This window comes from Streptomyces sp. NPDC040610, assembly GCF_055594065.1.
Window position 1 is genome coordinate 77,821 of record NZ_JBVIXA010000006.1, and the last position, 57,671, is coordinate 135,491.

The 57,671-nt window shown below is 72.3% G+C and carries 48 protein-coding genes, 1 pseudogene and 1 riboswitch (1 of these 50 running past the window's edge); of the genes and pseudogenes, 12 read left to right on the forward strand and 37 right to left on the reverse strand.

What is annotated here, in order from left to right; genetic code table 11:
• Positions 1-402 precede the first annotated feature (402 nt).
• Positions 403-1,071 (forward strand): uridine kinase family protein, encoded by a 669-nt coding sequence (locus ACZ6AA_RS21730; protein ID WP_468453360.1) that lies wholly within the window; start codon positions 403-405, stop codon positions 1,069-1,071.
• A gap of 452 nt (positions 1,072-1,523) precedes the next feature.
• Positions 1,524-3,395: an AAA family ATPase gene (locus ACZ6AA_RS21735; protein WP_471459517.1), complete on the forward strand. Its 1,872-nt coding sequence runs from the start codon at positions 1,524-1,526 to the stop codon at positions 3,393-3,395.
• Positions 3,396-3,485: 90 nt separating this feature from the next.
• Here the strand turns inward: ACZ6AA_RS21735 and ACZ6AA_RS21740 are convergent, their stop codons facing one another.
• The 10 genes from ACZ6AA_RS21740 to ribD form a co-directional block, all read right to left on the reverse strand.
• Positions 3,486-4,580, reverse strand: coding sequence for a hemolysin family protein (locus ACZ6AA_RS21740; protein ID WP_468453356.1), 1,095 nt, complete (start codon positions 4,578-4,580; stop codon positions 3,486-3,488).
• Complete coding sequence (locus ACZ6AA_RS21745) at positions 4,577-5,962, reverse strand: hemolysin family protein (protein ID WP_468453354.1); 1,386 nt, start codon at positions 5,960-5,962, stop codon at positions 4,577-4,579. The genes ACZ6AA_RS21740 and ACZ6AA_RS21745 overlap by 4 nt, the downstream gene beginning before the upstream one ends.
• A 314-nt stretch (positions 5,963-6,276) precedes the next feature.
• Positions 6,277-6,792 carry a PH domain-containing protein gene (locus ACZ6AA_RS21750; protein WP_471459520.1) on the reverse strand — a complete coding sequence of 172 codons (516 nt, stop codon included), beginning with the start codon at positions 6,790-6,792 and terminating at the stop codon, positions 6,277-6,279.
• Positions 6,793-6,820: 28 nt separating this feature from the next.
• Positions 6,821-7,669 (reverse strand): ATP phosphoribosyltransferase, encoded by an 849-nt coding sequence (gene hisG / locus ACZ6AA_RS21755; protein ID WP_468453350.1) that lies wholly within the window; start codon positions 7,667-7,669, stop codon positions 6,821-6,823.
• Positions 7,670-7,797: 128 nt separating this feature from the next.
• A complete protein-coding gene (locus ACZ6AA_RS21760) occupies positions 7,798-8,070 on the reverse strand; it encodes a phosphoribosyl-ATP diphosphatase (protein WP_471459523.1) in 273 nt (90 codons plus the stop codon).
• A gap of 13 nt (positions 8,071-8,083) precedes the next feature.
• Complete coding sequence (gene ribH, locus ACZ6AA_RS21765) at positions 8,084-8,590, reverse strand: 6,7-dimethyl-8-ribityllumazine synthase (protein WP_468453348.1); 507 nt, start codon at positions 8,588-8,590, stop codon at positions 8,084-8,086.
• A gap of 47 nt (positions 8,591-8,637) precedes the next feature.
• On the reverse strand, positions 8,638-9,975 hold the full coding sequence (locus tag ACZ6AA_RS21770) for a bifunctional 3,4-dihydroxy-2-butanone-4-phosphate synthase/GTP cyclohydrolase II (protein ID WP_471459525.1): 1,338 nt from the start codon (positions 9,973-9,975) through the stop codon (positions 8,638-8,640).
• The gene (locus ACZ6AA_RS21775) at positions 9,972-10,634 is read right to left on the reverse strand and encodes a nicotinamide mononucleotide transporter family protein (protein WP_468453344.1); all 663 of its coding nucleotides are present in this window, start codon (positions 10,632-10,634) and stop codon (positions 9,972-9,974) included. Before ACZ6AA_RS21775 ends, ACZ6AA_RS21770 begins: the two co-directional genes overlap by 4 nt.
• Positions 10,631-11,284, reverse strand: a complete 654-nt coding sequence (locus tag ACZ6AA_RS21780) for a riboflavin synthase (protein ID WP_468453343.1) — start codon at positions 11,282-11,284, stop codon at positions 10,631-10,633. The genes ACZ6AA_RS21775 and ACZ6AA_RS21780 overlap by 4 nt, the downstream gene beginning before the upstream one ends.
• A complete protein-coding gene (gene ribD / locus ACZ6AA_RS21785; RefSeq protein WP_468453341.1) occupies positions 11,285-12,589 on the reverse strand; it encodes a bifunctional diaminohydroxyphosphoribosylaminopyrimidine deaminase/5-amino-6-(5-phosphoribosylamino)uracil reductase RibD in 1,305 nt (434 codons plus the stop codon).
• 178 nt (positions 12,590-12,767) lie between these two features.
• Positions 12,768-12,898: riboswitch (FMN riboswitch) on the reverse strand.
• A gap of 290 nt (positions 12,899-13,188) precedes the next feature.
• Here ribD and ACZ6AA_RS21790 point away from each other — a divergent pair.
• Complete coding sequence (locus ACZ6AA_RS21790; protein ID WP_468453339.1) at positions 13,189-15,513, forward strand: chitinase C-terminal domain-containing protein; 2,325 nt, start codon at positions 13,189-13,191, stop codon at positions 15,511-15,513.
• Between the two features lie 176 nt (positions 15,514-15,689).
• Here the strand turns inward: ACZ6AA_RS21790 and ACZ6AA_RS21795 are convergent, their stop codons facing one another.
• Positions 15,690-16,862: an ROK family transcriptional regulator gene (locus ACZ6AA_RS21795; RefSeq protein WP_468453337.1), complete on the reverse strand. Its 1,173-nt coding sequence runs from the start codon at positions 16,860-16,862 to the stop codon at positions 15,690-15,692.
• A 162-nt stretch (positions 16,863-17,024) separates the two neighbouring features.
• Between ACZ6AA_RS21795 and ACZ6AA_RS21800 the strand changes: the two genes are divergently transcribed.
• Positions 17,025-18,251 carry an MFS transporter gene (locus ACZ6AA_RS21800; RefSeq protein ID WP_471459528.1) on the forward strand — a complete coding sequence of 409 codons (1,227 nt, stop codon included), beginning with the start codon at positions 17,025-17,027 and terminating at the stop codon, positions 18,249-18,251.
• Positions 18,252-18,357: 106 nt separating this feature from the next.
• On the opposite strand, the gene ACZ6AA_RS21805 is transcribed toward ACZ6AA_RS21800, so the two are convergent.
• Positions 18,358-19,656, reverse strand: coding sequence for an alginate lyase family protein (locus ACZ6AA_RS21805; RefSeq protein WP_471459530.1), 1,299 nt, complete (start codon positions 19,654-19,656; stop codon positions 18,358-18,360).
• A 182-nt stretch (positions 19,657-19,838) separates the two neighbouring features.
• On the opposite strand from ACZ6AA_RS21805, the gene ACZ6AA_RS21810 reads away from it, so the two are divergent.
• The 3 genes from ACZ6AA_RS21810 to ACZ6AA_RS21820 all read left to right on the forward strand — a co-directional run bounded on the left by ACZ6AA_RS21810 (position 19,839) and on the right by ACZ6AA_RS21820 (position 23,038).
• Positions 19,839-21,254, forward strand: coding sequence for a uracil-xanthine permease family protein (locus ACZ6AA_RS21810; RefSeq protein WP_468453331.1), 1,416 nt, complete (start codon positions 19,839-19,841; stop codon positions 21,252-21,254).
• Between the two features lie 51 nt (positions 21,255-21,305).
• On the forward strand, positions 21,306-22,043 hold the full coding sequence (locus ACZ6AA_RS21815) for a DUF5995 family protein (RefSeq protein WP_471459532.1): 738 nt from the start codon (positions 21,306-21,308) through the stop codon (positions 22,041-22,043).
• Between the two features lie 89 nt (positions 22,044-22,132).
• Positions 22,133-23,038, forward strand: a complete 906-nt coding sequence (locus tag ACZ6AA_RS21820) for an LLM class F420-dependent oxidoreductase (RefSeq protein ID WP_468453513.1) — start codon at positions 22,133-22,135, stop codon at positions 23,036-23,038.
• Between the two features lie 21 nt (positions 23,039-23,059).
• On the opposite strand, the gene ACZ6AA_RS21825 is transcribed toward ACZ6AA_RS21820, so the two are convergent.
• Entirely contained in the window at positions 23,060-24,757 is a 1,698-nt protein-coding gene (locus tag ACZ6AA_RS21825) for a flavin monoamine oxidase family protein (protein WP_471459534.1), read from the reverse strand.
• A 79-nt stretch (positions 24,758-24,836) separates the two neighbouring features.
• Positions 24,837-25,631, reverse strand: coding sequence for a carbon-nitrogen hydrolase family protein (locus ACZ6AA_RS21830; protein ID WP_468453511.1), 795 nt, complete (start codon positions 25,629-25,631; stop codon positions 24,837-24,839).
• A gap of 333 nt (positions 25,632-25,964) precedes the next feature.
• Here ACZ6AA_RS21830 and ACZ6AA_RS21835 point away from each other — a divergent pair, with 333 nt between their 5' ends.
• The gene (locus tag ACZ6AA_RS21835) at positions 25,965-26,630 is read left to right on the forward strand and encodes a Repetin (protein WP_471459536.1); all 666 of its coding nucleotides are present in this window, start codon (positions 25,965-25,967) and stop codon (positions 26,628-26,630) included.
• A 115-nt stretch (positions 26,631-26,745) separates the two neighbouring features.
• On the opposite strand, the gene ACZ6AA_RS21840 is transcribed toward ACZ6AA_RS21835, so the two are convergent.
• The 7 genes from ACZ6AA_RS21840 to rpe all read right to left on the reverse strand — a co-directional run bounded on the left by ACZ6AA_RS21840 (position 26,746) and on the right by rpe (position 33,853).
• Positions 26,746-27,201 carry an Lrp/AsnC family transcriptional regulator gene (locus ACZ6AA_RS21840; RefSeq protein ID WP_030360443.1) on the reverse strand — a complete coding sequence of 152 codons (456 nt, stop codon included), beginning with the start codon at positions 27,199-27,201 and terminating at the stop codon, positions 26,746-26,748.
• Between the two features lie 25 nt (positions 27,202-27,226).
• Positions 27,227-28,717: an amino acid permease gene (locus tag ACZ6AA_RS21845; RefSeq protein ID WP_468453323.1), complete on the reverse strand. Its 1,491-nt coding sequence runs from the start codon at positions 28,715-28,717 to the stop codon at positions 27,227-27,229.
• 396 nt (positions 28,718-29,113) lie between these two features.
• Positions 29,114-30,556: a GuaB1 family IMP dehydrogenase-related protein gene (locus ACZ6AA_RS21850; protein WP_468453321.1), complete on the reverse strand. Its 1,443-nt coding sequence runs from the start codon at positions 30,554-30,556 to the stop codon at positions 29,114-29,116.
• A gap of 162 nt (positions 30,557-30,718) precedes the next feature.
• Positions 30,719-31,177, reverse strand: coding sequence for a barstar family protein (locus ACZ6AA_RS21855; protein WP_471459538.1), 459 nt, complete (start codon positions 31,175-31,177; stop codon positions 30,719-30,721).
• Between the two features lie 159 nt (positions 31,178-31,336).
• The gene (locus ACZ6AA_RS21860; protein WP_468453317.1) at positions 31,337-31,792 is read right to left on the reverse strand and encodes a guanyl-specific ribonuclease; all 456 of its coding nucleotides are present in this window, start codon (positions 31,790-31,792) and stop codon (positions 31,337-31,339) included.
• A 188-nt stretch (positions 31,793-31,980) separates the two neighbouring features.
• Complete coding sequence (locus ACZ6AA_RS21865) at positions 31,981-33,033, reverse strand: sugar-binding transcriptional regulator (RefSeq protein WP_030360453.1); 1,053 nt, start codon at positions 33,031-33,033, stop codon at positions 31,981-31,983.
• 133 nt (positions 33,034-33,166) lie between these two features.
• Positions 33,167-33,853 carry a ribulose-phosphate 3-epimerase gene (gene rpe / locus ACZ6AA_RS21870; protein WP_468453315.1) on the reverse strand — a complete coding sequence of 229 codons (687 nt, stop codon included), beginning with the start codon at positions 33,851-33,853 and terminating at the stop codon, positions 33,167-33,169.
• Between the two features lie 163 nt (positions 33,854-34,016).
• On the opposite strand from rpe, the gene ACZ6AA_RS21875 reads away from it, so the two are divergent.
• The gene (locus ACZ6AA_RS21875) at positions 34,017-36,164 is read left to right on the forward strand and encodes an MMPL family transporter (RefSeq protein WP_468453313.1); all 2,148 of its coding nucleotides are present in this window, start codon (positions 34,017-34,019) and stop codon (positions 36,162-36,164) included.
• Positions 36,165-36,194: 30 nt separating this feature from the next.
• Here ACZ6AA_RS21875 and ACZ6AA_RS21880 read toward each other — a convergent pair whose 3' ends face one another.
• The 3 genes from ACZ6AA_RS21880 to ACZ6AA_RS21890 all read right to left on the reverse strand — a co-directional run bounded on the left by ACZ6AA_RS21880 (position 36,195) and on the right by ACZ6AA_RS21890 (position 38,293).
• Positions 36,195-37,334 (reverse strand): RNA polymerase sigma factor, encoded by a 1,140-nt coding sequence (locus ACZ6AA_RS21880; protein ID WP_471459541.1) that lies wholly within the window; start codon positions 37,332-37,334, stop codon positions 36,195-36,197.
• Positions 37,335-37,342: 8 nt separating this feature from the next.
• Positions 37,343-37,750 (reverse strand): YciI family protein, encoded by a 408-nt coding sequence (locus ACZ6AA_RS21885; protein WP_468453309.1) that lies wholly within the window; start codon positions 37,748-37,750, stop codon positions 37,343-37,345.
• Positions 37,751-37,867: 117 nt separating this feature from the next.
• Complete coding sequence (locus tag ACZ6AA_RS21890) at positions 37,868-38,293, reverse strand: hypothetical protein (protein ID WP_471459543.1); 426 nt, start codon at positions 38,291-38,293, stop codon at positions 37,868-37,870.
• 152 nt (positions 38,294-38,445) lie between these two features.
• Here ACZ6AA_RS21890 and ACZ6AA_RS21895 point away from each other — a divergent pair, with 152 nt between their 5' ends.
• Both ACZ6AA_RS21895 and ACZ6AA_RS21900 read left to right on the forward strand, forming a co-directional pair.
• Positions 38,446-39,111 carry a TetR/AcrR family transcriptional regulator gene (locus tag ACZ6AA_RS21895; protein ID WP_471459545.1) on the forward strand — a complete coding sequence of 222 codons (666 nt, stop codon included), beginning with the start codon at positions 38,446-38,448 and terminating at the stop codon, positions 39,109-39,111.
• A gap of 138 nt (positions 39,112-39,249) precedes the next feature.
• Positions 39,250-39,714 (forward strand): annotated as a pseudogene (locus ACZ6AA_RS21900) (NAD-dependent epimerase/dehydratase family protein); the annotation flags it as partial.
• Between the two features lie 594 nt (positions 39,715-40,308).
• Here ACZ6AA_RS21900 and ACZ6AA_RS21905 read toward each other — a convergent pair.
• Together ACZ6AA_RS21905 and fmt are read right to left on the reverse strand one after the other, a co-directional pair.
• Entirely contained in the window at positions 40,309-41,811 is a 1,503-nt protein-coding gene (locus tag ACZ6AA_RS21905) for an RsmB/NOP family class I SAM-dependent RNA methyltransferase (protein ID WP_468480723.1), read from the reverse strand.
• A 102-nt stretch (positions 41,812-41,913) separates the two neighbouring features.
• Entirely contained in the window at positions 41,914-42,846 is a 933-nt protein-coding gene (gene fmt, locus ACZ6AA_RS21910; protein WP_468453299.1) for a methionyl-tRNA formyltransferase, read from the reverse strand.
• 449 nt (positions 42,847-43,295) lie between these two features.
• Between fmt and ACZ6AA_RS21915 the strand changes: the two genes are divergently transcribed.
• Complete coding sequence (locus ACZ6AA_RS21915; protein WP_468453297.1) at positions 43,296-43,859, forward strand: hypothetical protein; 564 nt, start codon at positions 43,296-43,298, stop codon at positions 43,857-43,859.
• A gap of 100 nt (positions 43,860-43,959) precedes the next feature.
• Here the strand turns inward: ACZ6AA_RS21915 and ACZ6AA_RS21920 are convergent, their stop codons facing one another.
• The 11 genes from ACZ6AA_RS21920 to ACZ6AA_RS21970 form a co-directional block, all read right to left on the reverse strand.
• Positions 43,960-46,110 carry a primosomal protein N' gene (locus ACZ6AA_RS21920; protein WP_468453295.1) on the reverse strand — a complete coding sequence of 717 codons (2,151 nt, stop codon included), beginning with the start codon at positions 46,108-46,110 and terminating at the stop codon, positions 43,960-43,962.
• 143 nt (positions 46,111-46,253) lie between these two features.
• Positions 46,254-47,462 carry a methionine adenosyltransferase gene (metK, locus tag ACZ6AA_RS21925; protein WP_385722378.1) on the reverse strand — a complete coding sequence of 403 codons (1,209 nt, stop codon included), beginning with the start codon at positions 47,460-47,462 and terminating at the stop codon, positions 46,254-46,256.
• 272 nt (positions 47,463-47,734) lie between these two features.
• Positions 47,735-48,940: a bifunctional phosphopantothenoylcysteine decarboxylase/phosphopantothenate--cysteine ligase CoaBC gene (gene coaBC / locus ACZ6AA_RS21930; RefSeq protein ID WP_468453293.1), complete on the reverse strand. Its 1,206-nt coding sequence runs from the start codon at positions 48,938-48,940 to the stop codon at positions 47,735-47,737.
• Between the two features lie 109 nt (positions 48,941-49,049).
• Positions 49,050-49,322, reverse strand: a complete 273-nt coding sequence (gene rpoZ, locus ACZ6AA_RS21935) for a DNA-directed RNA polymerase subunit omega (protein ID WP_164326427.1) — start codon at positions 49,320-49,322, stop codon at positions 49,050-49,052.
• Positions 49,323-49,361: 39 nt separating this feature from the next.
• Complete coding sequence (gene gmk, locus ACZ6AA_RS21940) at positions 49,362-49,955, reverse strand: guanylate kinase (protein ID WP_468453290.1); 594 nt, start codon at positions 49,953-49,955, stop codon at positions 49,362-49,364.
• 62 nt (positions 49,956-50,017) lie between these two features.
• A complete protein-coding gene (locus ACZ6AA_RS21945) occupies positions 50,018-50,341 on the reverse strand; it encodes an integration host factor (RefSeq protein WP_016638838.1) in 324 nt (107 codons plus the stop codon).
• A 380-nt stretch (positions 50,342-50,721) separates the two neighbouring features.
• On the reverse strand, positions 50,722-51,567 hold the full coding sequence (gene pyrF, locus ACZ6AA_RS21950; protein WP_468453288.1) for an orotidine-5'-phosphate decarboxylase: 846 nt from the start codon (positions 51,565-51,567) through the stop codon (positions 50,722-50,724).
• Positions 51,564-52,676: a quinone-dependent dihydroorotate dehydrogenase gene (locus ACZ6AA_RS21955; protein ID WP_471459549.1), complete on the reverse strand. Its 1,113-nt coding sequence runs from the start codon at positions 52,674-52,676 to the stop codon at positions 51,564-51,566. Before ACZ6AA_RS21955 ends, pyrF begins: the two co-directional genes overlap by 4 nt.
• Before the next feature lie 138 nt (positions 52,677-52,814).
• Entirely contained in the window at positions 52,815-56,132 is a 3,318-nt protein-coding gene (gene carB, locus ACZ6AA_RS21960; protein WP_471459551.1) for a carbamoyl-phosphate synthase large subunit, read from the reverse strand.
• A complete protein-coding gene (carA, locus tag ACZ6AA_RS21965; RefSeq protein ID WP_468453282.1) occupies positions 56,125-57,267 on the reverse strand; it encodes a glutamine-hydrolyzing carbamoyl-phosphate synthase small subunit in 1,143 nt (380 codons plus the stop codon). Before carA ends, carB begins: the two co-directional genes overlap by 8 nt.
• Positions 57,264-57,671: the 3' portion of a PH-like domain-containing protein gene (locus ACZ6AA_RS21970; RefSeq protein ID WP_468453280.1), read on the reverse strand. Its footprint extends 222 nt past the window's final position; only the last 408 of its 630 coding nucleotides appear in the window; the start codon falls outside the window, past its right edge; its stop codon occupies positions 57,264-57,266. Before ACZ6AA_RS21970 ends, carA begins: the two co-directional genes overlap by 4 nt.

The window sequence follows — 57,671 nt, forward strand, 5'->3', positions numbered from 1 at the left end:
GCCGCCTCCACCATGCTCGGCCAGTCCAAGACCCCCCCCCCCCCCCCCCCCCCCCCCCCCCCCCCCCTCCCCCCCCCCCCCCCCCCCCCCCCCCCCCCCCCCCCCCACGGCCGCGGCTCCGGCCGCCGTGGTGAGGATTCTTCTGCGGGACATGCCTTCAGCTTGGTCCATGGACGGGGACTCCCGGTCGATGGGTTCCGGCCGCGGCCGGAGAGCGATGGTCAGGTACACGACAGTGCGCCAACTATGGCCGTACGTCGACGGGTTCTGCCAGCGATCCGGACCCGGAAGGGGCGACCAATATTGGCCTCTACCTCTGGTATGACCTGCGAGAGCGCACTGAACCGCGCCCGCGCCCCACGATCCGCGCCCCGCGCGCCCCGGCCCGTAGGCTGGCCCGCGATGACCGATACCCGCCGCCCCGCACCCCTCCCGGGCCTCCCCGGCCTCCCCCGGCTCGCCCGCGCCGTGCGCCACCTGCCGCCGTCCTGCGGTCCGGTCCGGCTGGTCGCCGTCGACGGACACGCGGGCTCCGGCAAGTCGACCTTCACCGCGCGGCTCGCCGAGGCACTCGGCGGCGCCCCGGTGCTCCACCTCGACGACATCGCGAGCCACGCCGACCTGTTCGACTGGACGGACCGACTGCTGCGCCAGGTCGTGGAGCCGCTGTCCAGAGGCGAAACGGCGCACTATGCGGCGTACGACTGGCACGCGCGCCGCTTCGGTCCTGCCGACCGCCCGCTGCCCGCCGCCCCCGTCGTCCTGCTGGAGGGTGTCGGCGCGGGCCGCCGGGTGCTACGGCCGCTCCTGGCGGGCCTGCTGTGGATGGATCTGCCCCGCGACACCTCCTGGGCACGCGGGCGCCGACGGGACGGGCCGACCCTGAGCGGCTTCTGGGACGGCTGGGAAGCGGCCGAACGACGTCATTTCGCCGAGGACCCGTCGCGGCCCTTCGCCCAGTTGCTCGTACACGAGTTGTCTGGGGGGTACGAGTTGCTGGCGGGGCCCGACGAGACGGCAGCACTGACCCAAATCGTCACTCAGGGTGAAGGTCCGTCGGCAGCGCGCTGAACCTGCCGAAGGCGGCTTCAGGACCGCGTGGCCAGTTTCCGTGAGTGCCTCAACTCGGCTTGACCCAGGGGCCTTACAGGACTTACGTTCTCAATGTGCGGCCTTTCGGGTCGCCCGCAGACGCGAAGCCCCCGGTTGTTCCCCCGTGATCGGGGGCTTCGTTCTGCCCTGCACCCGCTTTTTCCCAGCGCCATGAGCCGCCGATCGCTCACCCTGGGTGACCATCGGGCCTCTCCTCCTCGGCCGCCCCCGGCAGCCCCCGCCGGAGATCCAACGCTGCGGCACCCTACGGCCGAGCACTGCCACGCAGGTACGATGCATCTTGGTGCGACTTCGGACGGCTGCTACGCGCACCGCGTCAACTCCCGTCCGCAGCACGGCGGTTCAGCTCAGTTGCCGCCGGGCACCGGCCCGGTGGTACACAAACGGGGGCACGGTTTGTGGGGGACGTGATGGACTTCGGCACCCAGGGCACTACGGCCCCGGCCGACCTCGCCTGGCTGCGGGGCGTCGACGCCTACACCATGGGCGCCTATCCGCAGGCCGAGGAGGAGTTCAGGGCCGCGGTGCGCATGGACCCGGGCATGGCGGACGGCTGGCTCGGGCTGCACGCACTGCGCATCGACACAACGACCGCGCTGCTCAGAATGTTCCAGCACCGCGACCGCTTCGGCGAACAGCGCGCCCGGCATGTGCGCACCCTCAACTCCTGGTACTGGCTGGGCTGGTGGGTGCAGCCCGTCCTGGAGTCCACCCGCGACCTGCTGCTCGCGCACGCCTCGCACTGGCTGGACGGCCGCCATGTGCCGGAGCTCGACCGGGCCCTCGCCGGACTGCCGCCGGTCGACGCCGACGCGCAGGTGCGTTTCCTGCACGCCTGCCGCGCCTACCTGGTCAAGGACTGGGAGCAGCTGGTGCGGCACACCGACCCGCTGATCGACGACGCGATGCTCGGCATCGAGGCGGGCCTCTTCGGCGGCATGGCACGGGTGCGCCTGGAGATGTACGGACAGGCCGAGCCGCTGCTCTCGGCCGCGCTGATGCGCTGCCGCAGCGAACAGCCGCAGCGCAAGGAGCTGCGCTACTGGCTGGCCCGCGCGCACGAGGGCACCGGCCGGTCCGCCGCCGCGCTGCCGCTGTACCGCGCGGTGCACCGCGTCGACCCCGCCTTCATGGACACCTCGGCGCGGCTCGCCGCCATCGCCGAGGGCGACGGCTACGACGACGCCGCCGACCTGGCCGCGATCTCCCTCACCGGCGTCGGCCAGGACGCCCTCGACGGGCCCGACGGCGTGGACGCGCTGTTCGGCGCCGAGGGCCGCGACCTGAAGGTGACCGAGCCCGAACTGCCGCCCGGCGGCGGCCCGCCCGACGCCGACACGGTGCGCGAGAAGGCCGTGATCCCCATAAAGCCCGTGCCCCACAAGCCCCCGCCCGCGCCCACCGACCCGGCCCTGCTTGAGCAGGCGCTCGCCGAACTGGAGCGGATGGTCGGCCTCGAACCCGTCAAACGCCAGGTCAAGGCGCTCTCCGCGCAGCTGAACATGGCCCGCTTCCGGGCGGCGCAGGGCCTTCCGGTGCAGCCGCCGAAACGACACTTCGTCTTCTCCGGCCCCTCCGGCACCGGCAAGACCACCGTGGCCCGCATCCTCGGCCGGGTCTTCTACGCCCTCGGGCTGCTCGGCGGCGACCACCTCGTGGAGGCCCAGCGCGCCGACCTGGTCGGCGAGTACCTGGGCCAGACCGCCGTGAAGGCCAACGAGCTGATCGACTCGGCGATCGGCGGCGTCCTCTTCGTCGACGAGGCGTACTCCCTGTCCAACTCCGGCTACGGCAAGGGCGACGCGTACGGCGACGAGGCCCTCCAGGTGCTCCTGAAGCGGGCCGAGGACAACCGCGACCACCTCGTGGTGATCCTCGCGGGCTACCCCGAGGGCATGGACCGGCTGCTCGCCGCCAACCCCGGGCTCTCCTCCCGCTTCACGACGCGCGTCGACTTCCCCTCGTACCGGCCCCTGGAGCTCACCGCGATCGGGCAGGTCCTCGCCGCCGACAACGGCGACCTGTGGGACGAGGAGGCCCTGGACGAACTGCGCTCCATCAGCGGACACGTGGTCGACCAGACCTGGATCGACGAGCTGGGCAACGGCCGCTTCCTGCGCACGCTGTACGAGAAGAGCTGCGCCTACCGCGACCTGCGGCTCTCCGGCTATCCCGGGGCGCCGACCCGCGCGGACCTGTCGACCCTGCGGCTGCCGGACCTCATGCAGGCGTACGGGGAGGTCCTTTCGGGCCGGGGGCCGACCGACCCGGCCGGTGCCTGATCCGACCGTGGGGCCGGGCGCCTGAGGCGGCGCCGGGCCGAGGCGGCACGGGTCCTCCCCGGCCGCCCCGGCCCACCGGCACCACCGGCCTCAGCCGACCAGCTCCTTCCCTCGGACGTCCCCCGCGCCCCGGCTCCGCGCCGCGCGCGACGCCGGAGGCACCGCCACCCGGTGCGCCGGGTCGCGGACCTCGCCGACCAGGAGTTCCAGGACGTCCTCCAGGGCGACGAGGCCGAGCACCTTGCCGGACGCGTCGGCGACCTGTGCCAGGTGCGTCGCGGCGTGCCGCATCACGGTCAGGGCGTCGTCCAGGGGGAGTTCGGCGCGCAGGACCGTCATCTGGTGCCAGACGTGCTGAGGCACCGCGCGGTCGGTGTCCTCCAGGTCCAGGACGTCCTTCACATGCAGATAGCCCATGAAGGCGCCGGTCTCCGCACGGACCGGGAACCGGGAGTAGCCCGTGCGCCCGGTGAGTTCGACGACCTGCGCCGGGGTGACCGAAGGGCCGACCGTGACCAGGGAGGCGCGGTCGAGCAGGACGTCCGTCACCGGCCGCGACCCCAGCTCGAGGGCGTCCTCCAGGCGCTCCTGCGCCCGCGGGTCGAGGAGACCCGCCTGCCCCGCGTCCTCCACGAGACGGCCCAGCTGGACGCTGGTGAAGACCGCCTCCACCTCGTCCTTGGGCTCGACCTTGAACAGCCGCAGGATCAGCCGGGCGCAGGCGCCGAGCGTCACCGTGACCGGCCGGCACAGCCGCGCGAACGCGACCAGGCCGGGGCTGAGCCAGAGCGCGGTCCGCTCGGGCGCCGCCATCGCGAGGTTCTTCGGGAGCATCTCGCCGATGACGAGGTGCAGGAAGACGACGACGGCGAGCGCGATCACATAGCCGAGGGGGTGGATCATGCCCTCGGGCAGGTGCACCGCGTGGAAGACCGGTTCGAGCAGATGCGCCACGGTCGGCTCCGCGACGGCACCGAGCGTCAGCGAGCACACGGTGATGCCGAACTGGGCGGCGGCCATCATCTGCGGCAGATGCTCCAGGCCGTACAGGACCTGGCGGGCCCGCTTGGAGCCCAGCGGCTCGATCTGGCTGCGTCGCACGGACACGAGCGCGAACTCGGCCCCCACGAAGAAGCCGTTGGCGAACACGAGCAGGACGGCGAGCAGGAGTTGGAGGGCGCTCATCGCACGGCCTCCGCGACCGCGGCGCCCACCCGGTCAGCGGCCCCGTCGGCCGCCTCGCCGTGCGCCCCTGCCGGACCCTGGGTCCGCACCAGTCGCACCCGCTCCGCGCGGTAGTGCCCGACCTGGCGGACCGCGAGGCGCCAGCCCGGGAGTTCTGCGCGGTCGCCGGGCGCCGGAATCCGGCCGAGCAGATCGGCGACCAGCCCGGCCACGGTCTCGTACGGCCCCTCGGGCACGTCGAGTCCTATGCGGCGCAGAGTGTCGACGCGGCAGCCGCCGTCGGCGTCCCAGGCCGGTCTGCCGTCCTCGGGCGGGGCGGCGGCGAGGTCGGGCAGGCCGTCCTGGTGGTCGTGCTCGTCGCGGACCTCGCCGACGAGTTCCTCGACAATGTCCTCCAGGGTGACCACTCCGGCCGTGCCGCCGTACTCGTCGACGACCACCGCTATCGGCTGCTCGCTGCGCAGCCGTTCCAGGAGGGGCTGCACGGGCAGCGTCTCCGGGACGAGCAGCGGGGACTTGGCGATCCGGCCGACGGGGGCGCGCAGCCGCTCGTGCGCGGGGACCGCGAGGGCGTCCTTGAGGTGGACCATGCCGACGACCTCGTCGATCCGCTCCCGGTAGACAGGGAAGCGGGACAGGCCGGTGGCCCGGGTCAGGTTGACCACGTCCTCGGCGGTGGCGGAGGACTGCAGGGCGCTGACCTTCACGCGGGGCGTCATCACGTGCTGTGCGGTGAGCTCGCCCAGAGAGAGCGTGCGCACGAACAGGTCGGCGGTGTCCTGCTCCAGCGCTCCGGCGCGGGCCGAGTGCCGGGCGAGGGAGACCAGTTCACCGGGGGTGCGGGCGGAGGCGAGCTCCTCGGCGGGCTCGACCCCGAGGGACCGCACCAGGCGGTTCGCGACGGAGTTGAGCCCGGCGATCACCGGCCGGAACAGGCGTGAGAAGGCGTGCTGCGGGCCCGCGACGAACCGCGCGACCTGCAGCGGCCGGGACACGGCCCAGTTCTTGGGCACCAGCTCGCCGATCACCATCTGCACCGCGGACGCCAGGAGCATGCCGACGGCCACCGCGACCCCGGAAACAGCCCCTTGCGGTATGCCCGTCGAGGTGAGCGGGCGGGCGAGGAGGTGCGCGAGGGCGGGCTCGGCGAGCATGCCGATGACGAGTGAGGTGATGGTGATGCCGAGTTGGGTGCCCGACAGCTGGAAGGACAGCTCCTTCAGGGCGCCGACGACCGTGCGCGCCCGGCGGTCGCCGTCGGCGGCGGCCTTCTCGGCGTCGGGCCGCTCGACGGTGACGAGGCCGAACTCGGCGGCCACGAAGAAGCCGTTGGCGAGGATCAGCAGGAAAGCCGCTCCGAGGAGCAGCAGGGGGATGGTCATGATGCCGCCGCCTCGCCCGGTGTTCGGGTCCCCGTATGTCGGGAGGGGGCGGCGCAGGTACTACAGGACGATCCGTCCATCGCCGGAGAGGGTCACTCCTCGGTTAGCAGGGGCCCCGTACCGGCCGCGCCGGCCGTCCGGGGCGGGGCGGCACATGGAGTCCGCCCCGCATCCAGATTAATCAAGACAGGCGCCGACGCGTCAGTTCGGGATCCCCCGAGTCCTCCCGGATTCCGGCCCCGAGGAGATCCCCCGGTACGTACCGGTGTTCCCGTAGGGGTCGTCAGTCGGCGTCGGTGTTCCCGCAGGGGCTGTCAGTCGGCGTCGGTGTTCCCGGAGTTCCCGTCCGCGCCCGCGGAGCCGTCGGCCTCGCGGCCGGAGCGCGCGTCGACCAGGGCCCGCAGCGCGCGGGCGTCGCTGATGGCGCGCTGCTTGGCGATGCCCGGCTGGATGCCGAGGGCGGGCAGGCTGGTGCCGTCGGTGAGGTCGAGGAACACCCAGGGGTCGCCGGGGCGCAGATTGACCCGGACGATCTCGGCCCACTCCAGGCGGCGGCTCGTGGCGATGTTGACGACGGTCACGCCCGTCTCGTCGGCGACCACCTTGGGCCTGCTCAGCAGGACGAGCACGCCGAGCAGCAGCGCGCCGGTGAAGACGAAGCTGGTCCGCTCCCCCGGGCTGAGGTTGGGCAGCAGCACGGAGATCACGACGAGGGCGGCGAAGACCGCGGCCCCGGCGGTGAGCAGCACCGCCCGGGTGCGGGCGGGCCGGAACGTGACGGGCAGGGCCTGCGCCGGGGAGCCGGTGGGCTGATCGGGCTTGGCAGTCATGGCAGACATGTCGCGAGGTCCGGCGCCGTCAGAGGCGGCAGGCGTGGATGGCCGTGGTCAGGATGGCGCGCGCCCCGATGGCGTACAGGTCGTCCATGACCCGCTGTGCGTCCTTGGTGGGGACCATGGAGCGGACCGCGACCCAGCCTTCGTTGTGCAGCGGGGAGATGGTCGGCGACTCCAGGCCGGGGGTGAGCGCGACGGCCTGTTCGAGGTGCTCGGCGCGGCAGTCGTAGTCCATCATCACGTACGTCCGGGCGACCAGGACGCCCTGGAGGCGGCGCAGGAACTGCTGCACCTTGGGGTCGTCGGCGGTGGCTCCGGTGCGCCGGATGACGACCGCCTCGGACTTCATGATCGGCTCGCCGAAGACCTCGAGGCCCGCGTTGCGCAGGCTGGTGCCGGTCTCGACGACGTCCGCGATGACCTGCGCGACACCCAGCTCGATGGCGGTCTCGACGGCGCCGTCGAGGTGGATGACGGAGGCGTCGATGCCGCTGTCGGCGAGGTGCTTGGCGACGATGCCCTCGTAGGAGGTGGCGACGGTGCGCCCGGCCAGGTCGTCGATGCCCTGTGCGGTGCCGGGCTTGGCGGCGAAGCGGAAGGTGGAGCGGGCGAAGCCGAGCGGCAGGATCTCCTCGGCGTTGGCGCCGGAGTCGATCAGCAGGTCGCGTCCGGTGATGCCGATGTCGAGCTTGCCGGAGGAGACGTAGATCGCGATGTCGCGCGGGCGCAGGTAGAAGAACTCGACCTCGTTCTCGGGGTCGACGAGGACGAGTTCCTTGGACTCCTTGCGCTGCTGGTAGCCGGCCTCATGGAGCATCGCCGACGCAGGTCCGGACAGTGAACCCTTGTTGGGGACGGCGATGCGCAGCATGAGGTCTGATTCCTTTGCGTGAGGAAGGTGCGTGCGGACGTACGGAAAGAATGTCGGGAAGGGGCGTTCGGTGAACGGGACGTGCGCTCCGGAGCGGCGCGCCCGGCGCGCGCTCCGGAGAACGCGCTCTAGAGATGGGCGTACACGTCGCTGAGGGAGATGCCGCGGGCGACCATCATCACCTGTACGTGGTACAGGAGCTGGGAGATCTCCTCGGCGGCGGCTTCCTTGCCCTCGTACTCGGCGGCCATCCACACCTCGGCGGCCTCCTCGACGACCTTCTTGCCGATGGCGTGGACGCCCTTGTCCACCAGCTCCGCGGTGCGGGAGGTGGCGGGGTTACCGTTGGCTGCCTTGTGCTGGAGCTCGGTGAAGAGTTCCTCGAAAGTCTTCTTGGACATGATGTCGTTCACTCTACGCGCCCGCGCCCCGCCCCTGCCGCCAGGGTTCGGAGATCGTGCGGAGCGTGGCCGCCGTGGCCACGGCGGCGGTGACCGCTTCGTGCCCCTTGTCCTCGGTCGAGCCCTCGATGCCCGCGCGGTCCAGGGCCTGTTCCTCGGTGTCGCACGTCAGCACGCCGAAGCCGATGGGCACGCCGGTGTCGACGGACACCTGGGTGAGGCCCTGGGCGACGCCCTGGCACACGTACTCGAAGTGCGGGGTGCCGCCGCGGATGACCACTCCGAGCGCGACGATCGCGTCGTAGCCGCGGCCCGCGAGGACCTTGGCGACGACGGGCAGCTCGAAGCTGCCGGGCACGCGAAGGAGCGTCGGCTCGTCGATGCCGAGCTCGTGCAGGGCGCGCAGCGCGCCGTCGACGAGACCGTCCATGATCCGCTCGTGCCACAGGGCGGCGACGACGGCGACGCGCAGGTCGCCACAGTTCTTCACGCTCAGTTCGGGGGCACCCTTGCCGCTCACGCGCTTCTCCTCGGGGGTGTGTCGGGGCTCTGTTCGGATGGCTTGTGCTACTGGTTGCCGCAGGCGGACATCTCCGGGGTGTCCAGCCAGGGCAGGTCGTGGCCCATGCGGTCCCGCTTGGTGCGCAGGTAGCGCAGATTGTGCTCGCCGACGGTGACCGGCATGGGCTCGCGCGCGGTGACCTTCAGGCCGTGCCGGGCGAGGGCTTCGGTCTTGTCGGGGTTGTTGGTGAGCAGGCGCAGGCTGCGTACGCCGAGGTCCTCCAGGATCTGGGCGCCGGCGCCGTAGTCGCGGGCGTCGGCGGGCAGGCCGAGTTCCAGGTTGGCGTCCAGGGTGTCGCTGCCGCGCTCCTGGAGTTCGTAGGCGCGCAGCTTGGAGAGCAGCCCGATGCCGCGCCCCTCGTGGCCGCGCAGATAGACCACGACGCCGCGCCCGGTGTCGGTGACGCGCCGCATGGACTCCTCCAGCTGCGGCCCGCAGTCGCAGCGCAGGGAGTGGAAGACGTCGCCGGTCAGGCACTCGGAGTGGATGCGGACGAGGACGTCCTCGCCGGTGCCGATGTCGCCGTGGACGAGCGCGACGTGCTCGACGCCGTCGACGGTGGAGCGATAGCCGTACGCGGTGAACTCGCCGTAGGACGTGGGCAGGCGGACCTCGGCCTCGCGGCGGACGGTGGGCTCGGCGGTGCGGCGGTAGGCGATCAGGTCCTCGATGGAGATGATCGTCAGGCCGTGCCTGCGGGCGAACGGCACCAGCTCGGGCAGCCGCAGCATCCGGCCGTCCTCACCGGCGATCTCGACGATGGCCCCGGCGGGCCGCAGCCCCGCGAGCCGGGCGAGGTCGACGGCGGCCTCGGTGTGGCCGTCGCGCACGAGGACGCCGCCCGCCTTGGCGCGCAGCGGGAAGATGTGGCCGGGGCGGACGAAGTCGCCCGCGTCGGCCTTGCCGCCGGCGAGGAGCTGGAGGGTGGTGGCGCGGTCGGCGGCGGAGATGCCGGTGGTGACTCCGTGCGCGCCACTGGCGTCGACGGAGACGGTGAAGGCCGTGCTCATCGACTCGGTGTTGTTCTCGACCATCTGCGGCAGGTGCAGGCGTTCGAGCTCGTCGCTCTCCATGGGTGCGCAGATCAGGCCGCGGCACTCGCTCATCATGAAGGCGACGATCTCGGGGGTGGCCTTCTCGGCGGCGATGACGAGGTCGCCCTCGTTCTCGCGGTCCTCGTCGTCGACGACCACGACGGGGCGGCCGGCCGCGATGTCGCGGATGGCCATCTCCACCGGGTCGAGGGAGAGGTCGAGGGCGACGTCCTCGGCGCGCGCGGCCGGAGCGGGGGCCGCGGGCGACGGCTCCTGGTCCACGGGCGTGGGAGTGGGCTGAGCTGTCATGCCGGGGCTCCTTCCAGAGCGGGCCGCTGCTGGCCGGCGGGCTGCCGGGAGCGCAGCCACCAGTCGCGCAGGCCCCACAGGACGAGGGCGAGGTAGACGACGTACACGAACCCGGAGAAGGCGAGTCCGCTGGAGAAGGCGAGGGGGACGCCGACGATGTCGACGAGCAGCCAGGCGAACCAGAACTCGACCAGGCCGCGGGCCTGGGCCACCATCGCGGCGAGCGTGCCGACGAAGATGTAGGCGTCCGGCCAGGGGTTCCAGGACAGGTCGGGCAGGGCGGTGAAGAGCGCTCCGACGGCGAGGGTGCCGACGGCGGTGCCCCCGAGCAGGATGCCGCGCTCCTTCCAGGTGGCGAAGCGCACGGCGATGGAGCCGTCCTGCGCGGCGCGGCTGCCCCGCGTCCACTGCCGCCAGCCCCACAGGGCGACGCCGATGACGAGGAGCTGCTTGCCGACGCCGCCGGAGAGCTGCGCGGAGGCGTACGCGGCGACGAGGACGACGCCGGAGAGGAACTGGGCGGGCCACGTCCAGATGGAGCGGCGCCAGCCGAGCGCGAGGGCGATCAGGCCGATGCTGTTGCCGACCATGTCGGACCACATGATGTGCTGGCCGAAGGCGGTGAAGGCCTCGGAGTTCAGCCAGTCGAACGTGCTCACTTCCCTGCCTCCCGGTCCGGTGCCCCGGCCTTGGCGGCCGCGGCCTGTGCGGGCGTCACGGCGCCGGCGCCGAGCAGCCGCTCCACGTACTTGGCGATGACGTCGACCTCGAGGTTGACCGGGTCGCCGGGCTGCTTGATGCCGAGCGTGGTCAGGGCGAGGGTGGTCGGGATCAGGCTGATGGTGAAGAAGTCGGCCCCGGCGTCGACGACGGTCAGGCTGACGCCGTCGACGGTGATGGAGCCCTTCTCGACGACGTAGCGGGCGAGTCCTTCGGGCAGGGAGATCTTGACGACCTCCCAGTTGTCGGACGGCTTGCGGTCGACGATGGTGCCGGTGCCGTCGACGTGCCCCTGCACGATGTGCCCGCCGAGGCGGGCGCCGACGGCGGTCGGGCGCTCCAGGTTGACCTGGGAGCCGGGGACGAGGGCGCCGAGGCTGGAGCGGTCGAGCGTCTCGGCCATCACGTCGGCGGTGAACTCGTCGCCCTCGTGCTCGACGACCGTCAGACACACGCCGTTGACGGCGATGGAGTCGCCGTGCTTCGCGCCGTCGGTGACGACGGGGCCGCGCAGCCGGAAGCGGGACGCGTCGCCCAGGTTCTCCACGGCGGTGACTTCGCCCAGCTCTTCGACGATTCCGGTGAACACTCAGTGCTCCTTCGTTCCGGGGCCCGCGACGGTCGCGGTGATACGCAGATCGGGTCCGAGCGCGACGCACTCGCGCACGTCGAGGCGCAACGCCTCGGTGAGGGTGGTGATTCCGCCGCCGGTGAGGGCGGCGGGGCCCGCGCCGAGCAGCGTGGGCGCGAGATAGCCGATGACGCGGTCGACGGCACCGGCGGCCACGAAGGCACCGGCGAGCGTCGGCCCGCCTTCGAGGAGCACGGATCGCACGCCGCGGGCGTGCAGTTCGGCGAGCAGCGCGTCGATGTCGAGGCCGCCGGGGGTGCTCGACGGGGCGCGGTCCGCGGCGGGTGCGGCCGGGCGCTGCGCGCGGTAGGCGCCGCCGCTGGCGGTGAAGCGGTGTTCGAGGCGGGCGTCTTCGTCGTCGGCGTCCGGTCGCCCGGACGGCGCCGACGCGCCGCCGTTCCCGGCCGCGCGCGAGGGGCGCGGGGCGCGCTCGACGTACGGCAGGTTCTCGGCGTCCGCGTGCTGGTCCGCGTACGGAAGGTGCACCGTCTCCACGCCGGGCAGCGGCTCCACGCCCTCCGCGACGGCCACCAGCGTGGGCGCCGCGTCGTCCAGGACCCGGGCGCCCGGCCGCACGGCGGTGCCGTGGGTGTCGACGACGACCCGCAGCGGCTGTACGACGCCGTCGATGCCGCGCACCGCGAGGTGCGGGTCGTCGGCGCGCTGGGTGCCGGAGCCGACGACGACGGCGTCGCACTCGGCGCGCAGCCGGTGCACGTCGGCGCGGGACGCGGCGGAGCTGATCCAGCGGCTGGTGCCGTCGGCTGCGGCGATGCGGCCGTCGAGCGTGGCCGCGTACTTCCAGGTGACGTGCGGGCGGCCGGTGCGGACCGAGGTGAGCCAGGCGGCGTTGACCGTCCCGGCCTCCTCGGCGAGCAGACCGGACTCGACGTCGACTCCGGCCGCGCGCAGGGTGGCGGCGCCGCCGGTCGCGTCGGGGGTGGGGTCGTCGACGGCGTACACGACGCGGGCGATCCCGGCGTCGAGGAGGGCCTGGGCGCAGGGGCCGGTGCGGCCGGTGTGGTTGCAGGGTTCGAGGGTGACGACGGCTGTGCCGCCGCGGGCCTTCTCTCCGGCCGCGCGCAGGGCGTGCACTTCGGCGTGGGGTCCGCCCGCGCGCTGGTGGTAGCCCTCGCCGACGGTGTCGCCGCCCGCGTCGAGGATGACGCAGCCGACGACGGGATTGGGGCTTGTGAACCCGAGTCCGCGCGCGGCGAGCGCGACGGCGCGTCGCATGGCGACTGCTTCGGCTGCGGTGGCCACCGGGTCCTCCTGCCTCTTCGGGCACGGACTCCGGGGCTGTCGATGACGACGACACTCAACGAGCGGAACAACCGGCATGGATCGTCGCCGGGGTCGCCGACGTCGAAAGAGACCGGTCCCGTCAGACGGAACCGAGCCAAGACGACGAGGCGACACACATGACACATGTGTCCGCTCGCCGCGCACTGCCTCCCATCCGGACTTTCACCGTCGGTCCAGGAGTTTCACCTGGTCAACCGACCGCTGGAGGCGGCCGGGTCGCGGACTGTAACCGCCGGTTCGGAATTACACCGACCCCGGAGTGCGCTGCTACTGGTACCCGACCAGTGTGCCACGCCTGGTCAGGGCCGTGCAGGGGAGATCCTGTGGGCTGGCTCACAGGCATCCGCCCCCTCCCTCGACCCTCGCGCGCCCCCTCCTTACCGCATCCCCGGGCGCATCGGATCCCGGAAAAGGGATTGGTACATACCTATTGACGCACTGGTCTAGTCCTCTTAACGTCTGCGTCACTCCGAGGAGAGGCCCGCCCGGTGTGCGCACACCGTGGGCCGCCGTCCCCGTTCGTTGTGCGACACCGAGCCTCCCCAGGAGGAACCGACGTGCCCACCCCCACCCGAGCGAGAGCCACGCTCCTGGCAGCCGGCGCAGCGGTCGCCGGACTGCTCATGAGCACCCTCGCCGCGACCACCTCGCACGCCGCCGACAACGAGTCCTGCCGTCCCGACGGCCTCTACAAGACCCCCGGCGTCGACGTCCCCTACTGCTCCGTCTACGACGCCGACGGCCGCGAGAAGATGGGCGCCGACCACCAGCGCCGCGTGATCGGCTACTTCACCGGCTGGCGCACCGGCAAGAACGGCGAGCCCGCCTATCTCGCGTCCGACATCCCCTGGGACAAGGTCACCCATCTCAACTACGCCTTCGCGCACATCGGGAGCGACAACAAGATCTCCGTGGGCGGTGACGGCGAGAAGAACGCCGCCACCGGAATGACCTGGCCGGGCGTCGCGGGCGCGGAAATGGACCCCGCGTACTCCTACAAGGGTCACTTCAATCTGCTGAATAAGTTCAAGAAGAAGCACCCGAACGTCAAGACCATGGTCTCCGTGGGCGGTTGGGCCGAGACCGGCGGCTATTTCGGCGACGACGGCAAGCGTGTGAACTCCGGCGGCTTCTACTCGATGGCCACCAACGCGGACGGCTCGGTGAACCAGGCGGGCATCGAGACCTTCGCGGACTCCACTGTCGCGTTCATCAAGAAGTACGGCTTCAACGGCGTCGACATCGACTACGAATACCCGACGACGATGAAGGACGCGGGCAACCCGCTGGACTGGCAGCTCGCCAACGGCCGCCGCGCGGGCCTGGTCAAGGGCTACGCGATCCTCATGAAGACGCTGCGCGAGAAGCTGGACCGGGCCGGTGCCGCCGACGGCAGGCACTATCTCCTGACCGTGGCCGCGCCGTCGTCCGGATATCTGCTGCGCGGCATGGAGACCTTCCAGGTCCAGAAGTACCTGGACTACGTCAACATCATGTCGTACGACCTCCATGGCGCCTGGAACGAATACGTCGGCCCGAACGCCTCCCTCTACGACGACGGGAAGGACGCCGAACTCGCGGCGGCGGGGGTCTACGGCAGCCAGCAGTACGGCGGGGTCGGATATCTCAACACCGACTGGGCCTATCACTACTTCCGCGGTTCGATGCCCGCGGGCCGCATCAACATCGGCCTGCCGTATTACACCCGCGGTTTCAAGAATGTGCAGGGCGGCACGGACGGACTCTGGGGCAAGGCGGCGTCGACCGACTGTCCGGCCGGCTCCGGGCTGACCAAGTGCGGTGACGGCGCCGTCGGCATCGACAACCTGTGGCACGACAAGGACGACAAGGGCAAGGAGTCGCCCGCCGGGTCGAACCCGATGTGGCACGCCAAGAACCTGGAGAAGGGCGTCGTCGGCGACTACGTCACCAAGTACGGCTTCGCCGCCGACACCAAGCTCACCGGCACCTACGCGCGCAAGTACGACTCGACGCTCGTCGCGCCCTGGCTGTGGAACGCCGAGAAGAAGGTCTTCCTGTCCACCGAGGACGAGCAGTCGGTGAAGGCCAAGGCCGACTACGTGGTCGACAAGGGCATCGGCGGCACGATGGTGTGGGAGCTCGCCGGTGACTACAAGTACAACTCCGCCAAGGGGCAGTACGAGATCGGCGACACGCTGACCACGGCGATGTACGACAAGTTCAAGTCGGCGTCCCCGTACGGCGCGAAGGTCGCGGGCAAGGACCTGCCCAACAAGGCCGTCGACATCGGCGTGGAGTTCGGGGACTTCAAGCTCGGCGACTCCAACTACCCGATCACGCCCAAGCTGAAGATCACCAACAACACGAAAACGACCCTCCCGGGCGGCACAGAGTTCCAGTTTGACTACTCGACCTCGGCTCCTGCCAACGCATCCGACCAGTCCGGCTTCGGCACGAAGGTGATCAGCACCGGGCACACCGGCACCAACGTCGGCGGCCTCAAGGGCGACTTCCACCGGGTCTCGCTGAAGCTGCCCGCCTGGCAGACGCTCGCGCCCGGGGCGTCCGTGGACCTTTCCTTCAACTACTACCTGCCGGTGTCGACCCCGTCGAACTGGACGGTGAACATCGCCGGTACGACCTACGGGCTCGCCGGTGACCTTGCGCGCGGCACGACCGTGGTCGAACCCGGCACGGGCACCGGGCCCACCGACCCGCCGGACCCGACCGACCCGCCCGGCAAGTGCACCGCGCCCGCGTGGAGCACGTCGTCCGAGTACGGCTCCGGGACGACCGTGTCCCACAAGTCGCACACCTGGAAGTCCAAGTGGTGGACGAAGGGCGAGGAGCCCGGGACCACCGGCACCTGGGGCGTGTGGCAGGACCTCGGCGCCTGCTGACCCTCCGACCGGCGACCGCCCGGCCCACGGCCCGGCGGTCGCCGGTCGGCTCCCCCACAAACGCCCGGCGGCGGGTGGACGTGCCCTTGCCCCGCCGCCGGGCTCCCGGCAAGCCCGGCCCGGCCCGCCCCGAAGGCGGCCGGGCCGGTCGGCGTTCGTGGCCGCCCGGGCCCCCTTCACCCCCCGGGCGCGAAGAGTTCGTCCTGGGCCGCGTCCCGTGCCGTCAGGAGCGCGCCCCGCAGTACCGCCGCGCCGCCCAGCGCGCTGGCCCGGACCTCGGTCGGCAGGGGGGACATCGCGGCCACCCGCTCCCCCACCCGCCCCGCGAGGACCTCGCCGCCCGCGCGCCCCAACTCGCCGCCGAGCACCACGCATCCGGGGTCGAGGACGGCCGCGACGGACGCCGCGCCGATGGCCACGCGGTCGGCGAGGGCGTCGAGGAACGGGGTGTGGCCGGACTCGACGGCGTGGCGGACCAGCGCGGCCGCGGGCAGCTCGTCCGGCTCGGGCGTCACTTTCAGACCGTGGTCGGCGGCCAGGTCCTCGACCGCCGCCGACCCGGCCAGCGAGTGGAAGCCGCCGTCGCAGGCGGTCGCGGACGGCAGCCCGCCGGTGCCGGGGACGGGCAGGAAGCCGATCTCGCCGGTGCCACCGGAGGCACCGCGGCGCAGGGTGCCGTCGAGGACGACGGCGGCGCCGGTGCCCGCGCCGAGCCAGAGCAGCACGAACGTGTCGCGGTCGTGCGCGGCCCCGCCGCGCTGCTCGGCGCGGGCGGCGAGGTTGGTCTCGTTCTCCACCAGGACGCGGGCGGGCAGCCGTTCGGTGAGGGCGGCGACCAGGCTCCGGTGCCAGGTGGGCAGTCCCGCCGAGTCGCGCAGGTCGCCGGTGGCCGGATCGATGAGGCCGGGCGCGCCGACGCCCACCGTGTGCAGCCTGCTCGCGCCGCCCGCCCGCGCCGTGCGCTCGACGAGGGCCACGGCGCGCTCGACGGCGCGGCCGGTGCCGGTGCCGCCGCCGATCGGCACGGTCGCCTCGGCGAGCTGCGCGCCGAGCAGATCGGCCACGACCACGGACACGCTCTCGGTGCGCACGTCGAGCGCGGCCAGATGGGCCCGGTCGGCGACTATCCCGTAGAGACGGGCGTTCGGGCCGCGGCGGCGCTCCCCGGTCTCGCCCACCACCGTGATCAGACCGGAGCCCTGGAGACGTTCGACGAGGTCGGCGACGGAGGGCCGGGACAGGCCGGTGAGCTGCTTCAACTGTCCCGCCGTCAAGGGCCCTTCGCTCTGCAGCAGACGCAGCGCGAGCCGGTCGTTGATGGCCCGAGCGGTGCTCGGAGATGCGGGCATGGCGGGATCCTTCCACAGCGCTCCGGTCGGTCCGCCCTCCACCGAGGAGAGGCCGCTTTCCGGACGCGCGCGATATTCGGTTCCCCGGCCCTCTTTTATCAGGCAGGGTTCCTGATAGTTTACTGCGGCGGTTCCGAACGGGACCGTGGAGGGGTGGAGCGGATGAGTGAGCAGCACCAAGTGGGGCAGGAGAAACGGCGGTTGAGCCGGGCCCGGATCGCCGTCGCGGTGATCTTCTGCGTGCACGGGTCGGTCGCCGGGTCGTTCGCGACCCGGGTGCCGTGGATCCAGGACCACACGGACATCAGCGCGGGCCTGCTCGGCCTGGCGCTCGCCTTCCCGGCGATCGGCGCCTCCGTGGCGATGCCGCTCGCGGGCTGGGTGAGCCACCGCTTCGGCGCCCGGACGGCGCTGCGCGGGCTGCTCGCCCTGTGGACGCTCGCGCTCACCCTGCCGTCGCTCGCGCCGAACCTGGTGACGCTCTGCGCGGCACTGTTCGTGTACGGCGCGACGTCGGGCATGGCGGACGTGGCCATGAACGCGCTCGGCGTCGAGATCGAGCACCGCATGGACAAGTCCATCATGTCCGGCCTGCACGGCATGTGGAGCGCGGGCGCCCTGATCGGCTCGGCGGGCGGCACGATCGCCGCCCATCTGCACGTCGACGCCCGCGTGCACCACGTCGCCGCCGCCGCGGTGCTCACCGTGCTCGGCCTGATCGCCTGTCAGGGCGTGCTCGACCTGCGCAGCGCGCCCGAGGAGGAGGCGCCGCCGCGGTTCGCGCTGCCGCCGAAGTCGGCGCTGCTCATCGGCGCGGTCGGCTTCTGCGCGGTGTTCGCGGAGGGCGCCAGCCTGGACTGGTCGGCGGTGTATCTCAAGGACGTGCTCGGCTCCTCCGCGGGCCTGGCCGCCGCGTGCACCACCGGCTTCACGCTCACGATGGCCATCGCGCGGTTCGCGGGCGACAAGGTGGTCGACCGGTTCGGCGCGGTCCGCACGGTGCGGGCGGGCGGGGCGTGCGCCGCGCTCGGCGGACTGCTCGTGGTGACGGCGCAGCACGCGGCGATGGCCATGACCGGGTTCGCACTCATGGGCCTCGGCATCGCGGTCGTCGTCCCGCTGGCGTTCGCCGCGGCCGGGCGCAGCGGCACGAACCCCAGCCAGGCCATCGCGGGCGTCGCCACCATCACGTACACCTCCAGCCTGGTCGCCCCGTCGGCGATCGGCGCGCTCGCCGACGCGACCAGCCTGGTGGCGTCCTTCTGCCTGGTCACGGCACTGGCCTGTGGGCTCATGGCGTTCGCGGGAGTGCTGCGCACGGAGGGCCGCCCGGCGCCGTCGGTGCGGGCCGGTTCGGCGGAGGCGGCACCGGCGGACCGCAAGTCCTGACGCGCCCGCACGTCCCACTGGACCCACGGGCCCCAGGGCACTCAACGGGCCGCCCCCGCGCGGGAGTCGACGCTCCCGCCCGGGGACACCCCGCGGCCCCCGCACCTCACCCCGCGATCGAGTCCAGCTGCTCGGCCGCCGGACGCAGCTCCCACAGGTCCCCGCCGGGCGGCCGCTCCAGCTTCGGCACGGCGGCCTTCGCGGTGGCCGACCCCGCGTCGGCGGCCGCGCGCACGACGTCGCTCGCCGCGTACCGCAGGAACTCCAGCTCCGGATGCGGCCACTTCGCCGCGCCGGTCGCGGCCGGGAGCAGATAGTCGACCGCCTTGACGAGGCTCTGCCCGTCCGGGCCCCGGTACGCCCACAGGTCCACGCCCACGTGCCTGCCGATGTCGGCGAGGCGCGTGTACGCCACCAGGTCGAACGTCGAGTAGTGCCAGCTGCGGGTGCGGGTGAGCTCCTGCGGCTGGCTGCCGTCGGCGGCGATCTGTGGGTCGATGCGCCGGGCGCGGGCGTTCAGGACGGTCCTGCGGGCCAGCGCCCTGTCGCCGTTGGCGTACGCGAGGGCGGCGAGCTGCATGTCGTAGAAGGTGCCGTGGTTGTTCTTCGCGGCGGCCTCGTCCTTGCCGAACTGGCTGTCCACCAGCCACTTCTGGAAGCTCTTGGTCCAGGAGCGCATCTTCGTGCGGTCCGAGGAGGTCCAGCCCGGCGCGCCCGTGCCGAGGATCGCGAGGGCGTCGACGACGGAGGTGTACGACTGCGAGAAGTCGATGATGCCGATGGCGCGGCCGTCGTACTTGCAGGGGATGAACTGCCCGTGGTTCAGGTGCGGGTTCATCCGCGTCGCCGGGTCGAGGAACCAGGTGCGCAGGACCTTCGCGGCGTGCTCGGCGTACTTCCTGTCGCCCGTGTAGTACCAGGCGAGGGACAGCTCGTAGGCCGAGTCGAAGACGTTCTCCACGTCGCGGCGGTCGGTGCCGGTGTCGACCTCCGGGTTGCGCTCGCCGTCGCGCTGCTCGTACGGGCAGCCCCAGGGGTTGTCGGGGGTCTTCGGCCTGGTCGGCCACCAGTAGGGGGCCTGGCTCAGGTAGTCGTGGGGGTCGCCGCTCGGTGCGGGCTTCGGCTTGTCGACGACCGTCCAGGGGCCCTTGCCGAGCCACTTGTCCGCGCGCGCCGTCAGATGGCCCAGGGCCTCGCGGAGTCGCGGGTCGCCCCGGTCGAGCCGCCGCTTGGCGTCGGCCAGGCGCTCGCCGTCCAGGACGGCGGTGTCGGGGACCTTGGGCTTCGCGGCCGCGGCCACCGGAGGCGGGCCTTGAGCCGGAGTCGCGGGCAGTGCCGTCACCAGGACGGCGGCGACGGCGGCCGTGGCGGTGAACAGGGCGCCTATGCGGGTACGGGCGCTCATCACGCTCCCATCAGATATGTGAACTCTGTTCAGTGACTTGGCCATGCCAACGTACCGGAAGCGCGCCGGAAAGGAGCCACCCTTACGTCGCACTAACATGTCGACGCTGATCGTCGACATGACGACACGGCCCGTCCCTGCGACGACACGGCTCGTCCCCGCGCACAGAAAGCGAACTCACCATGGATCTCGGCGTGCGCTGGAGACTGCACGGCGACGGGCGCACCCCCGCGCCCGGAGCCGTCGTCCGCCCCGATGAACGACTCTCCTGGCCCCGCACCTTCGGGCTCGGCGCCCAGCACGTGGTCGCGATGTTCGGGGCGTCGTTCGTCGCGCCGGTCCTGATGGGCCTCGACCCGAACCTCGCGATCATGATGTCGGGCGTCGCGACGGTCATCTTCCTGCTCGCCACGCGCGGCCGGGTGCCCAGCTACCTCGGCTGCTCCCTGTCCTTCGTGGGCGTGGCCGCGGTGATCCGGGCGCAGGGCGGGTCGAGCGCGACGGTCACGGGCGCGGTGCTCGTGGTCGGCGCGGCGCTGTTCGTCGTGGGGCTCGCGGTGCAGCGGTTCGGCGCGCGGATCATCCACGCCGCGATGCCGCCGATCGTCACGGGCGCGGTGGTGATGCTGATCGGCTTCAACCTGGCGCCGGTCACGGCCGCGACCTACTGGCCGCAGGACCAGTGGACCGCGCTGTGCGTGATGCTGTTCACCGGTCTGGCCGTGGTGTGCCTGCGCGGATTCTGGTCGCGCGTCGCGATCTTCCTGGGCCTGATCTTCGGGTACGCGCTGTCCTGGGTGCTCGACTCCGTCTTCGGCAAGATCCACTCGCAGGACGGCTCCGGCCAGGTCACCGACCACTGGCGCCTCGATCTGTCGGCCGTCGGGAACGCGGACTGGATCGGCCTGCCGTCCTTCCACGGGCCGAGCTTCGAGTGGTCGGCGATCCTGGTGGCGCTGCCCGTCGTGATCGCCCTGGTCGCCGAGAACGCCGGACACGTCAAGGCCGTCGGCGAGATGACCGGCGACTCCCTGGACGACAAGCTCGGCACCGCGATCTCCGCCGACGGCGCCGCGTCCGTGCTCTCCACCGCGGTCGGCGGCCCGCCCAACACCACGTACTCCGAGAACATCGGCGTGATGGCCGCGACCCGCGTCTACTCCACCGCCGCGTACTGGGCGGCCGCCGCCTTCGCCCTGCTCTTCGGCCTGTGCCCGAAGTTCGGCGCGGTCGTGGCCGCGATCCCCGGCGGCGTCCTCGGCGGCATCACCGTCATCCTGTACGGCATGATCGGGCTGCTCGGCGCGCAGATCTGGATCAACGCCGACGTGGACCTGCGCAATCCGCTGAACCTGGTCCCGGCCGCCGCGGGCATCATCATCGGCGTCGGCAACGTCTCGCTGAAGTTCACCGACAACTTCTCGCTCAGCGGCATCGCGCTCGGCACGATCGTCGTCATCACCGGCTACCACGTGCTGCGGGCGTTCGCCCCCGCCCACCTCAAGTCCCAGGAACCGCTGCTGGATTCGGGCACGTCCACGTACGACGACGCGGACGACACGCACAAGGACTCGGACGGGTTCCCTCGTTCTGGGTAAGCGCGAGCCCGGCGCGCCCGGGTGCCGCGCCGGGGCTGGGACCCTGCCCCCATGGCCCAGTCCGAGCGGATCGCCGAGCGCACCCACCCCGTGCGCGTGGACAACGGAACCGGCCGCCTCACCGAGGGCGGCGTCGACGGCGTCCTCGCGCGGATGCGCGCCCTCGACGCCACGTGGCCGCGCCGCGACGGTGTCGCCGTCTTCAACCGCGTGTATCTGGCGGTCACCCAGGAGGTCGGCCGGAGCGTCGCGGCGGGCGGGTTCCCCGACGTCAGGGCGGCGGTCACCCTCGACGTCCGGTTCGCCGAGCGCTATCTGCGGGCCGTGGACACCGCCGCGGCCGACGGGTACCCGCCCGCCTGCTGGCGCCCCCTGTTCCAGTTGCGCCGCCACCCCGGCGTGCGCGGCCTGCAGTTCGCGCTCGCGGGCATCAACGCCCACATCGGCCACGACCTGGCCCTCGCCGTCGTGGACACCTGCCACGGCCTGGGCTGCGCGCCGACCGACCTGGAGGACGAGTTCGACCGCGTGGGCGACATCCTGGTCTCGCTGGAGGAACGCATCCGCGAGGACCTGATGCCGGGCCCCGACCTCTTCCAGGTCGCCGACCCCCTCACCCACCTGCTCGGCTCCTGGAGCCTTGACCGCGCCCGCGACGGGGCCTGGTCGGCGGCGCGCGCCCTGTGGGCCCTGCGCGACTTCCCGGGCGTGGCGGAGGAGATGCGGGCCCGCCTGGACGACACGGTGGGGCTTGTGGGCCGGATGCTGCTCACGCCTCTGCCGGACTGATCCCGCGGCGGGCTAGCGTGTGCGGGACCCGTCCCGGACCTCCAGGAGCTGTCGTGCCCTCTTGCCGACTCGGCCTCGGCCTGCCGCAGATGAAGCACTTCACCATCGGACGCGATGTCCCGCGGGTGGCGCGCGCCGCCGAAGAGACCGGGTTCGACAGCCTCTGGGTCTTCGAGCGCGTCCTGTTCCCCGATCCCCCGACCCAGGGCCTGTGGGGCATCCCGGGCAGGCCCTGGCCGGACACCTACCGCTCGGTCGCCGACCCCCTGGTCACGCTCACGCTCGCCGCCGCCGTCACCGAGCGGGTGCGCCTCGGCACCAGCGTCCTGGTGGCGCCCCTGCACGTGCCCTTCCAACTGGCCCGCTCCCTGGCCTCGTTGGACGCGGCGAGCGGCGGCCGGGTGGTCGCGGGCCTCGGCACGGGCTGGTCCCTCGACGAGTACGCGGCGGCGTCGGTCGCGCCGTACGAGCGGCGCGGCGCGGTCCTCGACGAGACGCTCGACGTGTGCCGGGCCGTGTGGGGCCCGGACCCGGTCGCGTACGAAGGGCCCGAGGGGACACTGACGACGATCGCCCCGTCCGAGGTGGGTCCGAAACCGGCCCGCCCGATCCCGGTCCTGCTGCCCGCCAACAGCCCCCGCTCCGCCCGCAGGCTCGTGGACCGCGCCGACGGCTGGATGCCGGGCGCCGCGGGCCCCGCGCGCCTCGCCGAGGAGTGGCGGCGGCTCACGGACCTGGCCGCCGAGCGTGGCCGCACGGCCCCGATCCAGAGCGTTCTGCGGGCGAACGCGCGCTACACGCCGAAGCCGTACGACGGCCCCGACCGCGCCCCCTTCCTCGGCGACGCCGAGCAGATCGCCGAGGACCTGGTGGCACACGCCGAGGCCGGGGTGGAGGAGATCCTCGTCGACCTCCAGGCGAGCGCCCGGGACGCGCGGGAGCTGACCGACGTGGCCGCCGCGGTGCACGCGGCGGCCAGGGAGGCCGGGCTCTGAGGGCTTCCCTCGGCCTCGCGGTCAGTCCTCCGGCAGTTCCACCGGCGCGATCTCGTCGTACAGGTCACCGGGGCCGGGGTTGGTCGCGTCGGTGGCGCCGCCGAACTGGTGCATGACGCCCCACACGGCGTTGAGGGCGGTCTGGATGGCGCCCTCGGCCCAGCCGGCCGTCCAGGAGATGTCGTCGCCCGCGAGGAAGATGCCGCGCTTGTCCGCCGGCAGGTGCTCCTGCATGAAGTGGGTGAACAGGCGCCGCTGGTAGCGGTAGTGGCCCGGCAGGTTGGCCTTGAAGGCGCCCATGAAGTAGGGCTCGTTCTCCCAGGACACGGTCACCGGGTTGCCGATGATGTGCTTTCTGATGTCGACCTTCGGGTAGATCTCGCCGAGCGACTTGAGCATGACCTCCATGCGCTCGTTCGCCGACAGCGGCAGCCACTTCAGGCTGTCGTCGCACCAGGTGTAGGAGAGGCAGATGACGGCGGGCTTGTCCGGGCCGTCGTCGAGCAGGTAGGTGCCGCGCGTCATGCGGTCGGTGAGCGTCATCGACATGACGTCACGGCCGGTCTGCTCGTCCTTGTCCAGCCAGAACGGCCGGTCCACCGGCACGAAGAGCTTCGAGCTCTCCATGTAGTGGGTCCGCTCCATCGCCGTCCAGTGGTCGATGGGGAACAGCGAGTCGTCGCACTCGATCTTGGAGAGCAGCAGCCAGGACTGGGCGGTGAAGATCGCCGCCCGGTAGGTGCGGATGTCGCCGGAGGCGTCGGTGACCGTGACGCGGTTGCCCGCGGTGCGGTGCAGCCGGGTGACGGCGGGCTTGGGCTCGCCGCCCTCGTGCAGCGCGCTCAGGGACGTGCCGAGCGGCCAGTGCACGATCTTCTGCGGCTCGCGTTCCCACAGGCGCAGCGGGAGCTGCTGGGAGCCGCCGACGATGCCGCGGTGGTGGTCGTCGGCCTCGGTGTAGACGACGCGCAGGATCTCCAGGATGGAGTTCGGGAAGTCGGTGTCCCAGCCGCCGGTGCCGAAGCCGACCTGGCCGAAGATCTCGCGGTGCCGGAAGGACTTGAAGGCCTCGGACTCGCAGAGGAAGCCGTAGAAGGTCTGGTTGTCGAGCTTCTCGACGAGCTTCGACCAGATCTCCCGGATCTTGGGCACATCGCGCTCGCGCAGGGCACGGTTCATGTCGGAGAAGTCCGCGCCCTCCTCCAGACAGGCGTTCCAGGCGTGCATCACGTCGCGGTAGACCTGCGGCAGGTCGTCGACGGTGGTGGCGTAGTGCGACTCGCCCTTGAGGTCCACGACCGTCGAGGGGGTCGCCTCGGCGAGCGGGTTGGGGAACGCCTTGGTCTCCAGGCCCACCAGGTCGATGTAGTGCTGGAGCGCCGTCGAGGACGGCGGGAAGCGCATCGCGCCCATCTCGGCGGTCAGCTCGTCCGTGCCGGTGCCCTCGAAGCCGACGGTGCGCAGCCGCCCGCCGATCTGGTCGGCCTCGTAGACGACGGGCTTGAGGCCCATCTTCATCAGTTCGTACGCGGCCACGATGCCGGAGAGGCCGCCGCCGATGACGGCGACTTCGGCGCCGTGCTCGGTCGCGGGTATCTGGCCGAGGCCCGCGGGGTGCGCGAGGAAGTCGTCGTACGCGTAGGGGAAGTCCGGCCCGAACATGGTGATGGGCGGCTGGGCGTCGGTGTGCTGGACGGCGGTGGGCACCGTGGACGTCATGGGTACGGACTCCTTGCACAGTACGGAAAGGTGGTGCGGGCGGGGCGTCGCCCTCGGCGGCCGGTCGGGGCCGGTGCGGTCAGGCCTGGACGAGGGGTCCGTACAGGCCGGGGCGGCGGTCGCTCAGATAGGGGTTGGCCTCGCGGGACGCGGCGAGGAAGGCGGGGTCGGCGTCGGCGAGCACCAGCTCCTCGCCGCGCCCGGCGCGCGCCCGGGCGATCCCGTCGGGACCGGCGAGCGTGGACAGGCCGACGAACTCGAACTCGCCCTCGGGGCCGACGCGGTTGACGTACGCGACGTACATCTGGTTCTCGAAGGCGCGCACCGGCACGACGGACTCGGCGACGAACTGGAACGGGTGCATCTGCGCGGTCGGGACGAGCAGCAGGTCCGTGCCCGCGAGGGCGTGGGCCCGCACGTTCTCCGGGAACTCCACGTCGTAGCAGATCATCAGGCCGATCCGGAGGCCGTCGAGGTCGGCCTGGACGACGGCCTGCTCGCCGGGCGTGAAGTGGTCGCGCTCGAAGCAGCCGAAGAGGTGGGTCTTGCGGTAGTTCGCGAGGCGGGTGCCGTCCGCGCCGATGAGCTGGACGGCGTTGAAGACGTCGGCGTCGGCGCGCTCCGGGTAGCCGTAGGCGACGGCGAGGCCGTGGCGTACGGCGATGTCGGCCACCGCGTCCGCCGCGTCGCCGTCGGCGGGCTCGGCGAGGCGGGGCACGTCGTCGCCGATCGCGTACCCGGTCAGGAACATCTCGGAGGTCACGAGCAGCCGGGCCCCGGCCGCCGCGGCCCGCTCCGCGGCCTCGTCCAGGACCTTGAGGTTGGCGGCTACCGAGCCGGGACGTCCCGAGCTCTGGAGCAGGGCTGTGCGCAGCGGCGACATGGCTGACCTCGGGGCGTGCGTAGGGAGACGGGCGGGCGTCAGGGGTTCGCAAAGACGGTACGTTCCGCGGCCGTGACCGGGCAAGGCGCGACCGTTGCACCCCTCTGGGCGATTTGTTGCGCGTGTGGCGGCGGAGGCGGCGATTCGTTGCGTGCCGCGCGGGGCGGCGTGTCCACCTGCGGGCGCACCCCGCGCCGCGCGCCCTCCCCCGCGCGGCGGAAGGACAGAGCAGCCCGTGGCCGGACGCCGCCGACCCCCCTGCCACGGGATCGTGATCTCACCCGGAAACGCCGGGAGAACAGCCTGAACGAACGGAGGCTCCCCGTGAGCCGCAACGCCTTCACCCCCACCCGTGTCGCCGTCCTGGGCGCCGCGCTCCTGCTCACCGCGGGCGCGGCGGGCGTCGCCGTGGCATCCGGCGAGGACGTGACGCGCCCCGGGCAGCGGGTCGGCGCGCAGGACGCCGCGCACCCCGCGCCCGCCGCGAAGGGCTCGGCGGCGGCCGAGGCCAAGCCCCGCGAGGCGGCCGCGCTGACCGGCAGGGCCAAGATGTTCCGCAAGACCACCGAGGACGTGACGTTCACGTTCGACGCGCATCTGGCCAAGCGGTACAACGGCGACCCGCGCAAGGCCACCGGCACCTTCAAGTTCGTGCACCTGGACAAGCCGGGCGGCAGGGGAGGCTGGGCCAAGGGCCGGATCGACTGCCTGGTGACGGGCGGCAAGGTGGCGTCCGCGACCGGCATCATCACCGAGACCAGCGACGGCCTGATGGAGAAGGTGAAGGGCGGCCGCGTCGGCTTCAGCGTCCACGACAAGGGCCCGGGCAAGCTGGACCGCCTCGGCTACAGCTGGGGCGCGACGGGCGGCCCCACCGGCGACAAGAAGCTGCCGCGGTGCAACAGCGCCGCCCCCTTCGAGGTGGTCAAGAAGGGCACGGGCGACTTCCACGTGACCCCGTGGCACCCGCCGTACCCCGAGGCCCGCTGAGCCGGGGCGCGGGCTGCCCGCACGGGGGTGGGGCGGCCCGTGCCCCTTGGGTGCAGCGCCCCGAAGGGGCGCGGGGAACCGCGCGACCGGCCACAGCGTGTCCGCGGCCGGAGAACTAGGCGGGAGACCCCGAGGAGAAGCGCCGCATCAGGGGCGAGAGCACCAGCACCGACTTGGTGCGCTCCACGAACGGCTCCCCCGCGATCCGCTCAAGGACCCGCTCGAAATGCCGCATGTCCGCGGCGAAGACCTGGACGATCGCGTCCGCCTCACCGGTGACGGTGGAGGCGGACGCGATCTCCGGGTACCGCTCGAGCCCCCGCTGGATCGCCTCGGGCGAGGTGTTCCGGCGGCAGTAGATCTCGATGAACCCCTCGGTCTCCCAGCCGAGCGCGGCCGGGTCGACGCGGACCGTGAATCCGGTGATGGCTCCGGTGGCCCGCAGCCTGTCCACGCGCCGTTTGACGGCGGGCGCGGACAGGCCGACGAGCTGGCCGATGTCGGCGTAGGAGCGGCGGGCGTCCTCGGCGAGGGCGTGCACGATGCGTTCGTCGAGATCGTTCAGTCGCACAGGGGGTCGTTCACTTCTCTGCGTGTCACTTCACCGCGGGGACCTCGGGGGTCTCGGCGGTCTCCAGACGGGAGCGGCGCATCCCGTACAGGAAGTAGAACACGAGGCCGACGGCCATCCAGACACCGAAGACGACCCAGGTGACCGAGTCGAGGTTGAACATGTTGTACGCGCAGAAGCCGAAGCCGAGCACCGGGAAGAGCCAGCCGAAGGGCACCCGGAACGTGCGGTTCATGTCGGGCCGGGTGCGGCGCAGCACGATCACGGCGATGTTGACCAGGCCGAAGGCGAAGAGCGTGCCGATGCTGGTGGCGTCGACGAGCTTGCCGAGCGGGATCACGGAGGCGAGCGCGCCGCAGAAGAGGGACACGATGACGGTGTTCACGCGGGGCGTGCCGGTCTTGCCGCTGACCTTGGCGAACTTCTTGGGCACGAGGCCGTCGCGGGACATCGCGAAGAGCACGCGGGTCTGACCGTAGAGGACGGTCAGGACGACGCTGGCGATGGAGATGACGGCGCCCGCGGCGAGCAGCGTGCCCCAGACGGTCTGACCGGTGACGTCGTTCATGATCGCGGTCAGCGACGCCTCGGAGCCCTCGAAGTCCTTCCAGTTCCAGGCGCCGACGGCGACGGCGGCGACCAGGACGTAGAGCGCGGTGACGATGATCAGCGAGAGCATGATCGCGCGCGGCAGGTCGCGCTGCGGGTTCTTGGCCTCCTCACCGGCGGTGGAGGCGGCGTCGAAGCCGATGTAGGAGAAGAAGAGGCTCGCTCCGGCGGCGCTGACCCCGGCGACGCCGAGGGGCATGAAGTCGGAGTAGTTGCCGGACTTGAAGCCGGTGAAGCCGACGGCGCAGAAGAGCACGAGGGCCGCGATCTTCACGATGACCATGATCGTGTTGGCGCGCGCGGACTCCTTGGCGCCACCGAGCAGGAACACCATGGCCAGCAGCACGACGATCAGGCCGGGCAGGTTGATGATCGCGCCGTCGACCTCACCGGGCGCCGCGGACAGCGCGTCCGGGATGGTGACGCCGATGGTCCCGTCGAGCAGCTCGTTCAGGTACTCGCCCCAGCCGACGGCGACGGCCGCGACCGACACGCCGTACTCGAGGACCAGGCACCAGCCGCACACCCAGGCGACGAGCTCGCCCATGGTTGCGTACGCGTACGAGTACGAGGATCCGGCGACGGGGATGGTGCCGGCCAGCTCCGCGTACGAGAGGGCCGAGAAGAGGGCGGTGAGACCGGCGATCACGAAGGAGACCGTCACGGCCGGACCGGCCTTGGGGACGCTCTCGCCGAGCACCACGAAGATGCCGGTGCCGAGTGTCGCACCGATGCTGATCATGGTCAGCTGCCACATGCCGAGGGTGCGCCGCAGCGAGCCGCCCTCACCCTGGCCGCCCTCCGCGACCAGGCGTTCCACCGGCTTGCGCCGCATCAGTCGAGTGCCGAGACCCACCGGGCCCTTGGGGCCTTGGTGGGTCTGCGGGGGTGCGCCCTGGTCGAGCACGCGCTGGCTCCTTCATCGCTGCCGGTAGAGGTGGCAGGAAGCCACGGCAGCCCACAAGCGAAGAACGGGAGCCACCGAGCAGGCAGTCCCCGCCACGCCACGTACAGCGCCCGACTCTACGAGGCGCCGGTTCCCGACCGTAATGCAGCAACGTTGCGCATCGGCACAAGATCGTTGCGTGCGGCGCGGCGATGCGCGTGTTCGTTGCGCCGTCCGTTTCGTCCGTTGCGTTCGGAGGGAATTCCGGAGGTGATTCGGAGGGAATTCGCAGGGAACGAAGAACGGCGGGCCGCACCCACGAAGGGGTGCGGCCCGCCGTTCTTCAGGGGCGCGGGGAACTGCGCGACCAGCCCCCGTCAACCCGCGGACGGGAGCCGGACCGGCACGGCGCGGCGACTAGCTCCAACTGGCGTGCAGCGGCTTGCCCTCGGCGTATCCGGCGGCGCTCTGGATGCCGACGGTGGCCTTCTCGGCGAACTCCGCGAGGGACGCGGCGCCCGCGTAGGTGCAGGAGGAGCGGACGCCCGCGATGACCGAGTCGATCAGGTCCTCGACGCCCGGGCGGGCCGGGTCGAGGAACATGCGGGAGGTGGAGATGCCCTCCTCGAACAGCGCCTTGCGGGCGCGGTCGTAGGCCGACTCCTCGCTGGTGCGGTTGCGCACGGCGCGGGCCGATGCCATGCCGAACGACTCCTTGTACAGCCGCCCGTTGGCATCCTGCTGGAGGTCGCCCGGGGACTCGTAGGTGCCCGCGAACCAGGAGCCGATCATGACGTTCGACGCACCGGCGGCCAGCGCCATGGCGACGTCGCGCGGGTGCCGGACGCCACCGTCGGCCCACACGTGCTTGCCGAACTTCGCGGCCTCGGCGGCGCATTCGAGCACCGCGGAGAACTGCGGGCGGCCCACGCCGGTCATCATCCGGGTGGTGCACATGGCGCCGGGGCCGACGCCGACCTTGATGATGTCGGCGCCCGCCTCGATCAGGTCCCGCACGCCCTCGGCGGCGACGATGTTGCCCGCGACGATCGGCACCCGCGGGTCGAGCGCGCGCACGGCCTTGACCGCGGCGATCATCGACTCCTGGTGACCGTGCGCGGTGTCCACGACGAGCGTGTCGACGCCCGCGTCGAGGAGCTGCTTGGCCTTGCCCGCCACGTCGCCGTTGATGCCGACGGCGGCGGCGACGCGGAGCTTGCCGTTCGCGTCCACGGCCGGGGTGTACAGCGTCGCGCGCAGGGCGCCGGTGCGGGTGAGGATGCCCGCGAGGCGGCCTTCCTTGTCGACCGCGGGCGCGTAGCGGCGGTTGGCGCCGTCCAGCTTGTTGAAGGCGTCGCGCGGGTCGATGTCCGCGTCGAGCAGCAGCAGGTCCTTGGACATGACCTCGGACAGCTGCGTGAAGCGGTCGACGCCGCTGAGGTCGGCGTCGGTGACCACGCCGACCGGCTTGTGGTCCGCGTCCACCACGACGCCCGCGTTGTGCGCCCGCTTGGGCAGCAGCGCGAGGGCGTCCGCGACGGTCTGCGTGGGGGCCAGCACGATGGGGGTGTCGAGCACGTGGTGGCGCGTCTTCACCCAGGAGATGACCTCGGTGACGACGTCGATCGGGATGTCCTGCGGAATGACGACGAGGCCGCCGCGGCGGGCGACGGTCTCGGCCATGCGGCGGCCCGCGATCGCGGTCATGTTGGCGACGACCAGCGGGATCGTGGTGCCCGTGCCGTCCGGCGACGTGAGGTCGACGCCCTGGCGCGAGCCCACGGCGGAGCGCCTCGGCACCATGAAGACGTCGTCGTACGTCAGGTCGTACGCGGGCTGGATGTCATTGAGGAAACGCACGTGCTGCTCATCCCAGTCGATCAGAGGTGGCCCCCGAACAGGACAGCCGGGGGAAAAGCACGTACTTCATTGTCCCATGCCGCGGGGATTGCGCCGCCTGAGACGATCACCCAGACGCCCCCGAACCCCCTGGTCGGATCCTCCAAGCGGGCGCGCTCCGCCTCAGCCCGAGAGCGGCCCCACGACCAGCACGACCTCAAGTCCCCGCTCCCGCCCCTGCCAGTACGTGACCGCGTCGGCGAACACCTCCTGCGCGACGGCCCAGTCGCCCGGCGCCGCCTCGGCGTACTCCCGCCACCCGGAGACGACGAGCAGCCGCCCCGGCGCTTCGGTCGTCCAGGACAGGTCGGTGAGACAGTCCGCGAGCGCGTCCCAGTTGCGGCCGAACCAGTCCGGCAGCGTCAGCGCCTGCGCGCACCGGTCCATGAAGGCGTTCTTGTCGAGCACGCCGGTCAGGTCGAGCGCGAGCGTGGCCCAGCCACTGCCGCGCACGGCGTCGAGCACCGACGCGGGCACGGGCCCGAGCGACTCGCCCCCGCCCTCTCCGTCGACGCCCCGCGTGCCCGCGTCCCGCCCTTCCACGCCGTCCGCGTGGACCCGCTCCGCGTCCTCACCCGCCATCACGCCCTCGCCTCCCTCATCGCGCCCGCCGGACCCGCCACATCCACCACGCCCAGCACTCCCGCCACCGTCGTCACCGTGCCACCCCGCCTTCCCGGACCGCGCCGTCCCATCCCCGTACCGCCGCCGCCGTCTCCGCCGCCGTCGTCTCCGCCGCCGTCATCTCAGCACCGCCCTGAACGACGCGTAGTGGTCGTCCGTGTAGTACGTCTCGTGCTCGCGGCCGGTCACGATGCGGCGGGCGCCGCGGGTGCGGGCGCCGGGGGTGGGGACGGTGTACTCGCGGTAGTAGCCGCGTGCGTGCCGGGGCAGTTCGCCCTCGAAGTTGCCGAAGACGGTGCCGTCCTTCTCGTACGGGAAGGGACCGCCGTCGTCGATGAGGCGCAGCGTCCGTCGTGCCTCGGCGGGGAGGCGGGCGGCCTCGACGGTCGCCATGCCGCGCGCCCACGCGGGGGTCTCGGCCACGGCGCCCGGGCTGCTCCGCCGGTCGGCGGCGCTCTGCCGGTCGGGGGTGTCGCTCCCCTCCGTACCGCAGCCCGCGAGCAGCACCGCGAGACAGATCAGCAGCGCGCTCAGGAGCGCTCTCCGCAGGTGGCCGGAGGCCCGGAAGATCATGAGGCCGATGCTGCCAGCTTCCGCGCACCGGCGCGCGCCGACGTCCACGCGTCGTCGGTCACCACTCCCACCGTCGGACCCCGGCTGCCGCGCCGGTATCCGACCGTCCCCGTCCCCCGGCCCCCCGGCCGCTCCGCCCCGCACGCCCCACGTGCGCCGTACACCTCACGCGCCGCGCGGGCCCCGCGCTACTCCCCGTCCGGATCCGCCCGGTCGAGGGCCGGCCGCGGTGCCGAACCGGCGACCAGGAGCTGGTCCGCCGCCGCCGTGTCCGTGACGAGGCTCGTGACCAGGCCGGAGCGGAGCACCGCGTCGATCGCGGCCGCCTTGCGCTGGCCCCCGGCGATCGCAACGACCTCGGGGATGCGGCGCAGCCGGTCCGCCTCGACGGTGATGCAGCGCTCGCCGAGGTCGCGGCCGACCCTGCGGCCCTCCGCGTCGAAGAGGTGCGCCGACATCTCCGCGGCGACGCCGAGCGAGGCGTAGTGCGCGCGCTCCTCGTCGGTGAGCATGTCGTGGACCGTGGAGATGCCGGGCTCCCAGGAGCCGATGGACACCGCTGCGACGGTGACCTTGTCGAAGTACTCGAAGGCCCGCGCGATCCCGGTCTGGTGGCGCAGCGCGGCGGCGGTCGCCGCGTCCGGGAGGAGCATCGGGGCGTAGATCGGGTGGGCGTCGCCCCCGGAGACCTGCGCGGCCCGCCGGACCGCCTCCACCGAGCCGCGCTCGGCGGTCCCGGCGTCGTACACGCCCGTCAGCTGCACGACCGTGCAGGGCGGCAGCGCGTCGAGCGCCGCCGCCATGTTGATGGTCGAGCGCCCCCAGGCGAGGCCGAGCACGTCGCCCTCGTTGACCAGCTCGCCCAGGAGCCCGGCCGCGACCTCGCCGAGGTTCTCCGGGTCCGGGGAGTCGTCGATGTCCTCGGTCGCCGCCGGGGACTCGACGACGACGGCGTGCCGCAGGCCGTAGCGGGCGCGCAGCGCGTCGGAGCGCTCGGCGTCCAGCTCCGCGGGCACGCGGATCTCGATCCGTACAAGATCACGTTCGAGAGCCGTCTCCAGGACCCGCGCCACCTTGAAGCGGCTGACGCCGAACTCCTCGGCGATCTGGATCTTGGACTTGCCCTCGAGATAGAAACGGCGGGCCATGGCCGCCGCCTGCACCAGCTCCGCGGGTCCCATCCGCATGGCTGACCGACCCGCCGACATGGCCGACACGGCGCTCTCCTCACTGCTGTTCACCACATACGTACACCTGGATTCGCTGTTCATCCTTGCAGATCCGGCGTACTTGATCAGCCCTGATGGGCCGCGTTCACGTTCCCGTGGCCAAGCCGTTGGCCAAGCGGCTGCCCCGTCGTGCCCGGTCCGCGCCTCAGTGGGCGCACGCCCACCCCGCGGCCCCGGTGGCCTCCTCGGCCTGGGTGCGCAGTGCACGCACCGCCTCCGCCGGGTCGTCCGCGCCGTACACCGCCGATCCGGCGACGAAGACGTCGGCACCGGCCTCGGCGCAGCGCTCGATGGTGGTGGCCGAGACGCCGCCGTCGACCTGGAGCCACAGTTCGAGTCCGTGCTTGCTGATGAGCTCACGGGTGCGGCGGATCTTGGGCAGCATGATGTCGAGGAAGGCCTGGCCGCCGAAGCCGGGCTCGACGGTCATGATCAGGAGCATGTCCAGCTCCGGCAGCAGGTCCTCGTACGGCTCGATCTGCGTCGCGGGCTTCAGCGCCATGGACGCGCGGGCGCCCTTCGCGCGGATCTCGCGCGCGAGCCGCACCGGCGCCCCGGCCGCCTCGGCGTGGAAGGTGACGGATCCGGCGCCCGCTTCGACGTACTGCGGTGCCCAGCGATCGGGGTCCTCCATCATCAGATGGCAGTCCAGAGGCGTGTCCGTCGCCCGTGCCAAAGACTCTACGACCGGCACCCCCAGGGTCAGGTTCGGAACGAAGTGGTTGTCCATGACGTCGACATGGAGCCAATCCGCGCCCTGAACGGCGCGCGCCTCCTCGGCGAGGCGGGCGAAGTCGGCGGAGAGGATGCTGGGGTTGATCTGCACGGCCATGCCCCAAGACTGCCATGCCGCGCGGCGGTTGCCCGCCCCGGTCCCGCCAAGGTCACCGCGGGGCGCGCGCCGGGGGTGAAAGCGACCTCCCCGGCCCGCGCAGCGCGTGCCATGCTGTCCGTCCACCGCCAGCGCGTGGGACAGCAGGGGGACAACCATGCCCATGTCTCGGTCTGGGACGCGGTCCGACACCAAGCGCCAGGAACGCCGAGGAGTGGCCTGGCTGGTCTGTGGGCCACGCGCCAAGTGGCTGGTCCTGGTGTTCTGGCTGATCGTCCTGGTGCTCGCCGCGCCGCTCGCCTCGAAACTCGCCGACAAGCAGGACAACACGGCGTCGTCCTGGGTGCCGCGGTCCGCGGAGTCCACCCGGGTCCTGGACACCTCCGAGGGGTTCCGGCCCGAGACCATGCCGATGGTGATCCTGTTCGCCCGCGAGGACGGCCCGCTCACCGCGCGGGACCGGTCGCGGATCGCGGACGGTGTGAGCGAGGTCAAGCAGCTGCGCTCGCACTGGATCCGCGGCGACGAGACCCGCGGCCCGACCTTCGACAAGCCAGGCGCCAGGGCGCAGGCCGCGCAGGTGTACGTGCCGCTGACGATGAGCAACGACCTCTGGAACGACCTGCCGGAAGCCGTCGACGACGTCAAGGACAAGGTGGGCGAGGGCGAGGACGGCCTGGAGGTGTACGTCACCGGGCCCGCCGGTGTCTCCGCCGCCCTGTCGGAGGCCTTCGCGGAGATCGACTCGACGCTGCTGCTCACGGCGGGCGCGGTCGTCGTGGTGGCCCTCCTGATCACCTATCGCAGCCCGATCCTGCTCTTCGTCCCGCTGCTCTCGGCGTTCGTTTCCCTGTACGCGGCGCAGGCGCTGATCTATCTGCTCGCCGAGCACGCCGACCTGACCGTCAACGGCCAGAGCGCGGGCATCCTCACCGTCCTCGTCTTCGGCGCGGGCACGGACTACGCGCTGCTGCTCGTCGCCCGGTACAGAGAGGAACTGCGCCGCCACGCGGACCGGCACGAGGCGATGGCCCTGGCCCTGCACCGGGCGGGTCCCGCCGTGCTCGCGTCCGGCGCGACCGTCGTCCTGAGCATGCTGGTGCTGCTGGCCGCCGAGATGAACTCCACCCGCGGGCTCGGGCCCGTCGCGGCGATCGGTGTCGCGGTGGCGGTGCTCGCGATGCTGTCGCTGTTCCCCGCGGTGCTCGTGATCTGCGGCCGCTGGCTGTTCTGGCCGCTGGTCCCGCACGAGGGCAGCGCCGACCCGGCCGACGAGGGCCTGTGGGCGCGCATGGGCCGCCGGATCGCCGCCCGTCCCCGCAAGACCTGGATCGTCACGTCGCTGGCGCTCGCCGCGCTCGCCCTCGGCCTGCTCCAGCTGCGCGCGGCCGGGATCAGCAACGAGGACTCCTTCATCGACAAGCCGGACTCGGTCACGGGCCAGGAGGTGAAGGCCGACTACTTCCCCGCGGGCACCGGCGACCCGATGGTCGTCATCTCGGACAAGGCACAGGCCGACGAGGTCAGCAGCGCCGTCCAGAACACCCGCGGTGTGCAGAAGGGCAGCGTCTCGGTGCCCCCGGGCACGAAGGCCGAGCACGACGGCAGGGTGCTGGTCGAGGCGATCCTCACCGACCCGGCCGACGGGAAGGCGGCCAAGGACACCGTGGAGCGGGTCCGGGACGCGGTGCACGCCGTGCCGGACGCGGACGCGCACGTCGGCGGCGGCACGGCGACGCTGCTCGACATGGACAAGGCGACCGTCCGCGACGACAAGCTGGTCATCCCGCTCGTCCTGCTGGTGGTGCTGCTCATCCTCGGCGCCCTGCTGCGCGCCGTCGTCGCCCCGCTGCTGCTGATCGCGACGGTGATCCTGTCGTTCTCGGCGGCCCTCGGCATCAGTGCGCTCGTCTTCCGCCACATCTTCGACTTCCCGGGCGAGTCCACGGACTTCCCGCTGTTCGTCTTCGTCTTCCTCGTGGCGCTCGGCATCGACTACAACATCTTCCTGTCGACCCGCATCCGCGAGGAGGCCGCCCGCCAGGGCACCCGTGCCGGCGTGCTGACCGGCCTCTCCGCGACCGGGGCGGTCATCACCTCGGCGGGTCTGGTCCTCGCGGGCACCTTCGCCGCCCTCAGCACGATCCCGATGGTGCCGTTCGTCGAGATCGGCTTCGCGGTCGCGCTGGGCGTCCTGTTGGACACCTTCATCGTCCGCTCGGTCCTGGTCACGTCCCTGTTCCTGGACGTGGGGCCGAAGGTGTGGTGGCCGCACGCGCTGGCGCGCGACGAGGCCCACCAGCGGCAATGACCGGCATGACTGACGGGCGTCGAACCGGCCTCACCGGCGGGCGTTGAGCCGGGCGGCCTGCCGCGTCAGGTGGTCCCGCTCGGCGAGGTTGGACGCCTGGTGGGCCGCCTCGGCGTACAGCCGTGCCGCCGTCGTCAGGTCGCCGTCGCGCTCGTGGAGGTACGCGGCCACAGCGGTGTGCCGCGGGACCGACTCGTCCAGTTCCTTGAGCGCCGTGAGCCCGGCGCGCGGCCCGTCGGCCTCCCCGACGGCCACCGCGCGGTTGAGCCGGACGACGGGGCTGTCGGTCAGGCGGGCCAGCTCGTCGTACCACTCGACGATCTGCACCCAGTCGGTCTCCTCGGCGGTGGGCGCGTCGGCGTGCAGGGCGGCGACGGCGGCCTGGGCCTGGAACTCGCCGAGGCGGTCGCGGGCGAGGGCCGCCTGGAGGATCCCGATGCCCTCGGCGATCGCCGTGGTGTCCCACCGGGAGCGGTCCTGCTCGGCGAGCGGCACCAGGACCCCGTCGGGTGTGGTCCGGGAGGCGCGCCGGGCGTGGTGGAGCAGCATGAGGGCGAGCAGTCCCGCCACCTCGGGGTGGTCGATGGCGGCGGCGAGCTGCCGGGTGAGCCGGATGGCCTCGGCGGCGAGGTCGATGTCGCCGGAGTAGCCCTCGTTGAAGACCAGGTAGAGGACGCGCAGCACGGTGGCGACGTCTCCGGCCCGGTCGAGCCTCACGCCGGAGACCGTGCGCTTGGCCCGGCTGATGCGCTGCGCCATGGTCGCCTCGGGCACCAGGTAGGCCTGGGCGATCTGGCGGGTGGTGAGGCCGCCGACGGCGCGCAGGGTGAGCGCGACGGCGGAGGACGGCGTCAGGGACGGGTGGGCGCACAGGAAGTAGAGCTGGAGCGTGTCGTCCACCGCGGTCGCGGGCCCGGGCGGGGGCTCCTCGTCGACGAGGTCCTCACGGCGGCGGCGGGCGGTGTCCGACCGGGTCGCGTCGAGGAACTTGCGCCAGGCCACGGTGACGAGCCAGCCCTTGGGATCCCGCGGCTCGTCGGCCGGCCACACCCGGACCGCCTCGACCAGGGCGTCCTGCACGGCGTCCTCGGCCGCCGCGAAGTCTGCTCCGCGGCGGACGAGGATCCCGAGGACGCTCGGCGTGAGGCTCCTGAGCAGGGCCTCGTTCATGGAGGGGGTCACTCCGTGACGGTGGGCGACTCGCCCAGGAACGGGCGCAGCTCCAGCCACTCGTGGATCGGCTGCCCGCCCGCTCCCGGGGCCGCCGACAGCTCCCCGGCCAGTTCGAGGGCGCGCTCGTAGCTGTCGACGTCGATCACCATCCATCCGGCGATGAGGTCCTTGGTCTCGGCGAACGGGCCGTCGGTGACGGGCGGGCGGCCCTCGCCGTCGTACCGGACGAACGTGCCGCCGGGGGCGAGCGCCTGGCTGTCGACGTACTCGCCGGTCTCCTCCAGGCGGGCGGCGAAGTCGTTCATGTACGCGACGTGGGCCGTGATCTCCTCCTGCGTCCACTTGTCCATCGGCACGTGGTTCACGGACTCCGGGGCGCCGCGGTAGTGCTTGAGCATCAGGTACTTGGCCATGGTGTGCTCCTCGGTGCTTGTGCGACCTATTTTGGTCACGTTCACCTCAGGGACGGAGCCGGTCACGGCTTCTCGACATCATCCGCGAAGTTTTTTCCCCGTCTTCGAGCGGGTCGGCTACCGGGCCTCGAGTTCGGCGTTCGCCCTGGTGGTGACGTGCGCGAGCGCCCGGGCCACGATCTCGCGGTCGGCCTCCGGCAGACCCCCGTACAGCCGCTCGGCCGTCTCGGCCACGGCGTCCGTGAACGCGCGCTGGACGCTGTCGCCCCGGTCGGTGAGGGACGGCAGAGCGCCCTCGACCAGCCCGGCGTCGGCGAGCTCGTCGAGCAGGACGCCCGCCGCCGGTTCGTCGATCTTGAGCTTCGCAGTCAGGTAGCCGACGGCCCCGGCGCGGTCGAGCCCGTCGGACACGGCCTTGAGCGCCACGGACTGGTGGAAGGTCAGCCCCGAACCGGCGAGGAGCCGGTCCCGTACGGCGGCGATCGCGTGGTACGTGATGCCGATGACCTGGCCGTTGAGGAGGGGTGCGGAGAGGGTCGTCATGGCGTGGATCTCCTTGTGTATAGGGCGTGCTGAGGCCCCGAATGACAAGCGGAGAGTTCTCCGGTTGACGTGCCGCAACTTTAAGCGGAGAGTTCTCCGATTTTCAAGGGGTAACCGGAGAAGCCTCCGCTACGTCCGCTACGCTGCTCCGCATGACCGCCCCCGCCGATCGCGCCGCACGCCCGGATCGCCCCGCACGCACGGATCGCGCCGAGCGCGCCGACGCCGCCCGCAACCGCCTCCGCATCCTCGACGCCGCCCGGCGCCTGCTCACCGCGGACGGCTTCGCCGAGCTGTCCCTGGACGCGGTGGCCAAGGAGGCCGGAGTCGGGGTCGGCACGGTCTACCGGCGCTTCCACAACCGGGCAGGACTCGTCTACGCGCTGATCGAGGACAACGAGTCCCGGTTCCAGGAGGCGTTCGCCCGCCACTGCGACGACGGGACCCCGTCTGCGTACGAACGACTGCGCACCTTCCTGCACGGCATGGCCGAACTCGTCGACGACAACCGGGAGTTGCTGCTCCTGGCCGAGGCGAGCGCACCGGCGGGGCGCTATCACAGCACCCCCTTCCGGCGGCACCACGAGCAGATCGCCGACCTGGTCGCGGAGCTCGCCCCCGGCGTGGACGCCGCCTACGTGGCGGACCTGCTCCTGATGGCGTACACGCCGGGCCTGTTCGACTTCCAGCGCACCGAGCGCGGCTGGGACGTGGACCGCATCAAGGGCGGCCTGGACGTGCTGATCGCGGGGGTCGGGGCCGCGGCGCAGGCCTCACAGGCCGAGCAGGCCCCACAGGCCGACCAGCAGCCGTCCTAGCCGAGCACTCGGCCTGCGTCCGCCCGCCTTGCCCTCACCCGACTCGCCCTGACTCGAATCGCGCTGACCCGACTCTCCCTGCCCCGCCTTGCCCTCACCCGACTCATCACCCCGGGCCGCCGCGCCTGTGCTCGGCGCATGCCCCACGCCCTGATCCTCGGCGGTACCGGCCTCATCGGCCGAGCGGTCGCCCAGCGGCTGCTCACCGCCGGGTGGACCGTCGACGTCACCGGCCGGGACCCCCGCCGCATGCCGTCCGGGATCGCCGCCATGGGCGCAGGATTCACGGCGGCGGACCGGGCCGACGAGGAGCAGCTCCGGGCCGCCCCGGGCACGGGCGCGGGCCTGCTCGTCGACTGCCTCTGCTACACCGCCGCCGACGCCCGCCTCCTGCTGCCCCTGGCGGCCGACGCCACGTCCACAGTGCTGATCTCCAGCCGGGCCGTGTACGCCGACGCCGACGGCAACCACGCCAACTCCGACGTCCCGCCCCGCTTCGACGGCCCCGTCCGGGAGACCCGGCCCACCGTGGCCCCGGGCGACATGGACCACCGTTCCCGGGAGGGCTACGGCCCCAACAAGGTCGCGGCCGAGCAAGTCGCCCTGGACAGCGGCCTGCCCGTCACCGTGGTGCGTCCCTCCCGCGTCCATGGGGTGGGCGCGGCCCGCCCGCGCGAGTGGGTCTTCGTCAAACGCGCCCTGGACCGACGCGCCGCGGTGCTGCTCGCCCGCCGTGGCACCGGGGTCGTCCACCCGACGGCCGCCGCCAACATCGCCGCTCTCGTCGAGACGGTCGCCGTGCGGCCGGGCGCGCGCGTCCTCAACCGCGCCGACCCCGACGCGCCGAGCGCCCTCGCCATCTCCCGCGTCATCGCCCGACGCCTCGGGCACGTCTGGGACGAAGTCCGCCTCGACGCGAGCGCCCCGGACCCGCTGGGACGCACCCGTGGGACTCACCGCACCCGGCCGTACTCGACACCTCCGCCGCCGAAGCCCTCGGGCACCGGCCCGCCGGGGACTACGCGACGACGGCCGCCGCCGCGATCGACTGGCTCGCCGCCGCCGCCCGGACCGGCGACGCCGCGGGGATCCTGCCCAGGCCGGACGACCCGTACTTCCGCCCCTTCTTCGACTACGCGGCCGAGGACGCCTTCCTCACCGCGCACACCCGCCGCGCCTGAGCCCCCGCGCCCCGGCTCACCCCGTACGCCGGATGACCGCCAGATACATCGCGTCCGTCCCGTGCAGATGCGGCCACAGCTGGACATCGGGCCCGTCCCCGAGCGCCGGGACGCCGGGCATCAGGTCCCGGGCGTCCACCAGCTCCGCGTCCCCCCACTGCTTGAGCACGTCGTCGACGACGGCCCGGGTCTCGGCGAGGTGCGGCGAGCACGTGGCGTATCCGACGACACCGCCGACCCGCACCGACTCCAACGCCGTGCGCAACAGCGCGCGTTGCAACGGAGCAAACCCTTCGAGGTCATCGGGCCGCCGCCGCCAGCGCGCTTCGGGGCGTCGCCGCAGCGCGCCAAGTCCCGTGCAGGGAACGTCCATCAGGACCCGGTCGAAGCTCCCGGGCCGCCACGGCGGCCTGGTCCCGTCGGCGGCGACGACCTGGTAGGGGCCGGGGTTCCCGGCGAGGGCCTGGCCCACGAGGCGGGCCCGGTGGGGCTGCTTCTCGGCGGCGAGGAGCACGGCCCCGCGCTCGGCGGCGAGGCCCGCGAGCATGGCGGCCTTGCCGCCGGGGCCCGCGCAGCCGTCGAGCCACTTGGTGTCGGAACCCTCGACAGGGGCGTTCGCGAGTGCGAGCGCGACCAGCTGGCTGCCCTCGTCCTGGACCCCGGCCCTGCCCTCGCGCACCAGGTCGAGGGAGCCGGGCTCGCCGCCCTCGCTGAGCCGCACGGCGTACGGCGACCAGCGGCCCGGAAGCGCCGAATCCGCCTCGAGCGAGTCGAGGAGTTCCTCGGCCGTGGACCGACCGGGCCGCGCCACGAGGGTCACCTCGGGCCGCTCGTTGTCGGCCTCCAGGAGGTCCTCGATCCCGGCGCGGCCGCCCCCGAGGGAGTCCCACAGCGCCGACACGACCCAGCGCGGGTGCGAGTGCACGACCGCGAGGTGGTCCTCGGCGTCCTCGTCGTAGGGCGGCGCGACCTTCTCCAGCCAGCCGTCGAGGTCGTCCCGCGCCACCTTCCGCAGCACCGCGTTCACGAACTTGGCCCGCCCGTCGCCGAGCACCACCCGCGCCAGCTCCACCGACGCGGACACGGCGGCGTGCGAGGGGATGCGGGTGCCGAGCAGCTGGTGGACGCCCAGGTTCAGGACGTCGAGGACGGGCGGGTCGACCTCGCGCAGCGGCCGGTCGATGCAGGCCGCGACGATCGCGTCGTACGTCCCCTGGCGGCGCAGCGTCCCGTACACCAGCTCCGTGGCGAGCGCCGCGTCCCGCGCGTCGAACTTCTCGGGCCCCTCCTGCTCACGGGCCTTGCGCAGCAGCGGCGGCAGCACGAGGTTCGCGTACGCGTCCCGCTCGTCGACGGCCCGCAGCGCCTCGAAGGCGAGGAAGCGGACGGGGTCCTTCTGCGGGCGGCGGTAGGGCTTGGGGGACTTGCCGGAGTTCCCGGGGCGGCCCTGGGAGGCGGGCTTGCCCTGGCCTCCGGACTTGCCCTGGGTGCGGGGACGCCGGTTCGGCTGGTCGTTCAAAGGTGCTCCGCTGCTGGTGATGGGGCGAACCATGTCAGCGTACGTCGCCCGCGCCCGGCCTCCCACTCGCACCCTCGCGGGCTCGCATCCTCGCGGGCGGCGTCAGGCGCCGAGCCGCTCCCCGGAGGCGATCCGCACCCCGCGCGCCCAGTCGGCGGCGGCCATCGGCTTCTTGCCCTGCGCCTGGACCCACAGCAGCTCCACGGCGTACGAGCCCGTGCCGACGTACAGGTTCTTCTTGCCCGCGGCGATCTCACCGGGCGCGAGGTCGGTGCGGTCCGGGACGGGCGTGGCCTGGATCAGCTTCAGGCGCTCACCGCGGAACACGGTCCACGCGCCGGGCGCGGGCGTGCAGCCGCGCACCACGCGGTCCACCCGGAGCGCGGGTGCCGACCAGTCGATGTGCGCGTCCTCGACCGTGATCTTCGGGGCGAGGCTGACGCCGTCGGCGGGCTGCGGCACGGCCGTCAGCGAGCCGTCCTCGATGCCGTCCATCGTCGCGGCGAGCAGCCCGGAGCCCGCGAAGGCGAGGCGGGTCAGGAGGTCGCCGCTGGTGTCGGTGGACCGGATCTCCTCGGTGACCGTGCCGTACACCGGCCCGGAGTCCAGGCCCTCCTCGATCAGGAACGTGGAGGCGCCGGTGATCTCGTCCCCGGCCATGATCGCGTGCTGCACCGGCGCGGCACCCCGCCAGGCGGGCAGCAGCGAGAAGTGCAGATTGACCCAGCCGTGGACCGGGATATCCAGGGCGGACTTCGGCAGCAGCGCGCCATAGGCGACGACCGGGCAGCAGTCGGGCGCGATCTCCCGCAGCCGGGCCTGGAACGCCTCGTCACGCGGCTTCGCGGGCTTCAGGACCTCGATCCCGGCCTCCTCCGCACGCTCGGCCACCGGACTCGCGACCAGCCTGCGGCCACGGCCCGCGGGCGCGTCGGGGCGGGTGACGACGGCGGCCACCTCGTGCCTGCCGGATGCGATCAGCGCGTCCAGGGCGGGGACGGCGACCTCGGGGGTGCCTGCGAAGACCAGCTTCACTGGGTGGTACCTCGGTTCTCTGGGGGTCGGCGACGGATTCGGGTGGTCGGCGACGCACCAGTCTATGGGCCCTGCCCAGAGGTTTCCCGGGGGCGTACGCATGGGTGTGCGCCCTGCGCATATGCGCATACGCCCCTGGACCGTGACCCCTCACGACGTAGCGCGTTGGGTCAAGAGAAAGTTGACCACAACGGGCCGCACACGCGGCCCGCTCCTCATTGCACAGCACCGCCAACCCCCCCGCCGCCGCAGCGGAACCGAGACACGGACCGCCCCGCACGCCCCACGTCCCCGTACGCAGCCCGTCCCCATCCGACGCGATCCCCGCACCCGTCCCCGTCCCCGCTCTTCTCCCTTCCCCCCCGCCTGCTTTCCTTTCCGTCCTTCCCCTTCAGTTCCTTCAGTTCCTTTCATCCCGATCCCTCAACGCCGGTTCGAGAGGCTTGTTCATGGCCGACCACGCAACCCACGACGCCCAGGCACGGGCCAGCCTGCACCTGCTGGTGCGGGACATCGAGCGGGTCCGCCGGCAGGTGGACGCACTGCGCACCCTCACCGCCCAGCTCGGCAACGTCTACCGCCCGCGCCGCTCCAGCCCCTCCGCGGGCTTCGTCGTGTACGGACGCGCTCCCGCTCCGACCGTCCGCCTGGCCCAGGAACTGCGGGACAGCGTCGAGACACTGGTGACCGCGGCCGTCGACTTCGACCGCTCACTGGGCTTCTCGTGGGACGCGGTGGGCTCCGCGCTCGGCGTCACCAAGCAGGCCGTGCACCGCCGCTACGGCGCACGCCGCACCACGGCCCAGACCACCGCCGAACCCGAGCGGGCACCCGAGCCGACCACCGCCGCGACCGCCACCACGGCACCCGCCCCGCCCCGCACGGTCCCGGTGGGCGCCCCCCTGCCCTCCGTCCCCGCAGCCCGCACCATGCCGACCCAGCCGTCAGCGGGCAGCCCCGGCCTCCGCGACGACATGCGCCCCGGCGCCTTCCCCGGCCCGCGCAACGGCTGACACGGGCGGCCGCCGCCTGCCCCCTGCCCACGACGGGCAGGGGGCAGCCGTGCTTCAGGGCCCGCCCGCACCAGCCGACGCACCCCTCGCCCGCACCAACTCACCCAATGTCCCCAGGATCAATCCGCACCCGCACCGCCTCCTGCTGCCCCGCCCCCCGAGCCATCCGCGCGGCCTGTGCCGTCTTCAGGGCCCGGGCGAGGGCCGCGCCGCTGCCGGGTGGCACCCGGACGAGCGCGCGCTCCCAGTGCTCGCCGGGCGGCGCGTCCCCGGGCCGCCGGGGACGACCGGCCGCCGGGGTGGCGACCGGCACCGGTCCCAACACCTCGGCGTCCGGAGGAAGTTCGGCGCTGCGGAGGAACTCGGACAGCGCGTCCGGGGCCCCGGTCACCGCCGCCATCCGCGACACCGGCGGAAACCCCAGCTCGGCCCGCTCCGACAACTCCCGCACCGCGTGCCCCACCGGATCCCACCGCACCAGCGCCTGCACGGGCCGGAGCGTCGGCTCGGCGACGATCACCACCGTGCCGCCCGCGCCCTGGTCGCGTACCAGCGCGGCCGCGCCGATCCAGCGCCGCAGCGCCTCCTCGCCCGCGCGCAGATCGGGGCGGCCGAGCATGGCCCAGCCGTCGAGCAGCAGGGCGGCCGCGTAGCCGCCCTCGGCCACGGGCTCCGCGCCGGGGGTGCTCACCACGAGGGCGGGCGCGCCACCCACCGTGTCGAGGACCTGCTCCCGCCCCGACGTCCGCACCGGCACCGCGGGAAACGCCCGCCCCAGCTCCTCGGCGGTCCGCCGCGCCCCCACCACCTGCGCCCGCAGCCGGAACCCACCGCACTCGGAGCAGTGCCAGGCACCCTCGTCCCGCCCGCACCAGGAACAGCACAGCGCGCCGCTGTCCCGGGCCTCGAGCGGCCCGGCGCAGTGGCGGCAGCGCGCGGGCTCCCGGCACCGCTCGCAGGCGAGGCGCGGCACATACCCGCGCCGGGGCACCTGCACCAGGACAGGCCCGTGCTTCAGGCCTTCGCGGGCGACCTGCCACGCCAGCGTGGGCAGCCGCGCGGCCCGAGCGGCCTCGTCGCGGGCGAGGTCCCCGTCCCCGACGGTCCGCACCAGCGGAGCGGCGCCCCGCACCTGCTCGCGCCCGGCGACCAGAGGCAGCGCCCACCCGCTCTCGACCAACTGCGCGGCCTCGACCGTGCAGCCCCAACTGCCCAACAGGAACCCGCACTTGTCCCGCGCGGCACGCAGCTCGAGCACCTCCCGCACATGCGGGAAGGGCGCGTTGTCGTCGCTGTGGCTCGCGTCGCCGTCGTCCCATACGACGACGAGCCCGAGGTCGCGCACCGGGGCGAACATCGCCGCCCGCGTCCCGACGACGGCCCGCACCGACCCGCGGCGCACGGCCAGCCACTCCCGATACCGCCGCTCCTGCCCCGCGTCGGCGGTGAGCACGGCGTGCTGCCCCTCCCCCAGCCGCTCCCGCAGGGCCGCGTCGACACGCGCGGCGGGCCGCCCGGCCGGTACGACGACGAGGGCGCCGCGCCCCGATGCGAGCGTCGCCTGCACGGCCCGGGCGATCTCGTCGGCCCACTGCGGCCCGGGCAACGCCGTCCACACGGCCCGGGGGGCACCACCTGAGGCGAGCGCCGCCACGAACTCCGCACCGCGCCCGTACCGCCCCCAGGACCCCGGCTCGGGCGCGGGTGGCGGCGGAGCCGGGGCGGGCGAGGGCCGGGACTCGGCACGCGCGTGCCGCGGCGGAACGGCCAGCTGCAACACGTCGGCCAGGCTGCCCGCGTACCGGTCGGCGACGGCACGGGCGAGCCCCAGCAGCTCCTGGTCCAGGACGGGCTCCGGCGACACGACCTGCGCGAGCGCGGCCAGCGGCCCGTTGTAGTCCGACTCGGCGCACCGCTCGACGACGAACCCGTCGATGAGCCCGCCACCCTCGCGCCGCCCGTGCCGCACGTTCCGCGCCCCGGCGCCGAACCGCACCCGCACCCGCACCCCGGGCTGCGCGGCCTCGTCCAGCTCCTCCGGCACCGCGTAGTCGAAGTACCGGTCGAGATGCAGCACCCCCTTGTCGACCACCACCCGCGCCACCGGCAACCCCTCGGCCAACGCGGCCCCCCGCCACGTACGCGGCTTCGCCTTGGGCACCTTGGCCTTGCGCACACTCTCCCGAATGAGCGCGAGCTGCTCGGGCCCGCCGCCCTCCCCGTCATCCGACTGACCGTTCTCGCTGCTCACAGCCAAATTCCTACCAGACGGCAGTGACAGCGCCGACCCGGGCGGGGACCGGGGGCAGCCCAGGAGCCCCCCGGCACGCACCGAGGCCCGGCCTCCCCCAAGGGAGCACCGGGCCTCAGTGACCGAAAGAGCGGCAGCCGTGCCTACAGGCCCACGGCCTTGCGCAGCGCCTCGACCCGGTCCGTCCGCTCCCACGTGAAGTCGGGGACGGCGCGGCCGAAGTGGCCGTACGCGGCGGTCTGGGAGTAGATGGGGCGCAGCAGGTCCAGGTCGCGGATGATCGCGGCCGGGCGGAGGTCGAAGACGTCGCTGATGGCGGCCTCGATCTTGTCCGTGTCGACCTTGGCGGTGCCGAAGGTCTCGACGAACAGGCCCACCGGCTCGGCCTTGCCGATCGCGTAGGCCACCTGGACCTCGCAGCGGGCGGCGAGGCCGGCCGCGACGACGTTCTTGGCGACCCAGCGCATGGCGTAGGCGGCGGAGCGGTCGACCTTGGACGGGTCCTTGCCGGAGAAGGCACCGCCGCCGTGGCGGGCCATGCCGCCGTAGGTGTCGATGATGATCTTGCGGCCGGTCAGACCGGCATCGCCCATCGGGCCGCCGATCTCGAAGCGACCGGTCGGGTTGACCAGGAGGCGGTAGCCCTCGGTCTCCAGCTTGATGCCGTCGTCGAGGAGCGCCTTGAGCTCCGGCTCGACGACGAACTCACGGATGTCGGGGGCCAGGAGCGAGTCCAGGTCGATGTCCGACGCGTGCTGCGAGGAGACCACGACGGTGTCGAGGCGGACGGCCTTGTCGCCGTCGTACTCGATGGTGACCTGGGTCTTTCCGTCGGGACGCAGGTAGGGGATGGTGCCGTTCTTGCGCACCTCGGACAGGCGCCGCGAGAGGCGGTGCGCGAGGTGGATCGGCAGCGGCATGAGCTCGGGGGTCTCGTCGCAGGCGTAGCCGAACATCAGGCCCTGGTCGCCCGCGCCCTGCTTGTCGAGCTCGTCCTCATCGCCCTCGACACGCTTCTCGTACGCGGTGTCGACACCCTGGGCGATGTCCGGGGACTGGGCCCCGATGGACACCGACACGCCGCAGGAGGCGCCGTCGAAGCCCTTCTTCGAGGAGTCGTAGCCGATCTCGAGGATCTTTTCGCGCACCAGCTGCGCGATCGGCGCGTACGCCTTGGTCGTGACCTCGCCGGCCACGTGCACGAGGCCGGTCGTGATGAGCGTTTCCACGGCGACCCGGGAGGTCGGGTCCTCCCGCAGAAGGGCGTCGAGGATGGTGTCGCTGATCTGGTCGGCGATCTTGTCGGGGTGACCCTCGGTCACGGACTCCGAGGTGAAGAGACGGCGGGACACATCGCTCCCTGTGGTTGCAGCGGCTGCTGGCTGATCATTGGCGGACGTGCCGAGAGCTGCGCTCGACGTCGTCCACGACCAGTTTATCGGTCGCACTCCGCCGCGTGGTCACCTGTCTCGCCACATGGAGCCCTGTGACCTGCGGCACTGCATTGTGCGATACGACGATCGGTCTCCACCAGGGGGCCTGCCGCCCGAATTCACAGGATTTGAGCCCTCCACTTGGACGAAAGTGATGTTCGCCCCAGTTTTCGGCGTGGAGACCCGCCGGTTCACGCCAGTCGCTGAACCACCAGGTCCCAGATCGTGTCCGCCAGGTCTTCCTTGGGCCCGTACGGCACAGGAGTCTCACTGCCATCGGCGCCGAGCACGATCGCCTCATTCTGCTCAGAGCCGAATGTCTTGCGCTCGCCGACTTCATTCACTACGAGAAGGTCGCAGCCCTTGCGGGCGAGCTTGGCGCGTCCATTGGCGAGAACGTCGTCCGTCTCGGCGGCGAAGCCGACGACGACCTGGCCGGGGCGGGGCCGCTCGCCCGCGATCTCGGCCAGGATGTCCGGATTGCGGACGAGGGTGATCGAGGGCGGGGCCTCGCCGTCCTTCTTCTTGATCTTTCCGGTGGCGTACGTCTCGGGGCGGAAGTCGGCCACGGCGGCGGCCATCACCACCGCGTCGGCGTCGGCGGCGGCCTTCAGGACGGCCTCGCGGAGCTGCACGGCGGTGCCTACGGGCACGATGTCGACGCCCGCCGGGTCCGGCAGCGCGGTGTTCGCCGCGAGGAGGGTGACGCGGGCACCGCGGGCCGCCGCGCTGCGGGCGAGCGCGTAGCCCTGCTTGCCGGAGGAGCGGTTGCCGAGGAAGCGCACCGGGTCGAGGGGCTCGCGGGTGCCGCCTGCGCTGACGACGACGTGCCGTCCGGCGAGGTCCTGCTCGGGCCGCCCGCCGCGGGCGAGGACGCGGCGTACGACCTCGAAGAGCTCGGCGGGCTCCGGGAAGCGGCCCTTGCCGGTGTCGACGCCGGTGAGGCGGCCGACGGCGGGCTCGATCACGAGGGCGCCGCGGCGGCGGAGCGTGGCGACGTTCTCCTGGGTGGCGGGGTGCTCCCACATCTCCGTGTGCATGGCCGGGGCGAAGACGACCGGACAGCGGGCGGTGAGGAGCGTGTTCGTGAGCAGGTCGTCGGCCAGGCCGTGGGCGGCCTTGGCGAGCATGTCGGCCGTGGCGGGCGCGACGATCACGAGGTCGGCGCCCTGCCCGATGCGGACGTGCGGCACCTCGTGGACGTCGGACCAGACCTCCGTGGACACGGGGTGGCCCGAAAGCGCCGACCAGGTCGCGGCGCCGACGAAGTGCAGCGCGGACTCGGTGGGGACGACGCGCACGTCGTGTCCGGACTCGGTGAGCCGGCGCAGCAGCTCGCACGCCTTGTAGGCGGCGATCCCACCGCTGACCCCCAGAACGACCTTCGGCTTGTCCACCGTGCCTCCCCGCACTCGAAAACGTACGACTCCATGACACACCACGGGCCCGGCAGGTGCTCTGCCGGGCCCGTGGTGGACCTGCTGGTGCTTACTGCGGCGCTGCTGCTCAGGTCGCGGGGGCCTCGACGGCCTCGGACGTCAGCAGACCCGCGTTGATCTCGCGGAGCGCGATCGAGAGCGGCTTCTCGTGGACGTGGGTGTCCACCAGCGGGCCGACATACTCCAGGAGGCCCTCGCCGAGCTGCGAGTAGTACGCGTTGATCTGACGGGCGCGCTTGGCGGCGTAGATCACGAGGCTGTACTTCGAGTCGGTGGCCTCGAGCAGCTCATCAATCGGCGGGTTGATGATGCCCTCGGGCGCGGTGATGGAAGAGGACACGCTCTGCCTTCCGAAGGGGGTCAAGAAAAGGGGTGAAGATCAAACAACTTTCATCAAGGCTAGCAGCTCGCGTGCTACGTCCTCGACCGAGGTGTTGACCAGGGTGGTGTCGAACTCGGCCTCGGCGGCCAGTTCGACGCGTGCGGCCTCGAGCCTGCGCTCGATCACCTCGGGCGACTCCGTGCCCCGGCCGGTGAGCCGGCGCACCAGCTCCTCCCAGCTCGGCGGGGCCAGGAAGACGAGCTGGCCTTCGGGCATGGACTCGCGCACCAGGCGGGCGCCCTGCAGGTCGATCTCGAGCAGGACGGGAACACCCGCCTCCAGGTGCTCCAGAACGGCGTTGCGGGGCGTGCCGTAGCGGTTGCCCGCGAATTCAGCCCACTCCAGGAGCTCGCCGTTGGCGATCAGCTTGTCCATCTCGTCATCGGAGACGAAGAAGTACTGCACGCCGTGCCGCTCGCCGGGACGCGGCTTGCGGGTCGTCGCCGAGACCGAGAGCCAGACCTCGGGGTGTTCCTTGCGCATATGGGCGACGACCGTGCTCTTGCCGACCCCGGAGGGGCCGGAGAGCACGGTCAGCCGCGGACGTACGTCCGGGGGTACGGGGGTCGTCCCCCGGGGTGTAGCAGCCATGCAGCGATTATCCAGCCTCTTGGGACTGCCTGAGACCAGGAGCCCCAGGAAGCCGGAGACCGTCAGGCCCCGCTGCCGCCGAACTCGCGCTCGAGAGACGCGATCTGGTTGGAGCCGAGCCCACGCACACGGCGGCTCTCGGAAATGCCGAGGCGCTCCATGATCTGCTTGGCGCGGACCTTGCCCACGCCCGGCAGGGACTCCAGGAGGGCGGAGACCTTCATCTTGCCGATGACGTCGTTCTCCTGGCCCTGCTTGATGACCTCGTGAAGGGAGGCGCCGGAGTGCTTGAGTCGATTCTTGACCTCGGCCCGCTCCCGGCGAGCCGCGGCGGCCTTTTCGAGCGCGGCTGCGCGCTGTTCAGGGGTAAGGGGCGGAAGAGCCACGCCTACGTCACCTCGGATGTCGAACTGTCGGATACGGACCGGTGAGGAACCTAGTCGCCCCACACCAGGGGAGCAACGTGCAACGCGCTTGCCCGTCGTCCCCCACTACCTCAAGGGTGTGGGGGGTGGCCCCCACTCGTCGGAGACTAGCGGCCATGGCCGCCGGAGTCAGCGAGAACAGACGAAAAGTCCTGGTCAGCCTCTGCTGAGCCCGACATTTCAGGCATTTCACCCCTGTTTTGGCCGGGTGTCGCGTAAGCAACGCGTCAGTTCTGCGCGCGCACGCCCTCCTCGACATCTCCCGGAAACGCGAATCCGCACCCGGAAAAGCCTTTCTGGCGCCCCGACGTGCGCGCTCTCGGCGAAAGAAGTCCCGCGTCCTACGCGGCGTCCACCGCGGCCCGCACCTCGTCCGCGAACCGCGCCGCCGCGTCCCGCAGCGCGCCCGCGTCCGGCCCCGCCTTCAGGACGCCCCGGCTGACGTTCGGCACCACGTTGCGCACGGCCGCGCCGAAGACCCGGGGAAGGTCGGCCGGGGTCGCGCCCTGCGCCCCGATGCCCGGCGCGAGCAGCGGCCCGTTGATGTCGAGCTCGAACGTCGACAGGTCCCCGAGCGTGGCCCCGACCACGGCCCCGTACGACCCCATGGGCGCCGCTCCCGCGTTCTCGGCCGCGAGGTGCCCCAGCATGGTGGCCCCGATGCTCCGGCCGTCCTCGCGCACCGCGCGCTGCACCTCGGCGCCCTCCGGGTTGGAGGTGAGGGCGAGCACGAACAGGCCCGTGCCGCTCTCCCGCGCCAGGTCCACGGCGGGCTTCAGGGAGCCGTAGCCCAGGTAGGGCGAGACGGTCAGGGCGTCCGAGAAGAGCGGGGCGTCCTTGCGCAGGTAGGTCTCGGCGTACGCGGCCATGGTCGAGCCGATGTCGCCGCGCTTGGCGTCCATGACGACCAGGCCGCCCGCGGCGCGCAGATCCGCGACCGCACGCTCCAGGACGGCGACGCCCCGCGAGCCGAAGCGCTCGAAGAACGCCGACTGCGGCTTGAAGACGGCGACCTGGTCGGCCAGGGCGTCGACGACGGTGCGGGTGAAGGACTCCAGGCCCTGGATGTCGTCGTTCAGGCCCCAGGCGGCGAGCAGGGAGGCGTGCGGGTCGATGCCGACGCACAGCGGGCCGCGGGTGTCCATGGCGTGGCGCAGCCGGGCGCCGAAGGGTTCCTGGGGGCTCATGCTGCGGAGGCCTTTCGGGTGTCGGCGCCGACCGCTTCGGCGAGCGTCGCGTACGGGGAGGTGGCGAGGCGGGCGGCGAGGCCCTTGTGGATGCCGCGCGCCCAGAACGGGCCCTCGTAGATGAACGCGCTGTAGCCCTGCACCAGCGTGGCGCCCGCGAGGATGCGCTGCCAGGCGTCCTCGGCGTTCTCGATGCCGCCGACGCCCACGAGGGTGATCCGGTCGCCCACGCGCGCGTAGAGGCGGCGCAGGACCTCCAGGGAGCGCTCCTTGAGGGGCGCGCCGGACAGGCCACCGGTCTCGGCGTACAGCTCCGGGTCGGAGGTGAGGCCGAGGCCCTCGCGCGCGATGGTGGTGTTCGTGGCGATGATGCCGTCCAGGCCCAGCTCCACGGCGAGGTCGGCGACGGCGTCGATGTCCTCGTCGGCGAGGTCGGGCGCGATCTTCACCAGGAGCGGGACGCGGCGGCCCTCGACGCTGCGGTCGGCGGCCTCGCGCACGGCGCTGAGCAGCGGGCGCAGCGACTCCGTGGCCTGGAGGTTGCGCAGGCCCGGCGTGTTCGGCGAGGAGACGTTGACGACCAGGTAGTCGGCGTGGCGGGCCAGGCGCTCGGTGGACTTCACGTAGTCCGCGGAGGCCTCGGCCTCGGGCACGACCTTGGTCTTGCCGATGTTGACGCCGACGACGGTCCTGAAGACGGGCGTGCGGGCCGCGAGGCGGGCCGCCACGGCCGCGGAGCCCTCGTTGTTGAAGCCCATGCGGTTGATCAGCGCGCGGTCCGGCACGAGGCGGAAGAGGCGCTTCTTGGGGTTGCCGGGCTGCGGCTCGCCCGTGACCGTGCCGATCTCGATGTGGTCGAAGCCGAGCATGGCCATGCCGTCGATGGCGACGGCGTTCTTGTCGAATCCGGCGGCGAGCCCGAAGGGGCCGTGCATGCGCAGGCCGAGGGCCTCGGTGCGCAGCTCCTTGTGGCGCGGGGCGAGGGCGGCGGCGACGAAGGTGCGCAGGACGGGGACGCGGGCGGCGAGCCGGATCCAGCGGAAGGCCAGGTGGTGGGCCCGCTCGGGGTCCATGCGGGTGAAGACCAGGCGGAAGAAGAGGTGGTACATGGGTGGAGTCCTCGGTGTCCTCAGTGTCCTGGGTGTCCTCGTGCGGCCTGGGGCGGCCTGGGGCGGCCTGGGGGCTGGGGCCTGGGGCAAGCCGCACGAGGAGGGGGACACCGGATCCGGTGTCCCCCTCGTGGGCTGCTAGTCGCGGTCCGCAGACAGGGCCGTCAGGTGCTCCGCGTGTTCCTGGAGCGAGCGCACGCCCACGTCCCCGCGGTTGAGCGCGTCGATGCCCTGGACGGCGGCGGCGAGGCCCTGCACGGTCGTCAGGCACGGCACGGAGCGCGCGACGGCGGCCGTGCGGATGTCGTAGCCGTCGAGGCGGCCACCCGTGCCGTACGGGGTGTTGACGATGAGGTCGACCTGGCCGTCGTGGATGAGCTGGACGATGGTCTTCTCGCCGTTCGGGCCCTCGCCCTCGGACTGCTTGCGCACGACCGTGGCGTTGATGCCGTTGCGCTTGAGCACCTCGGCCGTGCCGGAGGTGGCGAGCAGCTCGAAGCCGTGGGCGACCAGCTCCCGCGCCGGGAAGATCATCGAGCGCTTGTCGCGGTTGGCCACCGAGATGAACGCGCGGCCCTTGGTCGGCAGCGGGCCGTACGCGCCCGCCTGCGACTTGGCGTACGCCGTGCCGAACACCGAGTCGATGCCCATGACCTCACCGGTGGAGCGCATCTCCGGGCCGAGCACGGTGTCGACGCCGCGGCCCTGGATGTCGCGGAAGCGCGACCAGGGCATCACGGCCTCCTTGACGGAGATCGGCGCGTCGAGCGGCAGTTCGCCCCCGTCGCCGACCGCCGGAAGGAGGCCTTCCGCGCGCAGCTCGGCGATGGTCGCGCCCAGCGAGATGCGGGCGGCGGCCTTCGCCAGCGGCACCGCGGTCGCCTTCGAGGTGAAGGGGACGGTGCGCGAGGCGCGCGGGTTGGCCTCCAGGACGTAGAGGATGTCCCCGGCCATCGCGAACTGGATGTTGATGAGTCCGCGTACGCCGACGCCCTTGGCGATGCCCTCCGTGGAGGCGCGCAGGCGCTTGATGTCGTGGCCGCCGAGCGTGATCGGGGGCAGCGCGCACGCCGAGTCGCCGGAGTGGATGCCGGCCTCCTCGATGTGCTCCATGACGCCGCCGAGGTACAGCTCGTGGCCGTCGTAGAGCGCGTCCACGTCGATCTCGATGGCGTCGTCCAGGAAGCGGTCGACGAGGACCGGCCGGGACGGGCTGATCTCGGTCGACTCCTCGATGTACGACGACAGGCGGGTCTCGTCGTACACGATCTCCATGCCGCGCCCGCCGAGGACGTACGAGGGACGGACGAGGACGGGGTAGCCGATCTCGTCGGCGATGGCCTTGGCCTCGGCGAAGGTCGTCGCGGTGCCGTGCTTGGGCGCGGGCAGGCCCGCCTCGGCGAGCACGCGGCCGAAGGCGCCGCGGTCCTCGGCGGCGTGGATGGCCTCGGGCGAGGTGCCGACGACGGGGACGCCGTTGTCCTTCAGGGCCTGGGCGAGGCCGAGCGGGGTCTGGCCGCCGAGCTGGACGACGACGCCCGCGATCGGGCCCGCGAGGGACTCCGCGTGGACGATCTCCAGGACGTCCTCCAGGGTGAGCGGCTCGAAGTAGAGCCGGTCGGAGGTGTCGTAGTCGGTGGAGACGGTCTCCGGGTTGCAGTTGACCATGACGGTCTCGTAGCCCGCGTCGCTCAGCGCGAAGGAGGCGTGCACGCAGGAGTAGTCGAACTCGATGCCCTGGCCGATGCGGTTCGGGCCGGAGCCCAGGATGATCACGGCGGGCTTCTCGCGCCGGGCGACCTCGGACTCCTCGTCGTAGGAGGAGTAGAAGTACGGCGTCTTGGCGGCGAACTCGGCGGCGCAGGTGTCGACCGTCTTGTAGACAGGACGGACACCGAGGGCCTGCCGGACCTCGCGGACGACGTCCTCGCGCAGGCCGCGGATCTCGGCGATCTGGGCGTCGGAGAAGCCGTGCCGCTTGGCCTCGGCGAGCAGCTCCGGCTCCAGCTTCTCCGCGGCCGTCAGCTCGTCCGCGATCTCCTTGATGAGGAAGAGCTGGTCGACGAACCAGGGGTCGATCTTCGTGGCGTCGAAGACCTCCTGGGGCGTGGCGCCCGCGCGGATGGCCTGCATGACGGTGTTGATGCGCCCGTCGGTGGGCCGCACGGCGGCGCGCAGGAGCGTGTACTTGTCGCCGGGCTTGCCGGTGAAGGAGAACTGGCTGCCCTTCTTCTCCAGGGAGCGCAGCGCCTTCTGCAGGGCCTCGGTGAAGTTGCGGCCGATGGCCATGGCCTCGCCGACGGACTTCATGGTCGTGGTCAGCGTGGAGTCGGCCTGCGGGAACTTCTCGAACGCGAAGCGCGGGGCCTTGACGACGACATAGTCGAGGGTCGGCTCGAAGGAGGCCGGGGTCTTCTCGGTGATGTCGTTGGGGATCTCATCGAGCGTGTAGCCGACGGCCAGCTTCGCGGCGATCTTGGCGATCGGGAAGCCGGTGGCCTTCGACGCGAGCGCCGAGGAGCGGGAGACGCGCGGGTTCATCTCGATGACGATGACCCGGCCGTCGTCGGGGTTGATGGCGAACTGGATGTTGCAGCCGCCGGTGTCGACGCCGACCTCACGGATGATCGCGATGCCGACGTCCCGCAGGATCTGGTACTCGCGGTCGGTGAGCGTCATCGCGGGCGCGACCGTGATCGAGTCGCCGGTGTGCACGCCCATCGGGTCGAAGTTCTCGATGGAGCAGACGACCACGACGTTGTCGTTCTTGTCGCGCATCAGCTCCAGCTCGTACTCCTTCCAGCCGAGGATGGACTCCTCCAGGAGCACCTCGGTGGTCGGCGAGAGCGTGAGGCCCTGGCCCGCGATGCGGCGCAGCTCGTCCTCGTTGTGCGCGAAACCGGATCCGGCGCCGCCCATGGTGAAGGACGGGCGCACGACGACGGGGTAGCCGCCGAGCTCCTCGACGCCCTTGAGGACGTCGTCCATGGAGTGGCAGATGTACGAGCGGGCCGACTCGCCGTGACCGATCTTCTTGCGGACCTCTTCGACGACGTCCTTGAAGAGGTCGCGGTCCTCGCCCTTGTTGATGGCCTCGACGTTGGCGCCGATCAGCTCGACGCCGTACTTCTCCAGGACACCCTGCTCGTGCATGGAGATGGCCGTGTTGAGGGCCGTCTGACCGCCGAGGGTGGGCAGGAGCGCGTCGGGGCGCTCCTTGGCGATGATCTTCTCGACGAACTCCGGGGTGATCGGCTCGACGTACGTGGCGTCGGCGATCTCCGGGTCGGTCATGATCGTCGCGGGGTTCGAGTTGACGAGGATGACGCGCAGGCCCTCGGACTTGAGGACGCGGCACGCCTGGGTGCCGGAGTAGTCGAACTCCGCGGCCTGGCCGATGACGATCGGGCCGGAGCCGATGACCAGGACGGACTGGATATCGGTGCGCTTAGGCACGCTGGCCCTCCATCAGGGTGGTGAAGCGGTCGAAGAGGTACGCGGCGTCGTGCGGGCCGGCGGCCGCCTCGGGGTGGTACTGGACGCTGAACGCGGGCTGGTCGAGGAGCTGGAGCCCCTCCACCACCTGGTCGTTGAGGCACACGTGGGAGACCTCGGCGCGGCCGTAGGGGGTGTCGGAGACCTTGTCGAGCGGCGCGTCGACGGCGAAGCCGTGGTTGTGCGCGGTGACCTCGACCTTGCCCGTGGTGCGGTCCTGCACGGGCTGGTTGATGCCGCGGTGGCCGTACTTCAGCTTGTACGTGCCGAAGCCGAGGGCGCGGCCGAGGATCTGGTTGCCGAAGCAGATGCCGAACAGCGGCGTCCTGCGCTTCAGGACCTCCTGCATGACGGCGACGGGACCGTCGGCCGTGGCCGGGTCGCCGGGGCCGTTGGAGAAGAACACGCCGTCCGGGTTGACGGCGTAGACGTCCTCGGCGGTGGCGGTGGCGGGCAGGACGTGCACCTCGATGCCGCGCTCGGCCATCCGCTGCGGCGTCATGCCCTTGATGCCGAGGTCGACGGCGGCGACCGTGAACCTCTTGGTGCCGATCGCGGGGACGACGTACGTCTCCTTGGTGGCGACCTCCGCGGACAGGTTCGCGCCCTTCATCTGCGGGGCCTCCTGCACCTTGGCGAGCAGATCGGCGTCCGCGGAGACGGCGTCCCCGGAGAAGATGCCGACGCGCATGGCGCCGCGCTCGCGCAGGTGGCGGGTGAGCGCGCGGGTGTCGATGCCGCTGATGCCGACGACGCCCTGGCGCTCCAGCTCCTCGTCCAGGGAGCGCTTGGCGCGCCAGTTGGAGGGCACGCGCGCGGGGTCGCGCACCACGTAGCCGGAGACCCAGATCCGCGCGGACTCGGGGTCCTCGTCGTTGACGCCGGTGTTGCCGACGTGCGGGGCGGTCATCACGACGACCTGGCGGTGGTACGACGGGTCGGTGAGGGTCTCCTGGTAGCCGGTCATGCCGGTGGAGAAGACGGCCTCTCCGAAGGTCTCCCCCACGGCCCCGTAGGCGCGCCCGCGGAAGATGCGGCCGTCCTCCAGGACGAGTACGGCGGGAGTCTTCACGGCTCCCCGAGTGGAGGTCGTCATCGTGCGCCTTCCGTTTGCGTCGTGCTGTCGACCTCGGCGTCGGCGCCGTCGGTCTCGGTGCTGTCGATCATGTTGTTGATGGTGGTGACCCACTCGGCCTGCTCGGCGGCGTGGTCCGAGCGGAAGCCGGAGTCGAGGAGCTTGTCGCCGTGCGCCCAGGTGACGATCAGCAGACCGCCCTCGGCGAGGACCTTGCCCGCGATGCCCTTGTCGAGCCGGGCCTCGCGCAGCGCCTCCTTCGGGATGAAGAAGTCCCGCGCCCCGGGGCGTACGACGTCCAGGCCCGCGTCGGTGAGGGTCAGCTCCACCCGGCTGCGGGTGCCGAGGCCGTGCGCCACGATCCGGTCGAGCCAGTGGCCCGCGGTGGTCGAGCCGTGGTACCGGCCGGTCAGCTCAAGTGTGGC

Excerpts from the sequence above, each read along its gene's own strand:
- ACZ6AA_RS21745 (WP_468453354.1), bottom strand. The coding sequence starts at position 5,962 with ATGACCATCCCCCTGCTGCTCCTCGGAGCGGCTTTCCTGCTGATCCTC.
- ACZ6AA_RS21760 (WP_471459523.1), bottom strand. The coding sequence starts at position 8,070 with ATGTCCAAGAAGACTTTCGAGGAACTCTTCACCGAGCTCCAGCACAAG.
- ACZ6AA_RS21810 (WP_468453331.1), top strand. The coding sequence starts at position 19,839 with ATGGATCTCGGCGTGCGCTGGAGACTGCACGGCGACGGGCGCACCCCC.
- ACZ6AA_RS21890 (WP_471459543.1), bottom strand. The coding sequence starts at position 38,293 with ATGACGACCCTCTCCGCACCCCTCCTCAACGGCCAGGTCATCGGCATC.
- ACZ6AA_RS21955 (WP_471459549.1), bottom strand. The coding sequence starts at position 52,676 with ATGTACCACCTCTTCTTCCGCCTGGTCTTCACCCGCATGGACCCCGAG.
- ACZ6AA_RS21825 (WP_471459534.1), bottom strand. The coding sequence starts at position 24,757 with ATGACGTCCACGGTGCCCACCGCCGTCCAGCACACCGACGCCCAGCCG.
- gmk (WP_468453290.1), bottom strand. The coding sequence starts at position 49,955 with ATGGCTGCTACACCCCGGGGGACGACCCCCGTACCCCCGGACGTACGT.
- ACZ6AA_RS21815 (WP_471459532.1), top strand. The coding sequence starts at position 21,306 with ATGGCCCAGTCCGAGCGGATCGCCGAGCGCACCCACCCCGTGCGCGTG.
- ACZ6AA_RS21805 (WP_471459530.1), bottom strand. The coding sequence starts at position 19,656 with ATGAGCGCCCGTACCCGCATAGGCGCCCTGTTCACCGCCACGGCCGCC.
- ACZ6AA_RS21895 (WP_471459545.1), top strand. The coding sequence starts at position 38,446 with ATGACCGCCCCCGCCGATCGCGCCGCACGCCCGGATCGCCCCGCACGC.
- hisG (WP_468453350.1), bottom strand. The coding sequence starts at position 7,669 with ATGCTGCGCATCGCCGTCCCCAACAAGGGTTCACTGTCCGGACCTGCG.
- ACZ6AA_RS21795 (WP_468453337.1), bottom strand. The coding sequence starts at position 16,862 with ATGCCCGCATCTCCGAGCACCGCTCGGGCCATCAACGACCGGCTCGCG.
- ACZ6AA_RS21855 (WP_471459538.1), bottom strand. The coding sequence starts at position 31,177 with ATGGCGGGTGAGGACGCGGAGCGGGTCCACGCGGACGGCGTGGAAGGG.
- ACZ6AA_RS21860 (WP_468453317.1), bottom strand. The coding sequence starts at position 31,792 with ATGATCTTCCGGGCCTCCGGCCACCTGCGGAGAGCGCTCCTGAGCGCG.
- pyrF (WP_468453288.1), bottom strand. The coding sequence starts at position 51,567 with ATGAGCCCCCAGGAACCCTTCGGCGCCCGGCTGCGCCACGCCATGGAC.
- rpe (WP_468453315.1), bottom strand. The coding sequence starts at position 33,853 with ATGGCCGTGCAGATCAACCCCAGCATCCTCTCCGCCGACTTCGCCCGC.
- ACZ6AA_RS21800 (WP_471459528.1), top strand. The coding sequence starts at position 17,025 with ATGAGTGAGCAGCACCAAGTGGGGCAGGAGAAACGGCGGTTGAGCCGG.
- ACZ6AA_RS21875 (WP_468453313.1), top strand. The coding sequence starts at position 34,017 with ATGTCTCGGTCTGGGACGCGGTCCGACACCAAGCGCCAGGAACGCCGA.
- ACZ6AA_RS21885 (WP_468453309.1), bottom strand. The coding sequence starts at position 37,750 with ATGGCCAAGTACCTGATGCTCAAGCACTACCGCGGCGCCCCGGAGTCC.
- ACZ6AA_RS21735 (WP_471459517.1), top strand. The coding sequence starts at position 1,524 with ATGGACTTCGGCACCCAGGGCACTACGGCCCCGGCCGACCTCGCCTGG.
- carA (WP_468453282.1), bottom strand. The coding sequence starts at position 57,267 with ATGACGACCTCCACTCGGGGAGCCGTGAAGACTCCCGCCGTACTCGTC.
- ACZ6AA_RS21820 (WP_468453513.1), top strand. The coding sequence starts at position 22,133 with ATGAAGCACTTCACCATCGGACGCGATGTCCCGCGGGTGGCGCGCGCC.
- ACZ6AA_RS21770 (WP_471459525.1), bottom strand. The coding sequence starts at position 9,975 with ATGACAGCTCAGCCCACTCCCACGCCCGTGGACCAGGAGCCGTCGCCC.
- ACZ6AA_RS21880 (WP_471459541.1), bottom strand. The coding sequence starts at position 37,334 with ATGAACGAGGCCCTGCTCAGGAGCCTCACGCCGAGCGTCCTCGGGATC.
- ACZ6AA_RS21730 (WP_468453360.1), top strand. The coding sequence starts at position 403 with ATGACCGATACCCGCCGCCCCGCACCCCTCCCGGGCCTCCCCGGCCTC.
- ACZ6AA_RS21750 (WP_471459520.1), bottom strand. The coding sequence starts at position 6,792 with ATGACTGCCAAGCCCGATCAGCCCACCGGCTCCCCGGCGCAGGCCCTG.
- ACZ6AA_RS21740 (WP_468453356.1), bottom strand. The coding sequence starts at position 4,580 with ATGAGCGCCCTCCAACTCCTGCTCGCCGTCCTGCTCGTGTTCGCCAAC.
- ACZ6AA_RS21915 (WP_468453297.1), top strand. The coding sequence starts at position 43,296 with ATGGCCGACCACGCAACCCACGACGCCCAGGCACGGGCCAGCCTGCAC.